The 57,671-nt window shown below is 37.8% G+C and carries 45 protein-coding genes (2 of these 45 cut by a window edge); 33 read left to right on the top strand and 12 right to left on the bottom strand.

Features of this window, described 5'->3' with window-relative positions; genetic code table 11:
- Window positions 1–140, bottom strand: the 5' portion of a protein-coding gene (locus LB467_RS06750; protein ID WP_224473271.1) for an arylesterase. 553 nt of this gene lie to the left of the window's left edge; only the first 140 of its 693 coding nucleotides appear in the window; it begins with the start codon at window positions 138–140; its stop codon lies beyond the left edge, outside the window.
- Window positions 141–244: 104 nt separating this feature from the next.
- On the opposite strand from LB467_RS06750, the gene LB467_RS06745 reads away from it, so the two are divergent.
- From LB467_RS06745 to LB467_RS06735, 3 genes are all read left to right on the top strand, one after another.
- A complete protein-coding gene (locus LB467_RS06745) occupies window positions 245–931 on the top strand; it encodes an ABC transporter ATP-binding protein (protein WP_224473270.1) in 687 nt (228 codons plus the stop codon).
- On the top strand, window positions 931–3,480 hold the full coding sequence (locus tag LB467_RS06740; RefSeq protein WP_224473269.1) for an ABC transporter permease: 2,550 nt from the start codon (window positions 931–933) through the stop codon (window positions 3,478–3,480). The genes LB467_RS06745 and LB467_RS06740 overlap by 1 nt, the downstream gene beginning before the upstream one ends.
- 237 nt (window positions 3,481–3,717) lie before the next feature.
- Window positions 3,718–4,311, top strand: coding sequence for a hypothetical protein (locus LB467_RS06735; protein WP_224473268.1), 594 nt, complete (start codon window positions 3,718–3,720; stop codon window positions 4,309–4,311).
- A gap of 36 nt (window positions 4,312–4,347) precedes the next feature.
- Here the strand turns inward: LB467_RS06735 and LB467_RS06730 are convergent, their stop codons facing one another.
- A complete protein-coding gene (locus LB467_RS06730; protein WP_224473267.1) occupies window positions 4,348–5,496 on the bottom strand; it encodes an MFS transporter in 1,149 nt (382 codons plus the stop codon).
- A gap of 199 nt (window positions 5,497–5,695) precedes the next feature.
- Entirely contained in the window at window positions 5,696–7,078 is a 1,383-nt protein-coding gene (locus tag LB467_RS06725; RefSeq protein ID WP_224473266.1) for an MATE family efflux transporter, read from the bottom strand.
- Window positions 7,079–7,282: 204 nt separating this feature from the next.
- Between LB467_RS06725 and LB467_RS06720 the strand changes: the two genes are divergently transcribed.
- The 5 genes from LB467_RS06720 to LB467_RS06700 all read left to right on the top strand — a co-directional run bounded on the left by LB467_RS06720 (window position 7,283) and on the right by LB467_RS06700 (window position 10,307).
- Window positions 7,283–7,516 carry a heavy-metal-associated domain-containing protein gene (locus tag LB467_RS06720; protein WP_224473265.1) on the top strand — a complete coding sequence of 78 codons (234 nt, stop codon included), beginning with the start codon at window positions 7,283–7,285 and terminating at the stop codon, window positions 7,514–7,516.
- Between the two features lie 21 nt (window positions 7,517–7,537).
- Complete coding sequence (locus LB467_RS06715) at window positions 7,538–8,224, top strand: aspartate/glutamate racemase family protein (protein ID WP_224473264.1); 687 nt, start codon at window positions 7,538–7,540, stop codon at window positions 8,222–8,224.
- Window positions 8,225–8,375: 151 nt separating this feature from the next.
- Complete coding sequence (locus LB467_RS06710) at window positions 8,376–8,771, top strand: hypothetical protein (RefSeq protein ID WP_224473263.1); 396 nt, start codon at window positions 8,376–8,378, stop codon at window positions 8,769–8,771.
- A gap of 151 nt (window positions 8,772–8,922) precedes the next feature.
- Complete coding sequence (locus tag LB467_RS06705) at window positions 8,923–9,594, top strand: response regulator transcription factor (RefSeq protein WP_224473262.1); 672 nt, start codon at window positions 8,923–8,925, stop codon at window positions 9,592–9,594.
- Window positions 9,595–9,785: 191 nt separating this feature from the next.
- The gene (locus LB467_RS06700; protein ID WP_224473261.1) at window positions 9,786–10,307 is read left to right on the top strand and encodes a 5' nucleotidase, NT5C type; all 522 of its coding nucleotides are present in this window, start codon (window positions 9,786–9,788) and stop codon (window positions 10,305–10,307) included.
- Between the two features lie 76 nt (window positions 10,308–10,383).
- Here LB467_RS06700 and serA read toward each other — a convergent pair whose 3' ends face one another.
- Window positions 10,384–12,276, bottom strand: coding sequence for a phosphoglycerate dehydrogenase (gene serA, locus LB467_RS06695; protein WP_224473260.1), 1,893 nt, complete (start codon window positions 12,274–12,276; stop codon window positions 10,384–10,386).
- Window positions 12,277–12,904: 628 nt separating this feature from the next.
- On the opposite strand from serA, the gene LB467_RS06690 reads away from it, so the two are divergent.
- The 3 genes from LB467_RS06690 to LB467_RS06680 are packed head-to-tail and all read left to right on the top strand — an operon-like array spanning window position 12,905 to window position 14,456.
- Window positions 12,905–13,450 (top strand): RNA polymerase sigma factor, encoded by a 546-nt coding sequence (locus tag LB467_RS06690; RefSeq protein ID WP_224473259.1) that lies wholly within the window; start codon window positions 12,905–12,907, stop codon window positions 13,448–13,450.
- Between the two features lie 32 nt (window positions 13,451–13,482).
- Window positions 13,483–14,004 carry a hypothetical protein gene (locus LB467_RS06685; RefSeq protein ID WP_224473258.1) on the top strand — a complete coding sequence of 174 codons (522 nt, stop codon included), beginning with the start codon at window positions 13,483–13,485 and terminating at the stop codon, window positions 14,002–14,004.
- Between the two features lie 2 nt (window positions 14,005–14,006).
- Window positions 14,007–14,456 (top strand): hypothetical protein, encoded by a 450-nt coding sequence (locus tag LB467_RS06680; RefSeq protein ID WP_224473257.1) that lies wholly within the window; start codon window positions 14,007–14,009, stop codon window positions 14,454–14,456.
- Window positions 14,457–14,602: 146 nt separating this feature from the next.
- Here the strand turns inward: LB467_RS06680 and LB467_RS06675 are convergent, their stop codons facing one another.
- On the bottom strand, window positions 14,603–15,682 hold the full coding sequence (locus tag LB467_RS06675; protein WP_224473256.1) for a WD40/YVTN/BNR-like repeat-containing protein: 1,080 nt from the start codon (window positions 15,680–15,682) through the stop codon (window positions 14,603–14,605).
- 198 nt (window positions 15,683–15,880) lie between these two features.
- Between LB467_RS06675 and LB467_RS06670 the strand changes: the two genes are divergently transcribed.
- From LB467_RS06670 to LB467_RS06615, 12 genes are all read left to right on the top strand, one after another.
- Window positions 15,881–17,098, top strand: coding sequence for an RsmB/NOP family class I SAM-dependent RNA methyltransferase (locus LB467_RS06670; RefSeq protein ID WP_224473255.1), 1,218 nt, complete (start codon window positions 15,881–15,883; stop codon window positions 17,096–17,098).
- Window positions 17,099–17,172: 74 nt separating this feature from the next.
- Complete coding sequence (locus LB467_RS06665) at window positions 17,173–17,742, top strand: hypothetical protein (RefSeq protein ID WP_224473254.1); 570 nt, start codon at window positions 17,173–17,175, stop codon at window positions 17,740–17,742.
- A 322-nt stretch (window positions 17,743–18,064) separates the two neighbouring features.
- Window positions 18,065–21,742, top strand: coding sequence for a phosphoribosylformylglycinamidine synthase (gene purL / locus LB467_RS06660; RefSeq protein ID WP_224473253.1), 3,678 nt, complete (start codon window positions 18,065–18,067; stop codon window positions 21,740–21,742).
- A 251-nt stretch (window positions 21,743–21,993) separates the two neighbouring features.
- Window positions 21,994–23,775, top strand: coding sequence for an AMP-dependent synthetase/ligase (locus LB467_RS06655; protein ID WP_224473252.1), 1,782 nt, complete (start codon window positions 21,994–21,996; stop codon window positions 23,773–23,775).
- 162 nt (window positions 23,776–23,937) lie between these two features.
- The gene (locus LB467_RS06650; RefSeq protein ID WP_224473251.1) at window positions 23,938–24,390 is read left to right on the top strand and encodes a MarR family winged helix-turn-helix transcriptional regulator; all 453 of its coding nucleotides are present in this window, start codon (window positions 23,938–23,940) and stop codon (window positions 24,388–24,390) included.
- Between the two features lie 175 nt (window positions 24,391–24,565).
- On the top strand, window positions 24,566–26,971 hold the full coding sequence (locus LB467_RS06645) for a 3-hydroxyacyl-CoA dehydrogenase/enoyl-CoA hydratase family protein (protein WP_224473250.1): 2,406 nt from the start codon (window positions 24,566–24,568) through the stop codon (window positions 26,969–26,971).
- Between the two features lie 47 nt (window positions 26,972–27,018).
- On the top strand, window positions 27,019–27,372 hold the full coding sequence (locus LB467_RS06640; protein ID WP_224473249.1) for a four helix bundle protein: 354 nt from the start codon (window positions 27,019–27,021) through the stop codon (window positions 27,370–27,372).
- A gap of 40 nt (window positions 27,373–27,412) precedes the next feature.
- Window positions 27,413–28,606, top strand: coding sequence for an acetyl-CoA C-acyltransferase (locus tag LB467_RS06635; protein ID WP_224473248.1), 1,194 nt, complete (start codon window positions 27,413–27,415; stop codon window positions 28,604–28,606).
- Between the two features lie 49 nt (window positions 28,607–28,655).
- Entirely contained in the window at window positions 28,656–29,018 is a 363-nt protein-coding gene (locus LB467_RS06630; RefSeq protein WP_224473247.1) for a four helix bundle protein, read from the top strand.
- A gap of 58 nt (window positions 29,019–29,076) precedes the next feature.
- Entirely contained in the window at window positions 29,077–30,891 is a 1,815-nt protein-coding gene (locus LB467_RS06625) for an acyl-CoA dehydrogenase family protein (protein WP_224473246.1), read from the top strand.
- A gap of 113 nt (window positions 30,892–31,004) precedes the next feature.
- Window positions 31,005–32,777, top strand: coding sequence for a mechanosensitive ion channel family protein (locus LB467_RS06620; RefSeq protein WP_224473245.1), 1,773 nt, complete (start codon window positions 31,005–31,007; stop codon window positions 32,775–32,777).
- A gap of 8 nt (window positions 32,778–32,785) precedes the next feature.
- Window positions 32,786–33,841, top strand: coding sequence for a mechanosensitive ion channel family protein (locus LB467_RS06615; protein ID WP_224473244.1), 1,056 nt, complete (start codon window positions 32,786–32,788; stop codon window positions 33,839–33,841).
- Here LB467_RS06615 and LB467_RS06610 read toward each other — a convergent pair.
- Window positions 33,838–35,637 (bottom strand): glycoside hydrolase family 15 protein, encoded by a 1,800-nt coding sequence (locus LB467_RS06610; RefSeq protein ID WP_224473243.1) that lies wholly within the window; start codon window positions 35,635–35,637, stop codon window positions 33,838–33,840. The genes LB467_RS06615 and LB467_RS06610 overlap by 4 nt on opposite strands.
- 96 nt (window positions 35,638–35,733) lie before the next feature.
- Between LB467_RS06610 and LB467_RS06605 the strand changes: the two genes are divergently transcribed.
- The 9 genes from LB467_RS06605 (at window position 35,734) to LB467_RS06565 (ending at window position 45,903) form a co-directional block, all read left to right on the top strand.
- Window positions 35,734–37,947: a bifunctional alpha,alpha-trehalose-phosphate synthase (UDP-forming)/trehalose-phosphatase gene (locus LB467_RS06605; RefSeq protein WP_224473242.1), complete on the top strand. Its 2,214-nt coding sequence runs from the start codon at window positions 35,734–35,736 to the stop codon at window positions 37,945–37,947.
- A gap of 138 nt (window positions 37,948–38,085) precedes the next feature.
- Window positions 38,086–38,367 (top strand): YtxH domain-containing protein, encoded by a 282-nt coding sequence (locus LB467_RS06600; RefSeq protein ID WP_224473241.1) that lies wholly within the window; start codon window positions 38,086–38,088, stop codon window positions 38,365–38,367.
- Between the two features lie 141 nt (window positions 38,368–38,508).
- Complete coding sequence (locus LB467_RS06595) at window positions 38,509–39,858, top strand: M28 family metallopeptidase (RefSeq protein WP_224473240.1); 1,350 nt, start codon at window positions 38,509–38,511, stop codon at window positions 39,856–39,858.
- Window positions 39,859–39,894: 36 nt separating this feature from the next.
- Window positions 39,895–40,752 carry a dienelactone hydrolase family protein gene (locus LB467_RS06590; RefSeq protein WP_224473239.1) on the top strand — a complete coding sequence of 286 codons (858 nt, stop codon included), beginning with the start codon at window positions 39,895–39,897 and terminating at the stop codon, window positions 40,750–40,752.
- Between the two features lie 30 nt (window positions 40,753–40,782).
- On the top strand, window positions 40,783–42,798 hold the full coding sequence (locus LB467_RS06585) for a S9 family peptidase (RefSeq protein ID WP_224473238.1): 2,016 nt from the start codon (window positions 40,783–40,785) through the stop codon (window positions 42,796–42,798).
- A gap of 363 nt (window positions 42,799–43,161) precedes the next feature.
- Complete coding sequence (locus LB467_RS06580) at window positions 43,162–43,800, top strand: hypothetical protein (protein WP_224473237.1); 639 nt, start codon at window positions 43,162–43,164, stop codon at window positions 43,798–43,800.
- An 18-nt stretch (window positions 43,801–43,818) separates the two neighbouring features.
- On the top strand, window positions 43,819–44,802 hold the full coding sequence (locus LB467_RS06575) for a PRC-barrel domain-containing protein (protein WP_224473236.1): 984 nt from the start codon (window positions 43,819–43,821) through the stop codon (window positions 44,800–44,802).
- A gap of 190 nt (window positions 44,803–44,992) precedes the next feature.
- Window positions 44,993–45,232, top strand: coding sequence for a hypothetical protein (locus tag LB467_RS06570; protein ID WP_224473235.1), 240 nt, complete (start codon window positions 44,993–44,995; stop codon window positions 45,230–45,232).
- 17 nt (window positions 45,233–45,249) lie between these two features.
- Complete coding sequence (locus LB467_RS06565) at window positions 45,250–45,903, top strand: YlmC/YmxH family sporulation protein (RefSeq protein WP_224473234.1); 654 nt, start codon at window positions 45,250–45,252, stop codon at window positions 45,901–45,903.
- 479 nt (window positions 45,904–46,382) lie between these two features.
- Here the strand turns inward: LB467_RS06565 and LB467_RS06560 are convergent, their stop codons facing one another.
- Complete coding sequence (locus tag LB467_RS06560; RefSeq protein WP_224473233.1) at window positions 46,383–48,509, bottom strand: Tex family protein; 2,127 nt, start codon at window positions 48,507–48,509, stop codon at window positions 46,383–46,385.
- 98 nt (window positions 48,510–48,607) lie between these two features.
- Entirely contained in the window at window positions 48,608–49,573 is a 966-nt protein-coding gene (locus tag LB467_RS06555; RefSeq protein WP_224473232.1) for an App1 family protein, read from the bottom strand.
- A 68-nt stretch (window positions 49,574–49,641) separates the two neighbouring features.
- Between LB467_RS06555 and LB467_RS06550 the strand changes: the two genes are divergently transcribed.
- Window positions 49,642–50,532: a diacylglycerol/lipid kinase family protein gene (locus tag LB467_RS06550; protein ID WP_224473231.1), complete on the top strand. Its 891-nt coding sequence runs from the start codon at window positions 49,642–49,644 to the stop codon at window positions 50,530–50,532.
- A gap of 9 nt (window positions 50,533–50,541) precedes the next feature.
- Here LB467_RS06550 and LB467_RS06545 read toward each other — a convergent pair whose 3' ends face one another.
- The 4 genes in view from LB467_RS06545 to LB467_RS06530 are tightly spaced (at most 3 nt apart) and all read right to left on the bottom strand, a layout consistent with a single transcriptional unit that may run on beyond the window.
- Window positions 50,542–51,465: a GyrI-like domain-containing protein gene (locus LB467_RS06545; RefSeq protein WP_224473230.1), complete on the bottom strand. Its 924-nt coding sequence runs from the start codon at window positions 51,463–51,465 to the stop codon at window positions 50,542–50,544.
- 3 nt (window positions 51,466–51,468) lie between these two features.
- Window positions 51,469–52,815, bottom strand: a complete 1,347-nt coding sequence (locus LB467_RS06540) for a vanadium-dependent haloperoxidase (protein ID WP_224473229.1) — start codon at window positions 52,813–52,815, stop codon at window positions 51,469–51,471.
- A 1-nt stretch (window position 52,816) separates the two neighbouring features.
- The gene (locus LB467_RS06535) at window positions 52,817–56,095 is read right to left on the bottom strand and encodes a VCBS repeat-containing protein (RefSeq protein WP_224473228.1); all 3,279 of its coding nucleotides are present in this window, start codon (window positions 56,093–56,095) and stop codon (window positions 52,817–52,819) included.
- Window positions 56,076–57,671, bottom strand: partial view of a VCBS repeat-containing protein gene (locus LB467_RS06530; RefSeq protein WP_224473227.1) — the end only. It continues 1,761 nt past the right edge of the window; the window shows 1,596 of its 3,357 coding nt (coding positions 1,762–3,357); its start codon lies off the right edge, out of view — the gene reads right to left on this strand; it ends in the stop codon at window positions 56,076–56,078. The genes LB467_RS06535 and LB467_RS06530 overlap by 20 nt, the downstream gene beginning before the upstream one ends.

Genomic DNA, 57,671 nt, shown 5'->3' with positions numbered 1-57,671 from the left:
TCCTTTTCAGCAACCTCAGCTTCAGTTTTAGTTTCGGCTTCTTCAGCGGGAGCTTCCTCCGATTTTTTTCCGGCATTTTCTCCGCAGGAAAACATCAAAAATATTGAAAGAATCGCGCAATAACGCATCAAGTTTCTCATAGCAACGGGGTTTATAATCAAATCATTTCCTTATTTTGCCTTTAATCAACTACCTCAGGGCAAACCCATGAGGGATTCAAAAAAGAAAATAATCAAGTTCCAAGATGACAAAGATATTAAACGTTACCAACCTGGAGAAAAGCTATTCCAGCGGATCCAAAAAACTTAAAGTATTACAGGATATTAATTTTGATGTTGAAGAAGGAAAAACCTTTGCCATCGTTGGGCCCTCAGGAAGTGGAAAAACAACCCTTTTGGGCCTTTGTGCCGGATTAGACAGCCCAGATTCGGGTTCTATTAATTTATGCGGAAGCGAACTAAACACCCTGGGGGAAGATGAAAGGGCACTTCTTAGAAATCAGCATATTGGTTTTGTTTTCCAGGATTTTCAACTACTGCCCACCCTTACGGCTTTAGAAAATGTGGCCGTTCCATTGGAACTGCAGGGAAATAAAGATGCTTCTAAAATAAGTAAAGAATTACTGGGAAAAGTAGGTTTGGGAGACCGTATAAATCATTATCCTTCCCAACTTTCCGGTGGGGAACAGCAAAGGGTAGCTTTGGCCCGTGCTTTTTCTACCCGCCCGTCCATCTTATTTGCAGATGAACCCACAGGAAACCTGGATGCCGAAACCGGGGAAAAAGTAGAAGCCTTGCTTTTCGATCTTAATAAAGAGGCCGGGACAACGCTAATTATCGTGACCCACGATATTGAATTAGCCGAAAAAACCCAGCACATTCTTAGGTTAAAAGGTGGACGAATTGTTGAAAACCAGGAAAAGCACGTATAATGAGCAACAATAAAACCTCGAAACCGGGCTTTAACTGGCTTTTTAAAATGGCGTGGCGTGACGGGAAAGCCAGCGGTAAAAAGTTAACGCTTTTTATGGCTTCTATCGTGCTGGGAATTGCCGCAGTGGTTTCCATACAATCTTTTGGGGAAAACCTAAAAGACAATATTTCCTTACAATCAAAAGCGCTAATGGGCGCCGATTTTAAAATAGACAGCGACGATCCCCCCAATGAGCGTGTAATGCAAATTATGGATTCGCTGGGCGGCGCAGAGGCCCGGGAGATCAAGTTTGCTTCTATGGCTGCTTTTCCGCAAAACGAAGCCACCAAGTTAATGCAAGTTAGAGGAATTGAAGGCGGATTCCCGTTTTATGGTGAATTGGAGACTCAACCGGTAGCTGCCGCAAATACTTACCAGGAAGATGGCGCGGCATTGGTTGATGCCACCGTGATGCTTCAATTGGGAATAAAACCTGGAGACAGCATAAAAATCGGAAAAGTTACTTTACCTATTGCCGGTGCACTTAACAGCGTTCCCGGTAGTACGGCTATTTTTAGTTCCGTAGCGCCACCGGTACTTATTCCATATAGATTTATTGAAGAATCCGGTCTTGTACAAACCGGGAGCCGGATAGATTATGAATTTTATTTCACGGCCGATCCTAAAACCGATATGGAAAAGCTGGACGAAGAGCTTGATCCCATTCTTGATGCTGAAGAAGCAGATATAGACACCCATACCTCTACCAGCGACCGACTCGGTAGGCGTTATGAAAATTTCGGGAAATTCCTTAACCTCGTTGCTTTTATAGCCCTGTTGCTGGGTTGTGTTGGTATTGCAAGTGCTATTCATATTTACATCAAAGAAAAATTACGTGCGGTAGCGGTTTTAAAATGCCTGGGGGCCAGCAAAAAACAAACGTTTTTAATTTATTTAATTCAGGTGGCTTTTATGGGCCTAATTGGCGGCATTATCGGCACCGCTCTTGGGTTGGTCCTACAGCAATTATTTCCATGGCTATTGGAAGGCCTGCTCCCGGTAGATGTGCAAATCACTTTCTCTTTACAGGTGATTGTAATGGGAATCTTATTAGGGATTTTAATGTCGGTATTATTCGCTTTATATCCTTTAATCGGTACACTTTATATTTCTCCCTTACAGGCATTAAGGGTTGTAAAAGAAGAATCCAAAAAATCCCGAAAGGCGATTATCCTGGTTTCTTTAGGTATCTTTTTATTCATCTTTTTGTTTTCGCTCTGGCTCCTGGAAGACTGGGAATATTCCCTCGCTTTTGTAGGTGGCATTTTAGTTACCTTTTCTATTCTCGCCGGAGTAGCTTACTTGTTTATGCAGGCTATTCGCAAATATTTCCCGCATAGCTGGGGATTTGCGGCCAGGCAAAGTCTTTTGAACCTTTTTAGGCCACAAAATCAAACTTTAACGCTCGTACTCGCAATTGGCATCGGAACTTTTTTGATAAGTACGCTTTATTTCAGTAAAGATCTGTTGCTGGCACAGGCTTCTATAGAATCGCAGGCCGATAGCCCGAATATGATTCTTTTGGATGTACAAAGTGAACAGCGAGAAGCCGTAGCTCAAACTATAAAAGCGAACAATTTACCGGTTTTAAGCGATATTCCTATTGTTACCATGAGGGTACAAAGCATAGCTGGAAAATCGGTTAACGAGATTAGAAATGATACAACTTCGCAAATTAATAGTTGGGTTTTAAATCATGAATTCCGGGTTACTTATCGCGACTCCCTTATTGCTTCGGAAAATATTGAAAGTGGATCGTGGACGGCTGAAGGAGCTGATATTAAACCAGTACCCGTTTCTATAAGTGATAATTTTGCTGAAGATGCTAAAGTTGATGTTGGGGATGAACTAACCTTCAACGTTCAGGGTGTTCTACTTGATGCCGTAGTAGGCAGTGTAAGAACTGTTGACTGGTCAAGGATGCAATTAAATTTTTCTCTTGTATTTCCTGAAGGTGTTCTGGAAGAAGCTCCACAATTTCACGTTTTAACCACCAAAGTTCCCGGGGAAGAAAAATCGGCTGCATTACAGCAGGAATTGGTTAAAAAGTTCCCCAATGTTTCCATTATAGATTTAAGGCAGGTTTTAAATGTTATAGAAATGCTTTTAGGAAGAATTTCCTGGATCATTAATTTTATGGCATTCTTTAGTATTCTCACAGGAATTATTGTGCTATTAGGTGCGATAAGAACCAGTAAATATCAACGAATTCGGGAAAGCGTACTGCTGCGAACCCTGGGGGCTAAAGGCAAACAGATACTGAATATCACTGCCCTGGAATATATTTATTTAGGGGTTCTTGGCGGATTATCGGGTGTTTTATTATCTTTAATCAGCAGTCAATTATTGGCCTGGTTGGTTTTTGAATCCCCGTTTACGCCATCTCTAATTCCATTTTTGGTAGTATTCCCGGGAATCGTATTGCTTGTTTTAATCATTGGATTGAGCAATAGTTTAAGTGTAATTAGAAAACCACCTTTAGAAGTTTTAAGGAAAGAAGTGACTTAAAATATGTAACTTTAGATGAATGGATAATGAAGGATGGAATTAAGAGTAGTTATTAGCTTTTACAATTTAGTTGAATCGTCACCCTGAACCGGTTTCAGAGCCTGCCCCGATTTTTATCGGGGGTCTAAGATAAGATTAATACTTTTCAAGTTAGATGCTGAAACATGTTCAGCATGACGTTCTCCAATATTATCACTAGATTATACTACAAGCATTATAAATTAAAATCAGTTTAAAATGAAAAATTTACTTTCCACCATTGTAATCCTGGCTTTCGGTTTTCACGGAATAGCCCAGGAAGAATATATTTCTGAAGAAATCCAGATAAAAATGGCCAGTATGGCCGCGCCTGAAGAAGACAGAAATGCCGTGAGCGTTTACGGCTATGACCGGGAAGGCAAAGTTGTTTTACTGAAAGAAGGCACTAACAACCTGGTTTGCATTGCGGACGATCCAAATATGAACGGTATTTCGGTGAGTTGTTACAATAAAAAACTGGACGACTTTATGTCCCGTGGAAGGGAATTAAAAGCTGAAGGCAAGGATATGATGCAAACCCGGGCGGTACGTCAGCAAGAAGTAGAAAGCGGAAAACTAAAAATGCCCGATGCACCAAGTATGACTTACATCCTTTCAGGTAAAGAAGCGAATTTAAACCGTGAAACCGGGGAATTGAAAGATGCAAAACTGCGCTACGTGATTTATATGCCTTATGCTACCACCGAGGAAACCGGACTTCCCGATAAGCCTCACGTTCCCGGAATGCCCTGGTTAATGGATCCCGGAACGCACCGCGCACATATTATGATCACACCGGCTGATAAAGATTAATAATTGAAAGCATTCATTCTTTAAAATATATCTCCCTTATTGCTGAGCATTTTCTTTCTGCTTTTTAAAGAAAAGCTGTGAAATAGGAATCAGCATTAATGCTGAAATAAAGAAAAGGATAAAGGATACTTTCAGATTAAATAAATGTGCTAAATACCCAACCAGCGGCGGGCCTAAAAGCATTCCTACGATAGCATAAGTTGTAATAATGGAAATCGCCATTCCCGGGGAATATTTTTCCGAAGAACCCGCAAGAAGAAATGTCATTGGAATGACTGCCGCTACTCCAATCCCTACCAAACAAAACCCGATTAATGCCGGCCAGAAATATGGGAATATAACCATAAGCAAAACACCAAAACATACCAGGGAAGCGCTTATAATATAATTCTTTTCCATCCCTATTCTTTCCACAATCCGATCTGAAAAGAAACGGGAAAGTGCCATAAAGACCATAAAAATCAAATATCCCAGGGTAAAAATATCTTCGTTCACCACTTCTTTAAAATACACTCCACTCCAATCGAACATTCCTCCTTCGGTAATTGCGGCAAGAAAAACTATAAAGCCAAGATACATCGTTGGTTTATCGGGTTTTCCGAAGCGCAGTTTATTTCCCTGGGTAGAACGATCTTTTTTCAGCAAAGATTTAAAAGCAATTAATGCTAAAATAAAAGTAAAGATGGCAACCGCCGGTAGATGCTGGTAAATAGGAACATCAAATTTGATTAGTAAAGTGGAAAACGCAACCCCTAAAAGTCCGCCTGTGCTCCACAGCCCGTGAAAAGAACCAATAATCTTTCTTTTAAAGTTTTTCTGTAGTGTTAAGGATTGCGTATTCATAGCGATATTAAAAATTCGCATAGAAAATGCAAAAGCAAAAATTCCCGTGATTAGCAAAAAGAGGCTATCGGCAATCCCGATTATACTAAGGGAGGCTGCTAATAAAACAAAAGATACAATTAATGGAAACCTGCTTTCAAAGCGAGAAACCAACCAGCCTGAAACCGGGAGGCCAATAAGTGAACTTATCGGCATAACCATAAGCAGGTTTCCCAGTTCTGCTTCATTTAAATCGAAAGCCATTTTAATGTTAGGAATTCGCGACGCCCAGGTAGAAAAACAAAAACCCGAGAGAAAGAAATAGGTGCTAAGTGCAATTCGTTGCTGGTTTTCAGTTTTCATTTTTAAAACTTATAAAAGGATAAAATTCGCATTTATTTCTTCAGAAAAATAATTTCGAGAATTAAAATTTTACTGAAAGAAATCAAGAACCTCAGGGCAAGCCCACGAGGTATGAATTGGAAAACTATTTTATAATTTCGAGGCAAGCCCGCCTGAATGATTCGGGCAGGCCTCGGGGAAATAAACCCTCAATGAGGGATTAAAGTTGGCGATGCCGGTAACGAATTGTCCTCAACTTCCAATATCCCATTTTATAATAGATAAAAGCTACAATAGCTGCGATAAGATTAGAAATTGGGAAAGCCCACCAAATTCCTTCAAAAGAAAGATCTGTATTATTAGATAACACAAAGGCAGTAGGAAATCTAACAATCCAAAGCGCAAATACCGAAATTAACAGCGACGCCTTTGTAAAACCTGCACCATTAAAAACCCCATTTAAAACCTGCTGCACCCCGAGTACGCCAAAACTGGGCGCCATAATCTTTATAAACAAAGAGCCGTCCCGAATCACCCCGGGATCGTTTGGCACAAAAAACGCCGTTATAGGTTCCGCCAAAAAGAAAAGGATCATGCCTACTCCGGTTAGACCAAAAAAGGCAATTTTAGTGCTTAAGTTTCCAATTCGTTCTGCCCGTTTTATTTTCCCGGCTCCAATATTCTGGCCAACCAAAGTAGTGGTAGCTATGGCAAAACCAAGTGCGGGCACTACAATAAGACTCAAAACCCTGCTGCCAATTCCATAAGCGGCTACAACTTCACTTCCAAAACTGGTTACCAGCATTACCATAACCGTCATCCCACCGGCACGGGTAGACATTTCTATACTGGAAGGAATCCCGATATTAAACATACTTCGCGTCCAGGAAAAATCGAATTTCATCCTGCTCAAATTAATTTTTATACCTTTATTTCCACGGAAAAGAATTATTAATCCGATTAAAGCCGACAAACCCTGAGTGATCACACTGGCTACAGCGGCTCCCGCTACTCCAAAACCTGGAATGGGCCCAAAACCGAAAATAAAAAGCGGGTCTAAGACTAAGTTTAGTAAAACTGTGGCCAGCACAATATACATAGGCAGCAGTACATTCCCTATCCCGCGCATAAGCGACTGGAAGACGTAGAACATAAACAGGAAAATAAAGCCCAGCGAAGAGACTTTAAAATAGCTTACGGAGTCACTCAGAATTTCGGGACCTGCCCCTATGAGCTTCATTAAGGGAGCTGCAGAAAAATATCCTACAACAGCCAGTAAAACCGATATAAAAAAGATCACAAAAACGGTTTGTGAAGAGCTGTAATTAACCTGATCCTGATTTTCAGCGCCTTTGTATTGCGAGACAATTACAGTTCCTGCCAGCGTTAATCCCGCTCCCAGCGAGAGAATAAGAAAAAGAATGGGGAAACTAATACTCACCGCAGCTACAGCATCAGCACCCAGTCTTCCCAGCCAGAACGTATCGATTAACTGATAGGCTGTTTGTAAAATATTGGCCAGGATTATAGGCCAGGCCAGGTTGGCCAGGGAACTAAAAATCCTGCCTTCAGTATATTTTATGGGCTGTCTTTTCTTTCGCAATTTCTTTGAAATTTTAACGCTGCAAGAAACAAAATTTTTATCCTAACTTAATCTGTCAGCTTTCCTTTAACCATTTCTTAAAAGTAATCTGCAAAAGTAAGAAACGAGTCCTGTTTTCCTTAAGTAAAATACCCTAAACTGATCTTCCTCATAGAATTTCTGAATCCCTGACTTTAATTTTGTATAAATTAAAAACTAGAAATTATGAAAGCTACTATTTTACTGGAAGAACTAAACTGCGGAAACTGCATTGAATACGTCACCAAAGAACTTTCTAAAATTGAGGATATTCACGATATTTTACCTGATACTAAATCCTCTAAAATCACCTTCACCTATGATTCTGAAGGTGCGGCATTGGAAGCTGTGGGAATTCTAAGCAGCTTTCGTAAACTGGAAAAAGAAGCAGAATTCAAACAGGAACTTAAAATTGCATAATTTAGGAAAAATCTAAAATTTATGAATTTACTGGGAATGATTGGGGGTACCTCCTGGCACTCTACCATAGAATATTACCGACTTTTAAATGAGCTTGTAGGTGAAGAAATTGGTTCGGAACAAAATCCGCCATTGCTTTTATACAGTCTAAACGTAAAGTTGATGCGTGAAAACGATCCTGAAAAAATTAAAAATTCATATTTAGAAATTGCTCAAAAACTTGAAAATTCCGGAGCAAAAGCAATAATAATTTGCGCCAATACGCCGCATCTGGTTTTCGATTTTGTGCAGGCAAAAATCAATATTCCTATACTTCATATCGCTGATGCAATCGCAAAGGAAGCCAAACAGAAAGGTTTTAAAAAGCTGGGACTTTTAGGCACCAAACCTACGATGACGAGAGAATTTCTTCAGGGAAGATTAGCAGAAGAACATCAAATTGAAACTTTAATTCCTGCTGAAGATTTTATCGAGGAAACCCACCGGTTTATTTCCAAAGAGCTCACGCAAGGCAAATTTACCGATACAGCAAAAAATTTCTATTTAGAGCAAATGCAATTGCTTAAAGAGCGCGGCGCCGAAGCCATAATTTTAGGCTGTACAGAACTTCCCATGTTAATCAAAGAAACGGATACAGAAATTCCACTCTTAGATACCACAAAACTGCATGCGCAAATGGCAACTGAATTTATTTTGAAGGATTATTAAACTAACTCGGGGCAAGCCAGCCTGAATGATTCGGACAGGTCTTGGAGCTCCCGATATTTATCGGGATAAATCTCGATTATCGAGTAAATTCTTTTAATATTTAGCGCAAGCATTCGATATTTTCCGCATCTTACAGGAAAACGATTTAGTCATGCTACCCAGATTTATTTTATTTATTGGAATTATTTCTCTCAGTTTTTCCTGCGGAAAAGAGAAAAGCAGGGAATGCAGCGGAATTTGCACCGAAGAATTTAGGAGTATTACGGTTGAGATAACTGATACACAAAGAAATCCCGTGGTATTAGACAGCACTAGCATCACCGATATTACCAACGATCGCCAACTTAATCTAATTAGTGATTTTGAGAATGGTTTCTACACAATCTTTAATGACAATTTTGTTTCCCAATATAAAAATGAAGAAATCAGTCTTCTTTTTCAGGGATTTCAAGATGAAGATCTTTTGGTGGAACAAGAATACGAAGTCGGTGTCGATTGCTGCCATGTGTATTATATTTCAGGCGCTTTGGAAATTATTCTAGATTAAAATCCTCTCCTCCGTTTACTTTAAATTAAGACAGGCTTAGCAGAATTCTACTAAGTATCCCTCAAAAACAAGAACATAATCAATTAAAACCAATCTAATTGCACGTAGAAATTTTTATCTTAGGTAGCAACTAACCAATACGATAAAAAAGATGGAAACTGATTCTGCAATTCTGGAGGAAAAAATGGAATTATTGAAAGAAACGGCAGATTTTATGCCCTGTGTGGTGGTAGTGCATCAATTAGAACCTTTTACACCAATTTATATGAGCGAAAAAGGTTTGTCGAAATTGGGAATTAAACAAAAGGAACTTCAGGAAATTGGAGCCGATTATCATAAGCGTTTCTTTAATAATGAAGATATGACCAATTTCTTAAAAAAAATGGAAGCACTCCTTGCCAATCAGGATCCGGAAGAAACTTTCAGCTTTTTTCAGCAGGTTAAATTCAAAAAACGTAAAGAATGGGTTTGGCACCTTAGTTCCGTTCGTATATTTCACCAGTCTAAAGACGGTATACCCACACACACATGTACTACCGCTATTCCCATAGACCAAATGAAACATATTCCAAATAAAGCCGAACGTTTACTGGCAGAAAATATGTTTTTCAATCAAAATCTGGAGCATTTTTTAAATTTAGGAGATAGAGAAAAAGAAGTCTTAAAACTGGTTGCGATGGGGGAAAGTTCAGTAAAAATTGCTGAAAAACTTTTTATCTCGGTAGAAACAGTTTCTACTCATAGAAAAAATATTAAGCAAAAACTAGGTATAAAAAGCTCTTATGAATTCACAAAATATGCTTACGCTTTTGATTTAATATAAAATAAAAAGGGAAAACTACCTGGTTTAACCCCTACCTTAAACCAAGCCGCATCCCTTTTAGTCTAAACGAAATAATACTAAGTAAAAATACCTGATAACTACAAAGGTCGCAATACCCAAAAGTGGGTATATTAACGCCTTTGGTTATAAAACTGCTTATTTTAGCTACTTCACATCAAAAACACTATGCTATGAAAAAATCGATCGCAATAGATATGGACGGCGTTTTAGCCGATGTTGAAGCACATTTTATAAGCTGGTATGAACGCGATTATGGCGAAAAATTCAGCAAACAAGATTTAAAAGGAAAAAGTGAAGAAAATGCATTTCCTAAAAAAGGAATGGTTAAGAAATTCGCTTCTACCGAAATTTTTTTTAGAACCGTTCCCGTTATGGATGGGGCTGTAGAAGCGGTAAAAAAGCTTCAGGAAAATTATGAGATTTATATTGTTTCAGCTGCAATGGAGTTTCCGCAGAGTTTGGTTGAGAAAAGAGCCTGGCTGGAGGAGCATTTTCCTTTTATTCATTGGAAAAACATCGTTTTTTGCGGAGATAAAAGTATCATAGACACAGATATTATGTTAGACGACCATCTCAAAAACCTCGACTATTTTAAAGGGGAAACCATTATGTTTAGCGCTTTTCATAACGTAAATTTCAATAATCACAAACGTGCCGAAAACTGGCAGAAAGTTTTAGAAATCTTGAAATAAGAAATAAAAAAATCCCGGGACGTTTTTCCTTTTTTAAAGAAATAACTCCCGGGATATATTTTCAGAAAAAATTATTCTAGTATAAAACTCTGAAACGTATCGTTCCTTTTAGGCCTTTAAGGTCTTTTATCACCTTTTTATCGTATTTCTTATCAATATCGGTAATTACATAACCAATGGTCTCATTGGTCTTTAAATACTGGCCTTCAATATTAATATCATGCCCGGCGAGGATCCTGTTGATCTCTGCTAAAATTCCCGGCCTGTTTTCGTGAATATGAATAAGCCTGTGCGCATTAAGCAGCACCGGCAGTTGTAGATTAGGGAAATTAACCGAGTTGGTCGTACTTCCGGTATTAATATACTCTATGATTTTTCCCGGAACGAAATTCCCTATATTTTCCTGGGCTTCCAGGGTGCTGCCGCCAATATGTGGTGTTAAGATCACATTTGGCAAATTTCTTAATTCAGAGATGAATTCCTCATTATTGGTCTTAGGTTCCTGCGGATAAACATCTATCCCCGCCCCCATTATTTTTCCGGATTCTATATTCTTTTTAAGTGCTTTTATATCTACTACGTGACCCCTGCTTAAATTAAGGAAGATCACGTTTTCCTTCATATAACCAAATTCCTTCTCGCCGATAATATTCTTGTTCTCTATTCTTCCGTCTACATGAAGAGTAACAATGTCTACAGTTTCTAAAAGCTCTTTTAGGGAATGGCACTTGGTAACATTTCCCATTGGCAGTTTTTCCTGAACATCATAATAATAAACATCAAACCCAACCGATTCTGCCATTACCGAAAGTTGTGCACCAATATTTCCGTAGCCAATAATCCCAAGTTTTTTACCCCTGGTTTCAAAGCTGTTTGTGGCAGATTTCTCCCATTTCCCTTCGTGCATTAAGCGCATTTTGTCGGGTAGGTTACGCATAAGTAAGATTATCTCCCCTATAGCCAATTCAACTACAGATCTCGTATTGCTGTAAGGCGCGTTAAAAACCGCAACTCCTTTCTTTAGACAGGCCTGCAGATCTATCTGATTGGTTCCTATACAAAAAGCTCCCACCGCAATTAGTCGGTTGGCATTTTCCAAAACTTTTTCAGTTAGATGGGTTTTAGACCGAATCCCAATTACCGAAACATCTTTTATACGCTCACAAAGTTCATCTTCATCCATTGCGCCGGGATGTACAGTAACATTATAACCTTCTTTCTTCATAATGTCTACCGCGTCCTGGTGTACATTTTCAAGAAGAAGCACGTTAATTCGGTTTTTAGGATAAGAGATCGCTTTGTTCATATTGTGTACAAATAAAAATTCGTCTAAACTTGGTGTTATATGGTCTGCCTTTTCAAGAATATTTGCCCTTTCCACATTTTCGGTAAAGGCATAAAACTTATTGGCAAGTCCCGCGGCTTTTATTTCATAATCGTTGTAACCATCGCCAATTACATAAACATCACCTTTTAATTTTAGTTTTTTAAGTTGTTCTACTTTCCCGTTACTGGAAGAAAGCACATTGTCTTTATCAAAACCAACAATTCCGCCACTTTCATCGAACTCAAATGTATTGGCGAAAACATTCTCGGCTTTAATGCCGTAAGGTTCTACTATTGGAACTATAAATTCCTTAAAACCGTTGGATACGATATAGATATTTTCGTGATGATCATTAAAAAATTCCCGGTTTCTAACAAATGAAGAGGAAACCCTTTCACTTAAATTTTCTACTAATTTTGGTAAATCACTTTTATTCGCTTTTAAAAGCCTTATCCGCTCTACCAACGATTCTCTAAAAGAGATTTCTCCGTTCATTCCCCTATCGGTTAGGGCTTCTACCTCATCGAGGTTCTTTTTTCTGTCGGGATCGTTGGCCAGGGATATTTCTCCCAAAACATCCAGGGCTTCTACCTGGGTAAATGTGCTGTCGAAATCAATTACAAAGTGCTTGTTTTCACTCATAGTTAAGGTACTCTAAAATGAGCCCTAAAACTACTATTTTTAGGAATCTTAATTAACTTATTTCAGTAAAATAAAGCGTCGAAAATCTTATTAACCGAAGATTTTCAATATTTCATAAAATGAAGCGCTATAAAATGTGGAGCTGATAAAATCAAGTGAAAATTAAGTCTTAAAAATGAAACTTTCTTGGTTTTAAAAATAAAAAAGTCTTTTCAATAAAAATTAGGTTCTTTATTTAATTGTCCGTTTTTGTTTTCAACCGTCTCCCGGCTTATATTAGGATAGGAATTAAACACAAAAAAAGGATGAAGTAAAAAACTCCATCCTTTTCTTAGAATTACTCTCATTTTGGGGCAAATAAGAATAAAAGACTTAATTCATTTTCATTTGGGGCAAAAAAGATTAAATCATTTTGATAATGTAAAAGTATATTAAAAAAACCTATTTATCAAACAAAAAGTGCTTTTTATCCGTTTTTTATGCATTTAATCGATGAAATGCACTTTAAGGTGAAAAGGATTTCTTCCTTAAATTCTTTTATGCACTGACTTTAAGAAGAATAAAGTTTTAATTACCTTTGACTTCCGTTACACGGGATTCACCAAAAAGTATTAAGACTAGCATCCCTTTGAAAACGTCCGAAAATCTCCTTATTAAACGCTTACAGGATAAAAAGACTTCTTCAGAAGCTTTTAAAGAACTGGTATCTTTATATAAAGAGCGCTTATACTGGCACATACGTAACATGGTCAAGGACCATGAAGATGCGCATGATGTGCTTCAAAATACTTTTATAAAAGTATTTAGAAATATTCATAATTTTAAAGGAGAAAGTAAATTGTTTTCCTGGATGTATCGTATAGCTACTAACGAATCGATTAGCTTTCTAAATAAAAGGGCTAAACGAAATCATATTACTTCAGAGGATTTACAACAGCAGCTTATTTCAAATTTGGAAAGCGACGTTTATTTTGAAGGAGATGAAATTCAACTAAAATTGCAACAGGCTATTGCCAGTCTTCCGGCTAAACAGCAACAGGTTTTTAATATGAAATATTTCCAGGAATTAAAATACCGGGAGATCTCAGAAATTCTGGAAACCAGTGAAGGAGCGTTAAAAGCCTCCTACCATCACGCGGTCAAAAAAATAGAGGAATACTTAAAAACCAATTAAACCTTTTGTACTTTTCATAGTCAAATAAACAAATGAAGAAGAATAGTTTATCATATAATCCCAAGTCAGGTTTTAAAGCCCCATCAAAATATTTTGAGGGTTTGGAGGACGAACTATTGGATATGGTGAAACTTTCAGAAAATCTGGGAGAAAAGAAATCAACCGGTTTTACCACGCCTAAAGGATATTTTGACGGGCTGGAAGATGAGTTGCTTGAAAAAGTATCTAAAAAGGAACCAAAAGTAAGAACCTTATTTACGAAAGAAGTTTTCCTTTATGCAGCGAGCATCGCGGCTATGGTTATAGCTTTTGCCAGTACTTTCTATATAAACCCCGAAACACAAACCAGTTGGGAAAATCTCGAACTTTCAGTAATGGAAAACTATATAGATGATAATAATATAGATTTCTCTACCGGGGAAATGTCAAATTATATTTTTCAACAAGGCTATATTATTGACGATGCCGATTTAAATACAATAAATTCTGAAGCGATGATGAATTATCTTGATGAAAATATAGAAGATCCCCTTTATATATTAGATGAAAATTAAATATGAAAAAACTTATACTTATAATATTTATGTTTTCTGGATTGTGGCAAATGCAATCACAGGAACGTGACGATTCTCATCGTGAAAAAATTAAGGAGCTAAAAACTGCGTTTTTCACTCAGGAATTAAATCTCGATAAGAAAAAAGCGCAGCAATTCTGGCCGATTTATAATGAATATGAATCAAAAATGCACGAGCTAAGAAAACGTGAGCATAGAGACCTTCCTAATCTGGAATGCATAACAGAAGATGATGCCGAAGAAATGTTAGCCGAATATGTGACGATAGAAAAACAGGATTATATTTTAAAACAGAAGCTTTTTAAGGACTTGAAAGAAATAATGACCGCACAGGAAATTATTAAACTTCATAAACTTGAAGGCGAATTTCATAAAAAATTGATTAAAGAATACCGTGCACGAAAAGAACGTGAAAAGCGGGAAGAAGAGTAAGTTAACTTCTTGCGAGTCCACAGAAAAAAATAAATACTTCGGTGTAAAATCGAGGTATTAAAAATCTCACTAAGTGAGTTTCAGATTTAGTTTTTTGGTTAGTTAGTAGTTAGTATCCCGGTTGGCTTAGGCTTTCCGGGATTCTTTTATCTAAAAGTTAGTTTTGAAATTCGGCCTTTTCCGGCAGCAAATGCTACCGAATCGTTTTTAAACTTTAAAGTATAAAAACCTTCTTTAGAAAGCTCTTCCCAGGTTTTACCTGAATCTTTAGTGTATGAAATCCCACTAAATCCGGTTGCAATTATCTTTTCTCCTCCACTATTGGGTACAAACTTTACACTACTCTTATAACCGGGATCCTCCCCTTCTGCAACTAATACCCAGGTTTTGCCACCATCTTTAGTAATGGCCTTGTTACCCATATTTCCATCTGGATTAGTATAATCTCCACCCATGATAATCCCAAAATTCTCATCATAAAAATCCACACTATAGCCGCCGGTTGTCGCTTCCCCGTCTATTAAGGGAGTATCAAAAACCTCCCAGGTTTCACCTTTATCTGGTGAGAAATAAATTCGGGATTTTATTCCGCCGGTTAAGATCCAGGTTTTATCTCCTTGAATAGCGATATTAGAATTACTGGCCGCAAAAGCCGCTTCACCTTCTATAACTTCAGGCAATACTTCGCAGTCTAATTTTTCCCAGGATTTTCCGCCGTCACGTGTAATAATTATAGAAATACAATTTATAGAAATACAATTATTGGTTGGGTCGCCCATCGCGATTCCTTCCTGGTTGTTCCAAAAAGCCATGGCATCGTAAAAAGCTTTTTCGTTCTCCTCTTTATAGACCAGTTCCATCGCCCCGGAATCTCCGGTTTTATAAAGTAAAGCAGGACTACCTACGCTCAGCATAAAGAAATCTGTATCGGTAGAAGCTACTGCTCTAAACTCTGGAACCAGCGTATCGTATTTTTGGGTATTGGTCCGCCAGGTTTTGTTTTCAAAATTATACATTCCAAAGGTGGCATTATTAGACGCAAAAGCGAGGTTATTCCCAATAATTTCAATTGCGCGAATACTTAAGGAATCATCTTCCAGAATGGGTTCTATTGCTACTGAAGCAAAATCTATTTCAGCTTTAGCCTGTTCTTCATTTTCAGCTTCTTTTTCATTTTTGCAGGCGCTAAATATTAAAAGCAGGAAAAAAACTATAAATCTGTTCATAGGTTGGGTTTTATCGTTTTATAAATCCAGTAAACTACCTCGATTATCGAGTCAAAGGTAAATTTTTACGAAGTAAAATACTCAGAAAGCTTAGAAAGCATTGAAAGAAAATACTATTTTAATTTCGAAGAAAGCCCCCGAGCATTAAATCTCGATTATCGAGTAAAAAACTTACCTTTGCAAATTCAAAATTTAGTTATGCGGTTACACAGGAATTTGGTTTTTGCAACCATGGATGCCTTAAATGAAATTTTTAATAATGGTAAATATGCCGATAAGGTTATTGAGCAAACCTTAAAACGCGACAAACGTTGGGGCTCAAGAGACCGTAGTTTTATTGCCGAAACCGTTTACGATATTGTTCGCTGGAAAAGACTTTATGCCGAAATTGCTGAAGTAAAAGAGCCGTTCGATCGCGAAAATCTATTTAGATTATTCACCGTCTGGGCTACTTTACGTGGAATTGCCCTACCAGACTGGCCACAATTTGAAAACACTCCAACCCGAAGAATAAAAGGGAAATTTGACAGTTTAAGCAAGATTAGAAAATACCGTGAATCTATCCCAGATTGGATGGATGAACTGGGAGTTAAAGAATTGGGCGAAAAAGTCTGGGAAAAAGAAATCGCTGCCCTCAATATGCAGGCACCTGTTATACTTAGGGCCAACACGCTTAAAACAACTAAAGATAATTTACGCAGTGTTCTTAAGGACGAAGAAATAATTTCTGAACCTATAAAAGGTTATAAAGACGCTTTAAAACTGGCAGAACGTGGCAACGTTTTTAGAACCCAGGCTTTTAAAGATGGTTTCTTTGAAGTTCAGGATGCGTCTTCCCAGTTAGTAGCGGAATTTCTTGAGGTAGAGCCGGGAATGCGCGTGGTAGATACCTGCGCCGGTGCCGGAGGAAAAACGCTTCACCTTGCCGCGCTTATGGAAAATAAAGGCCAGATTATCGCTACCGATATCTACGGAAATAAGCTCAAAGAATTAAAGCGCCGCGCCAAAAGAGCCGGTGCACACAATATTGATCCACGTGCAATTGACACCACGAAAGTAATCAAGAAACTTTATGGCACTGCAGATCGCGTGCTTATAGATTCACCCTGTAGCGGACTCGGAGTTTTAAGTCGAAACCCTGATGCTAAATGGAAACTGCAGCCGGAATTTATAGACAACCTTATTAAAACCCAGGCTGAAATTATCGAAACCTATTCCCGTATCGTTAAACCCGGCGGAAAAATGGTTTACGCGACCTGTTCGGTTTTACCTTCTGAAAATAAAAAGCAAGTAGAAAACTTCCTGAAGAATACTGAAGAAGGAAAACAATTCAGATTGCTTAGAGATAAGAAAATACTTTCTTCTGAAACCGGCTATGACGGTTTTTATATGGCGCTTTTAGAGAAAAAACCTTAAGGGTTTCTCCCCAAATTTTTTGATTGAATCAATTTCAGGTAAAATCCTGTTATTTTCCCTGAAATTGACTCTCTATGAAAAATTACTACTTTTTATTCCTTTTAATACTTCTTTATTCCTGTTCAGAAGACGACACCTCGTATCCTGAAGATCTTCCGCTGGAAAATAATTTTTCAAGTGAAATTTTCTTTTCAGAATATGTAGAAGGGACTTCTTTTAACAAAGCGCTTGAAATCGTAAATCTTACCGGAGAAAATTTAGACCTCGAAGCTGAAGCTTATTCCATAAGAAAACAATCTAATGGCGCCGGCGATTGGATGGCAGAAGTTTTACTGGAAGGCGATCTGGCACACAATGAAACTTTTGTGATTGGAAATGAATCTGCCGATATTTCTGAAATAATTTCGAAATCAAATCAATTAAAAACGGGAGCACCGCTGGATTTTAACGGCAACGACCCTATCGGACTTTTTAAAAACGGGGAGTTGATAGACATCATTGGCCACTTTGATGATCCCGAAGATTTTGCCAAAGACCAAACACTAAGAAGAAAGAAAACAATAACAGAACCTTCTCTTGAATACAATCCTGATGACTGGGATGTTTTTGAAATGAATACCGTAGATGGGTTGGGTGAATATTAAATTCAAGCTACCGTATTTTATAGAGATTTATCGCACCCACCTCCTGCGAGGTTTTTTTATACCTCTTAGGTTTGAAAACTACTCAGACCTACAAGGTTTTGTAAACCTTGCAGGAAGTTAGTCAAGAATTCTCTTTCTATCTAAAAAGCAATGATAATTTAATTAAAAAACTTAAGCTTTCAACGAGAATTTTTTCATCAGCATAAATTATTCGTCAATTCGTGGTATTTTTTTTTCAATTTATTTCTTCATTCACATCATAAAATATTCCCTTTAAAAAACCTAAATTTGTGCTTTCTCGAACAACACAAAATAACATAGAATGATCCTTTTCTTTGGAGACCAAACCACTAAGGTTTTTGCGGTAGAAACGCATACCAACCTTACGGCACATGACATCACAAAATTAAACTGGCTTTTTGGGAATACACAACAAATCGATAAATCTGCTCTGGCAGATTTTTTTGTTGGTCCCCGTGCCGCAATGATTACCCCCTGGAGTACCAACGCGGTAGAAATTACCGAAAATATGGGTGTTAAGGGAATAATCAGAATTGAGGAATTCTTGCGAATAGACAAGAATTACCACGATTTTGACCCGATGCTTTCCCAGAAATATGAAGGTCTGGATCAGGATATTTTTGATATTCATGTCAATCCCGAGCCTATCATTGAAATTGATGATATTGATGCCTATAACCAACAGGAAGGATTAGCGCTTAACGTTGAAGAGGTCGCTTATTTGCAAGGCTTAGCCAATAAATTAGGTCGAAAACTAACCGATTCTGAAGTTTTTGGATTCTCGCAGGTGAATTCTGAACATTGCCGTCATAAGATTTTCAACGGTACTTTTGTGATTGATGGAGAAGAAAAACCGAGTTCATTATTTAAATTAATCAGGAAAACTTCCGAAGAAAACCCAAACGAGATTGTTTCGGCATATAAGGATAACGTGGCCTTTATTAATGGCCCGCGAGTGCAGCAATTTGCACCGAAACTTCCCGATGTTCCTGAATTTTACGAAAACAAAGATTTTGATTCGGTTATTTCCATAAAAGCCGAAACCCATAATTTCCCAACCACGGTGGAGCCTTTTAATGGCGCAGCTACCGGAAGCGGTGGGGAAATTCGCGACAGGCTTGCCGGCGGAAAAGGTTCTTTGCCTTTGGCCGGAACCGCAGTTTATATGACTTCCTATTCCAGACTCGATAAAGATCGGAAATGGGAAAATGGGATGAAAGAACGTGATTGGTTATACCAAACCCCGATGGATATTTTGATAAAGGCTTCCAACGGGGCTTCAGATTTTGGAAATAAATTCGGGCAACCTTTAATTTCGGGCTCGGTGCTTACTTTTGAGCATTCTGAGCATCAAAGAAGTTTAGGCTACGATAAAGTAATTATGCTTGCCGGTGGAATTGGTTACGGAAAAGCAAGCCAGGCGCAAAAAGATATCCCAAAAAAGGGCGATAAAATTGTAATCCTAGGTGGTGAAAATTACCGGATAGGAATGGGCGGTGCCGCGGTTTCTTCAGCAGATACCGGTGAATTAGGAAGTGGTATAGAATTAAACGCCATCCAAAGGGCCAACCCTGAAATGCAAAAACGTGCCTCCAACGCGGTACGCGGAATGGTAGAAAGTGAAGAAAATCCAATTGTTTCCATTCACGATCACGGTGCCGGCGGACATTTAAACTGCCTTAGTGAACTGGTTGAAGAAACCGGCGGGAAAATTGATTTAGATAAACTTCCGGTAGGCGATCCTACCCTTTCGGCTAAGGAGATTATCGGTAACGAATCTCAGGAACGAATGGGGCTTGTTATTGGCGGTAAAAATTATGAAATCTTAAAAAGAGTTTCAGAACGTGAACGCTCGCCAATTTACCAGGTTGGTGATGTTACCGGCGATCACAGGTTTACTTTTGAAGGTTCAAAATCCGGTCAAAAACCAATGGATCTGGAGCTTTCAGATATGTTTGGCAGCTCGCCAAAAACCATAATGAAAGATAAATCGGTAAACCGAACTTATGACGATGTAGTTTATTCTTCAGAAAATATAAAAGATTATCTAACGCAGTTGCTTCAATTGGAAGCCGTGGCCTGTAAAGACTGGTTAACCAACAAAGTAGACCGTTGTGTAACCGGACGCGTTGCAAAACAACAGACAGCCGGGCCATTGCAGCTTCCGCTAAATAATTGCGGCGTAATGTCGCTGGATTATAACGGGAAAGAAGGGGTGGCGACTTCTATTGGCCACTCTCCGGTTTCGGCTTTGGTAGATCCGGTTGCTGGTTCTAAAAATTCAATTGGTGAAGCGCTTTCAAATATCGTATGGGCACCGCTGGAAAAAGGTTTAAAATCTATTTCGCTTTCAGCAAACTGGATGTGGCCTTGTAATAATGAGGGCGAAGATGCCAGGCTTTATGAAGCTGTGCAGGCCGTTTCAGATTTCGCCATTTCCCTGGGAATAAATGTTCCTACCGGAAAAGATTCACTTTCCATGAAACAGCGTTATAAAGACGGCGAGGTACTTTCTCCCGGAACGGTTATAATTTCGGCTGCAGGACATTGCGACGATATAACGAAAGTTGTAGAACCTGTTTTTCAGAAAAATGGCGGCGATATTTATTACATCAATTTATCTCAGGACAAGTTTAAACTTGGCGGATCTTCTTTTGCACAAATCCTGAATAAAGTGGGGAAAGAAGTCCCTACAATAAAAGACGATAAGAAATTCGCTAATGCTTTTTATAACATTCAGGGCCTAATTAAGCAGGATTTAATCCAGGCCGGTCACGATGTGGCTTCAGGTGGATTAATTACTACGCTTCTGGAAATGTGTTTTGCAGATACCAATCTCGGTGCAGAACTAGATCTTTCAGCCTTAAATGAGAAAGACAGCGTAAAATTGCTGTTTAACGAAAACTGCGGAATTGTTTTCCAGGCGAAAGACGAAACAGCCGAAAAAGTACTTACCGATAATAAAGTTGAATTCTTTAAAATTGGAAAAGTAACCGAAGGAAATGAACTAAAAATCAAGAACGGTTCAGAAAACCTCAGTTTGAATATTCCTGATTTGCGGGATGTTTGGTACAAAACTTCATTCCTTTTAGACCAAAAGCAAAGTGGGATAGACAAAGCTACGGAGCGATTCAACAATTATAAGAATCAGCCGCTGGAATTTAAATTTCCTTATGGATTTACCGGTCAACTTCCTGCTCAATCCAGCTTAATGGAGAAGCCCGGCGAACCTATTAAAGCTGCGATTATTCGTGAAAAAGGTTCCAATTCTGAACGTGAAATGGCTCGTGCAATGCACTTAGCCGGTTTTGACGTAAAAGATGTACATATGACCGATTTGATATCGGGTAGGGAAACGCTGGAAGACATTAAGTTTATCGCTGCGGTTGGTGGGTTCTCAAATTCAGATGTTTTGGGAAGTGCCAAAGGTTGGGCAGGAGCTTTCTTGTATAACGAAAAAGCCAAAACCGCGCTGGATAATTTCTTTAAAAGAGAGGATACTTTGTCACTTGGCGTATGTAATGGTTGCCAGCTTTTTGTGGAGTTAGGGTTAATAAATCCTCATCACGAAAAGAAACCTAAAATGCTTCATAATGCCTCGCATAAGTTTGAGTGTAATTTTACTTCCGTAGAAATTATGGAAAATAACTCGGTGATGCTTTCTACTCTTTCTGGAAGTAAACTTGGTATTTGGGCTGCACACGGGGAAGGGAAATTCAGTTTTCCATATAAAAAAGAACATTATAACATCGTTGGAGAATATGGCTATGATAAATACCCCGCCAATCCCAACGGATCTAATCACAACACCGCGATGCTAACCGATGATACCGGAAGGCATTTGGTGATGATGCCGCATTTAGAGCGTTCTACATTCCCCTGGAACTGGGCATATTACCCAAAAGATAGGAAAGACGATAAAGTAAGTCCCTGGCTGGAAGCTTTTATAAATGCCAGAAAATGGCTGGAGGAAAAATAATTTTTCACTAAAATTTCTTTAAAACGCCCGATGATATTTTTTTATTGTCGGGCGTTTTCATTTTTCAATTAATCCAATGATTATCAATTCAGTAAAATACTATTCAATTCACTTTCCTTATAATCTAAATAGCTGATTTTAATTAAAGATTTTATATTCTTATTAATATATCTGTGTATATTTTAATATTTCAATTTGAAATAGTCTATAAATTTGTTATTTTGCAAAGTATATAATAATGCTACACCCTAATGGATAAACCAACAAGACTATTTGACTTTCCTTATTTTCAACTGGAAAAACACGCTTTAGATAAGGCCCTGGTCACTAAATATAACGGGACCTGGAAAGCTACTTCTACCCAGGAATATATAGATAAAGCAAATGCGATAAGCCGCGGATTATTGCGCCTGGGCATAAAACCAAACGATAAAATAGCCATAATTTCTACCAGTAACCGAACTGAATGGAATATTATGGATATTGGTGTTTTACAAACCGGTGCCCAAACTGTCCCAATTTATCCTACGATTTCGGAAGAGGATTATCAATATGTGCTGGATCATAGTGAATCTGTATTTTGCTTTGTTTCTGATAAAGAAGTGCTGGATAAGCTAAATTCCATTAAGCATGATACCAAACTAAAAGAGGTCTATACTTTTGATGAAATAGAAGGTGCGAAAAACTGGACCGAAGTTCTTGAGCTGGGAGATGATAAAGGAAATCAGGATGAAGTTGAACAATTAAAGAAAGCCGTTAAACCGGACGATCTTGCTACTTTAATCTATACCTCGGGAACCACAGGCAGACCAAAAGGCGTTATGCTCTCTCATAATAATATAGTAAGTAATGTTTTAGACAGCGCTCCTCGCGTTCCTTTTGAAAGGGGAACTTATGTAGCGCTCAGTTTTTTACCGGTTTGCCACGTTTTTGAGCGAATGATTCTTTATCTATATCAGTACTATTCGGTTTCTATTCATTTTGCGGAATCAATAGAAAAAATAAGCGATAACCTTAAAGAGGTAAAACCACACGTAATTACCGCCGTTCCAAGACTTTTAGAGAAGGTTTACGATAAAATTATCGCTAAAGGTTCTACCGTTGGTGGGGTTAAGCAAAAGTTATTTTTCTGGGCTGTGGAACTTGGATTAGAATACGAACCATACGGCGCAAATGGTTGGTGGTATGAAACCAGACTTAAACTCGCCAGAAAACTTATTTTCTCTAAATGGAAAGAAGGTTTGGGCGGAAATATTGAATTGATCGTTTCCGGATCTGCCGCACTCCAACCACGTTTGGCACGTGTTTTTGCCGCAGCTGATATTCCGGTAATGGAAGGTTATGGATTAACTGAAACTTCACCCGTAATCGCGGTAAACGATCAAAGAAATGAAGGTTTTAGAATTGGGACGGTAGGTAGGCCGATAGATAATGTAACGGTAAAAATTGCCGAAGACGGTGAAATTCTTGCCAAAGGACCAAACGTAATGCTTGGTTATTATAAGGAACCGCAAAAAACCGAAGAGGTTTTAAACGGAGATCATTTTTTCCATACCGGCGACATTGGGGAACTGGACAAAGACGGTTTCCTTAAAATCACCGACCGTAAGAAGGAAATGTTTAAAACTTCGGGAGGAAAATATGTAGCCCCACAAATCCTCGAAAATACGATGAAACAATCCCGTTTTATCGAGCAAATAATGGTAATTGGTGATGGCGAAAAAATGCCGGCAGCACTTATTCAACCAAATTTTGAATTTGTTCAGGAATGGGCCAAACGCAAAAATATTGATATTCAAGATGGTTCTGAAAAGGCTATCGCTGAAAATACCCAGGTTAAAGAACGTATTCAGGAGGAAGTAGATTTTTATAACGAGAAGTTCGGAAAATGGGAACGTATAAAAGTTGTTGAACTAACACCTGAAGTTTGGGGGATTGAAGAAGGACACCTCACCCCTACGATGAAATTGAAGCGTAGAAATATAAAAGAACGGTATATGAAACTGTATGAGAAGATTTACAGACCTTCCTAATTACTAATTATTTAAAATTAAAGTTAAAACCCTTCCCTGAGAAGGGTTTTTTTATGCATTTCGCATAAATTTAAGTAATAAATACTAAGACCTGATTATTTATTCGATTTTATTATGCGTGCATAATATATTTTTCTTAACTTTGAGAATCAACATTCGAAAATGAAGGAAAAGACAATAGATTATGTATTAAGGGCCACATGGATGGCGGTTTCTAAAATGTATAATGAAGAGGCCGGAAAGGCCGGAAGTACAATGTCTACCGGTTTTGCCCTTTTAAGTATCGACCCCGAAAGTGGTACCCCTTCTACCTCACTGGGCCCCAAGATGGGAATGGAAGCCACAAGCTTATCCAGAATCCTAAAGACTATGGAAGATAAGGGACTAATAGTTAGAAAAAAGAATCCAAAAGATGGGCGCAGCGTCCTTATCTATTTAACCGATTTTGGACAGGAAATGCGGGAATATTCTAAAAAAGTGGTATTGCGCTTTGATGAAGCGGTAAAAGAAAACGTTTCAGAAGAAGATCTAAAAACCTTCACAGAAGTTGCAAACACGATTTTGAATCTTATTTCTGAAAAGAAAATTTATAAAGAAGAAATTAAAATAAAATAGAGTAAAATAATATTATCTCAAAATCGAAACGTCATTACGAACGAAGTAAAGTAATCTCATAGTCGTTTATCAACAATTTGCAGATTGCTTCGTCCCTCGCAATGACGAATTTAGCAATTTGTGAAATAAAGTTCATGAATAATCGAAAACCTTATAGTAAAAACCAGAAAAAATTATGAAGAGAAGAATTAATAAAGTAGCGGTAATCGGCTCCGGAATTATGGGAAGCGGTATTGCCTGCCACTTCGCCAACATTGGCGTAGAAGTTCTTTTGCTGGATATTGTCCCGCGGGAACTCAACGAGAAAGAAAAGAAAAAAGGTCTTACTTTAGAAGATAAAGAGGTAAGAGACCGCCTGGTAAACGAATCTTTACAGTCGGCTTTAAAGTCTAAGCCCTCTCCTATTTATCATAAAGATTTTGCCAATCGCATAGAAACCGGAAATATGGAAGACGATATTTCTAAAGTTTCTGAAGCCGATTGGATTATCGAGGTAGTGGTAGAACGCCTGGATATTAAAAAACAGGTGTTTGATAATTTAGAAAAACACCGTAAAAAAGGAACGCTTATTTCTTCCAACACATCGGGAATTCCTATTCAGCAAATGAACGAAGGAAGAAGCGAGGATTTTCAGCAGCATTTCTGTGGAACCCACTTTTTTAACCCACCGCGCTACCTGAAATTATTCGAAATTATCCCAGGACCCGATACCAAACCGGAAGTGTTGGAGTTCCTGAATGAATATGGCGAAAAATTCCTCGGAAAGAAATCGGTAGTAGCAAAAGATACTCCCGCATTTATCGGAAACCGAATTGGTATTTTCAGCATTATGAGCCTTTTCCATATGATAAAAGATATGGATATGACCATTGAGGAAGTCGATAAACTTACCGGTCCCGTAATTGGCCGACAAAAATCGGCGACTTTCCGTACGGTAGATGTTGTTGGTTTAGATACTTTGGTACACGTGGCCAACGGCCTTCACAAAGGCGTACCAAACGATGAAGCCCACGACCTTTTTGCCCTGCCCGATTTTATCCAAACAATGATGGATAACGAATGGTACGGGAGCAAAAGCGGACAAGGTTTTTACAAGAAAATTAAGAATGAAGATGGTTCCAGCACGATTAAATCACTGGATCTGGAAACGATGGAATATCGTGACCAGAAAAAAGCTTCTTTCGCGACTTTAGAGGAAACTAAAAGTATAGATAATGTAGCCGATCGTTTTGAAGTTTTAATAAACGGAAAAGACAAAGCGGGTGAATTTTACCGCAAGAATTTTTCTGCACTTTTCGCTTATGTTTCTAATAGGATCCCTGAAATCTCCGATGAACTTTACAAAATTGATGACGGAGTAAAAGCCGGATTTGGTTGGGAGCACGGTCCGTTTCAAATTTGGGATGCCATTGGCGTGAAGAAAGGTATTGAAATGATGAAAGCCGAAGGTACAGAACCTGCGGCCTGGGTAAATGAAATGCTGGAAAACGGAAAAGAATCTTTCTATACAGTAAAAGAAGGCAATACCTATTTTTACGATATTCAGAAAAAAGATTACACAAAAATTCCAGGTCAGGATGCGTTTATCATTTTAGATAATATTCGTGAGTCAAAAGAGGTTTTCAGTAACAGCGGAGTTGTGGTTGAAGATCTTGGTGATGGAATCCTTAATGTTGAATTCCGAAGTAAAATGAACGCGATCGGCGGCGATGTACTGGATGGAATTAACAAAGCCATAGATATGGCCGAAAAAGATTACCAGGGATTAGTTGTTGCCAACAATGGGAAAAATTTCTCTGTGGGCGCCAATATCGGGATGATCTTTATGATGGCCGTAGAGCAGGAATACGAAGAGTTGAATATGGCGATTAAATATTTCCAGGATACGATGATGCGTATGCGTTACTCCTCCATTCCAACCGTAGCCGCACCACACTCTATGACGCTTGGTGGCGGGTGTGAACTTTCACTTCACGCCGATAAAGTTGTGGCAGCAGCCGAAACTTATATTGGTTTAGTTGAATTTGGTGTTGGGGTAATTCCCGGCGGTGGGGGTTCTAAAGAAATGACCGTTCGCGCAGCTGACACTTTTGAAAAAGATGATGTAGAACTGAACCGTTTAAGGGAACATTTCCTAACCATTGGGATGGCAAAAGTTTCTACCTCGGCCCACGAAGCTTTCGATTTGAATATTCTTCAGAAAGGAAAAGATATCGTAGTGATAAATCAGGAACGGCAACTCACCATCGCTAAGAAACACGCGTTGTTAATGGCCGAAAATGGTTATACAAAGCCAATTCACCGTACCGATATCAAAGTCCTCGGAAAACAGGCCTTAGGCGCATTCTTAGTAGGAACCGACCAGATGAATGCCGGAAAATACATTAGCGACCACGATAAGAAAATTGCCAACAAACTGGCTTATGTAATGGCCGGTGGTGATCTTTCAGAACCACAAATGGTAAGCGAACAATACCTTTTAGATCTGGAAAGAGAAGCATTTCTTTCCCTAACCGGAGAACGCAAAACCTTAGAACGCCTTCAGCATATGTTGAAGAAAGGGAAACCGCTAAGAAATTAGTAGTGAGTATTTAGTATAGAGTAGTGAGTAATCTAAAAATCAGAAATATGCACAAATTAAATGATTTAAAAATTTGGAATAAAGCAATGGATATTGCTGAAAAAACTTACCTACTCTCTGCTAATTTTCCAGCTGAAGAAAAGTTTGGTTTAACGAGTCAAATAAGAAGAAGTGCTGTTTCAGTTCCTTCTAATATTGCCGAAAGAGCCGGTAGAAATACCAAAGGAGAATTTAAAAATTTCTTAGGCATAGCAAGCGGATCTTCTTATGAACTTTATACTCAATTATTACTTTCTCATAGATTGAATTTGGTGGATCAAGAAAAAGTTGCACCAATTTTATCTGAAGTGATTGAGGTTCAAAAAATGAATTATGCATTAATGAAATCGTTAGCTGTTTGAGTTTTCTCAATACTCAATACTAACATCTAAATACTAAAAAATGAACAAAACAGCATACATAGTAAAAGCATACAGAACAGCCGTGGGGAAAGCTCCCCGGGGTGTGTTCAGGTTTAAGCGGCCCGATGATCTGGCGGCAGAAACCATAGAATATATGATGAAGCAATTACCCGATTTTGATAAAACAAGGATCGATGATGTAATTGTAGGAAACGCAATGCCCGAAGCCGAACAAGGTTTAAACGTTGGGCGTTTGATCTCATTAATGAGTTTGGATACCGATAAGGTTCCGGGGATGACGGTTAACCGTTATTGTGCCTCAGGATTGGAAACCATTGCGATTGCTTCGGCTAAGATCCAAAGCGGAATGGCCGATTGTATTATCGCCGGTGGGGCCGAAAGTATGAGTTACATCCCGATGGGCGGTTATAAACCGGTTCCCAATTATAAAACTGCCAAAGAAGGCAACGAAGATTATTACTGGGGCATGGGACTTACCGCGGAAGCCGTAGCCGAGAAATACAAAGTTTCAAGGGAAGACCAGGATGAATTTGCTTTTAATTCCCATCAAAAAGCATTGAAAGCACAAGAAGAAGATCGTTTTCAGGGTCAGATTGTACCGATAGATGTGGAAGAAACTTTTGTGGGAAAAGACGGAAAAAAACAAACCAAAACATATACGGTAAACAAAGATGAAGGTCCGCGTGCCGATACTTCTAAAGAAGCTTTAGGCAAACTAAGACCGGTTTTTGCTGAAGGTGGAAGTGTGACAGCTGGTAATTCCTCACAAATGAGTGATGGTGCTGCCTTTGTAATGGTAATGAGCGAAGAAATGGTCAAAGAATTAAACCTGGAACCTATCGCGAGAATGGTGAGTTATGCACCGGTTGGTGTAGATCCAAGAATTATGGGGATTGGTCCGGTTCACGCTATTCCAAAGGCTTTAAAACAAGCCGGATTGAAACAGGACGATATGCAACTTATTGAATTGAATGAAGCTTTTGCTTCACAATCACTGGCAGTAATAAGAGAACTCGGTTTAAATCCGGAGACCTTGAATCCTAATGGAGGCGCTATTTCTATGGGCCATCCGCTGGGCTGTACAGGAGCAAAACTTTCGGTGCAGATCTTTGATGAAATGCGCAAACGCAACCTTAAAGACAAATACGCAATGGTAACCATGTGCGTAGGAACCGGACAGGGAGCTGCTGGGGTTTACGAGTTTCTTAGTTAGATCCAAGAATTAAGAGTCAAGATACAAGACTATAACGAGAACTCCAGAGATGCAAAGGCACAATTTTAAAAAATTAAAAATTTGGAAAGAAGGAATGTTTCTTACTAGAGAAACTTATAAAATGGTTAGAAATTTTCCTGATTTTGAAAAATTTAATCTTGTGTCCCAATTAATAAGATGTGCGGTTTCTATTCCTTCAAATATTGCTGAGGGGACGAGCAAAAGAACCGATAAGCATTTTACCCAATATCTTGAAAATAGTCTCGGTTCGGCTTTTGAATGGGAAACACAATTAATAATTGCCTATTCAGAAGAACATATTTCAGAAGAAAAATTTAAAGCATTTGAATTAAAAATTCAGGAAATACAGAAAATGATATCAGGATTTATAGACGGATTAGAAAAGTCTTGAATCTTGAATCTTGTTTCCTGATTCTTATTTCAAAAAAAATAAAACAACAATATAAATAATGGAAAAATCAATTAAAGAAGATAAACTCCTCCGCGGTGGGCAATTCCTGGTAAAGGAAACCAAGGCGGAAGATATATTTACTCCGGAAGATTTTACGGAGGAGCAAAAAATGATGCGTGATTCGGTTAAGGAATTTGTTGATCGCGAGATCTGGCCGAAAAAGGAAGAATTCGAAAAGAAAAATTACGCACTTACTGAAGAAGTAATGGGCAAAGCCGGGGAACTTGGATTTCTTGGGGTAGCTGTGCCGGAAGAATACGACGGCCTTGGAATGGGCTTCGTTTCCACAATGCTGGTTTGCGATTATATTTCAGGAGCAACCGGTTCTATCGCTACCGCTTTTGGAGCACATACTGGAATTGGGACTTTGCCAATCCTGCTTTATGGAAATGAAGAACAACGCAAAAAGTATATTCCGAAGTTAGCTACCGGAGAGTGGTTTGGCGCTTACTGTCTTACCGAACCGGGAGCCGGAAGTGATGCCAATTCGGGTAAAACCAAAGCTGAGCTTACCGACGACAGAAAAAATTACAAGATAAACGGACAAAAAATGTGGATCTCCAATGCGGGGTTTGCAACTGTTTTTATTGTTTTTGCCCGAATTCAAGACGATAAAAATATTACCGGATTTATTGTAGAATACGATAAGGAAAATCCTAACGGAATTACTTTTGGCGAAGAAGAGAAGAAACTGGGAATCCACGCTTCCTCTACCCGTCAGGTATTTTTTAACGACACCGTGATACCTGCTGAAAATATGCTTTCAGAAAGAGGAAACGGATTTAAAATCGCCATGAATGCCCTAAACGTTGGACGAATTAAACTTGCCGCAGCTTCTCTTGAAGCTCAGCGAAGAGTAACCGATGTTGCTGTAAAATATGCGAATGACAGGGTTCAGTTTAAAACACCAATTGCAAAGTTTGGTGCCATAAAATTGAAACTTGCTGAAATGGCTACTTCAGCCTGGGTTGGTGAAGCAGCAAGTTACCGTGTAGCAAAGAATATTGAAGATCGAATCAATCTTCGTATGGAAGCCGGAGAATCGCATGCTGATGCTGAGTTAAAGACTTTTGAGGAATACGCAATAGAATGCTCAATTCTTAAAGTGGCTTGCTCTGAAGATGTTCAAAACTGTAGTGATGAAGGTATACAAGTTTTAGGTGGAATGGGCTTTTCAGCAGACACCCCTATGGAATCTGCCTGGAGAGATGCAAGAATTGCCAGGATTTATGAAGGTACTAACGAGATAAACCGAATGTTAGCCGTTGGAATGCTGATTAAAAAGGCGATGAAAGGTCACGTAGATCTTTTGGGCCCGGCACAGGCTGTTGGAGAAGAACTTACCGGAATCCCTTCTATGGATAAACCAGATTTTAATGAGTTATTCGCTGAAGAAAAGGATATGATCAAGAAACTGAAAAAAGTTTTTTTGATGGTAGCGGGAAGCGCAGTTCAGAAATTTGGTCAGGATCTGGAAGAACACCAGCAATTGCTTTTGGCTGCTTCAGATATTCTTATAGAAGCTTATATGGCTGAATCTGCTATTCTAAGAGCCGAAAAAAATGTAAAACGTTTTGGTGAAGATGCTCAAAAAGAGCAAATCGCAATGGCAAAATTATATTTATATCACGCTGTAGATACCGTAAACCAGAAAGCGAAAGAGGGAATTGCTTCTTTTGCCGAAGGTGATGAACAACGTATGATGCTAATGGGTCTAAAGCGTTTCACTAAATATGATAGAATGCCAAACGTAGTAGAATTAAGAAACACTATTGCTGAAAAACTGACTTCAGAAAATAAGTATTGTTTCTAAAATTTCTGATAAATCTGTTTTAAAAAGGCCGTCAAATTTAGACGGTCTTTTTTTATTCCCTATTTTTAGAATTATTCCACTCGTCAATTTCGAATTGATTTCAAATATAAAGTATGGAAAACCGTGTAAGATTGCTCTTTTTAGGTTTCAGTATATTCTTACTGCAAATTTCAGCTTTTGCTTTCCAACAGGATTCCACAAGCACTGAAGATGAACTTCCATCCACAGAAAAAATAGGTGATACTACTCAATCTGATTATCTACCCAATAGTTTAAAAGATTATAATGAAGCTTATTACCTCATAACCAGATTGAATAATCCTTTGGGTTTTCCGCCAAATAAATTCAATCTACAAACTCCGCAAGCTACGCTGGAACATTTTGTAATAAGTTGTAGAAATAAAAATTTCAAAGATGCTGCCTATGCCCTAAACCTTAATTTAATGCCTAACACTATAACCGAGAAAGAGGCAATTGATATGGCCAAGAAACTCTATTTTGTGATGGACCAACGGATAGCCATTAGCTGGGATGCCTTATCAGACCGTCCTGACGGACAAATAGATATTATGACCACAACTAATCAAGCGGTAGCGGGACAGCCTAGAAGAAGTGTTGTTTTTGGAGAAACACAGATAGAAAACCGGGATATAATTTTTAGAGTGCAAAGAGTGAAATATAGAGATTATGGAGCTTTTTGGTTAATTTCTGCAAATACCGTTGAAAATACCGAAGAACTTTACCAGATTTACGGCCCAACATTTCTAGACCGATATATGCCAACCTGGTCACAAGTGCAAATTGGCTCCGTCCCTTTATGGAAGCCCGTTCTTACTTTTTTGCTGATGATAGTTTCCTATATTTTGGGAAGAGTTGTAATAATTTTAATAAGAAGAATTGCTAAAGCTTTTGATAAGCCCTTAATCCTGGATTTGTCTAAACGACTGGGTGTTCCCGCGGCTTTGGCTACCGGGGTTTTGTTTTTTTATATTAGTCTTAATAACCTTATTTCTTATTCCGGCGCTTTTTCCAGTACTGTTTACGCCATTCTACTAGCCATTGTTATTGCTTCAGGCACCTGGTTTTTTATGCGGATTTTAGATTTCTTTATGCGCTATGTTGCTGAAAATAAGATTGGCGATGTGACTTCAGAAGACAGTCACGAATCCCGCCAACTCTTAACATATTTATCCGTGGCCAGAAGAATTCTAACCTTTACTGTAGTGATTGTTGGTACAGCAGTTATTCTTTCACAATTCCGCTCTTTGGAAAAACTGGGTGTTTCTATGCTGGCTTCCGCGGGATTGGCCACCATAATTTTAGGTATTGCTGCCCAAAGCACTTTGGGAAATATTATTGCAGGAGTCCAAATTGCAATTACCAAACCTGCAAGAATTGGAGATACTGTTATAATTGATGATCGCTGGGGTTATGTAGAAGACATTAGGTTCACCTATATGATAGTGAGAACCTGGGACCTTAGAAGGTTGATTGTTCCTCTAAAAACAGTAATCTCAGATACTTTTGAAAATCTTTCAATAACGAGTCCGAATACTATTAATGAAATTGAACTCTATGTAGATTACCGTGTTGATGTAGAAAAACTTAGACTGAAATTTAAAGAATTACTTGAAAATTCTGAAGAATGGGACGAAGAACATCCTCCAATGCTACATGTTACCGACATGACCGAAAAATCCTTGAAACTAAGGGCAATTTGTAGTGCAAGGACGGGTGTTATCGCCTGGGAACTTCATTGCAAATTAAGGGAACAGATGGTTGCTTATATTAAGGAACTGGAAGAAGGTATATACTTTACACGCTCGCGAGTAGAATTAAAAGAGCCCCATTTTAAGGCAGAAAATCCTCAAAAGTCAAATAAATAAAATTGTTTATGACCTCAGACCCTTTAATGCTCAGATACATTCTCATTGGTGTAATTATCCTTCTAGTATGTTTTTTTATCGCCTTTTATATACTGAAGAAAATAGGAAAAGATCCAAAAAATATCCTACCAGGAAATTTCGCGCATAGGGTTTGGGTGCCATTATTAATATTCCTGGCTGCTTTAATTTTGAAAGTTGCATTATTAAGCAAGATTTTTAGATATGAATACACCTATGATCTTCTTCAACCATTAAGTACCCTGGCAATAATTCTAAGCGCTACGTGGTTAATTATTCTCACTCTTAAAATTCTCAAGACCCATGTGCTGAAGCGTTATGATGTAAATACTTCGGATAACTTAAAGGCCAGAAAAATTTATACACAGTTTAATATCCTGGAGAATACTATCATTTTCATTATTGTGATTTTGGCTATTGGAATTGCATTAATGAGCTTTGATAGTATACGTTCTGTTGGGGTAAGCGTTTTAACTTCAGCAGGGATTGCAGGAATTATTATAGGTTTTTCTGCGCAAAAAGCTATTGGAACTTTACTTGCGGGAATACAAATTGCATTTACACAACCTATAAGATTACAGGATGCAGTAATTGTGGAAAACGAATGGGGTTGGATTGAAGAGATCACCCTTACTTACGTTGTGATAAAAATATGGGATAAAAGAAGATTGGTAGTTCCCTCTACTTATTTTATAGAAACCCCTTTTCAAAACTGGACTAAAAATTCTGCTGATCTTTTAGGAACTGTATTCATTTACACCGATTATACCGTTCCGGTAGATAAAATTAGGGAAGAACTGGACAGATTACTTGAAATCACTCCACTTTGGGATAAACAAGCCAAAGTAGTTCAGGTGACCGATGCAACCGACAGGTCTATGGAAATAAGGGTTTTGGTAAGTGCGAAAGATTCCCCCACAGCTTTTGATTTACGCGTATTTATTAGGGAGAAACTCATAGATTTCCTCAAAGAGAATTATCCGGAGAGTCTCCCTAAAAGCCGCGTACAAATCAATAAAGATGATGATAAGCAGTCGAATTTTTAAAACTCGCTAAGCCAGGTTTCTTCAGAGCTAGTTCCCATACTAAAATTAGCGGCGGTTTCTATTAACGCCAAATGAGAATAAGCCTGCGGAAAATTACCCAGTAACCTTTTGGTTTCAAAATCTATATCCTCACTAAACAAGCCTAAATGATTACTATACGAAAGCAACTGATCGAACATCTGTTTTGCTTTCTTCTTCTCACCTATTTTGAACAAGCTGTCTATAAGCCAAAACGTACAAATAGTAAAAGAAGAACTTGGTTCTCCAAAGTCGTCTTTATTTTTATAGCGATACATCAGTCCGTCTTTGCATAATTCCCTTTCAGTGGCTTGAACCGTACTTACAAAACGTGGATCTTTAGCCTCAATAAACCCATATTGCTCCATCAATAAAGTTGAAGCATCCAGGTCTTTAGATCCGTAATATTGGGTATAAGCCTGAACTTCCTCATTCCAGCCATTATTATAAATATCGTTGTAAATTTCGGCGCGTAAAGATTTCCAATGAGTATCGTTTATTCCCATTCTTAATACTTCCCCGATCTTTATCGCACGATCTATTGCTACCCAACACAGGAGTTTTGAAAATACAAAATGCCGGTCTTCGGTACGTAATTCCCATATTCCTTTATCTGGTTTTTGCCAGTTTTCTTCTACAATTTTGACAATTCCTCGCACTACGGTCCAGAGTTCTTCAGAATTTTCCAAAGAAGTTTCAAATTGGTTGAATTGCTGATAGATCACCTCCATCAAAATTCCGTAGATATCGTTTTGCTTTTGGATATAAGCAGCATTTCCAGTCCTTACAGGATGGGAATCTTTATAACCAGATAAGTGATCCAGGATATGTTCGGTAAGCTCCTTCTCCCCGTCAATTCCGTACATAATCTGGATTTTCTCATCTTTATCAGGAATAATATCAATGATAAATTGAAGAAAATCTTTAGCCGATTTTATATGACCAAGACCCGCCATCACCTTAATTACCATTGAAGCATCGCGAATCCAGCAAAAACGATAATCCCAGTTGCGTTCTTCCCCAATAGTTTCAGGCAAAGAAGTTGTTGCCGCTGCTAAAACTGCACCCGATTTCTTGTAACTAAGACATTTTAAAACCAAAGCGCTACGCATTATTTCGTTTTCATAATGGGTGTAACGAGTAGTCTTCGCGCTCCAATTCATCCAATAGGTCTTAGTACGCTGAAATTTTAAATAAGAGCGATCTAAAGATTGAGTGATGAGCTTTTCGTGATAACCAAGCAGAAAATAAGCGTTTCCGGTTAATTCAATTTCATTTTGCTCTAAAACGTCATTTAGGTCTAAATTAGAGTAAAGAAAAAGTGAATCGTATTTACCTTCTTTGGTATAACTTTTTATATAATTTCCTTTATGGTCATTATATGTTTTTTCCCTTGCAAAATCTAAACGGGGATCATACTTCACCTTAAACTTAGGTTTTCCGCTAATTAAACGTATAAATCTAATCACATCTGGCGGAGCGTAGTAAGTACCATCTTCCCGCTGGTAACGTGGCATAAAGTCTATGACCTGAAAGGAATTTTCACCGTCGGTAAATTCAGTATTTAAAATGTTGGTTTCCCAAAGATATTCCTGGGTGATTTTATAGGAATCATCTAAAATAAATTCAAAACTTCCACCGCGTTTTTCATCCAGGAGTTTTGCAAAAACAGCCGCCGAAGCAAAATTTGGTAAACAACACCATTCAAGTGAACCTGTTTTTGAAATTAACGCAGCACTTTTGCAATTCCCTATAATTCCGTAATCTAAATTATCCATATACTCTAAAAATTCTTTAAAAAAACTTGTCGTGTTAAATGATTTTCGGAAATTTAATAAAAATCAATATCGAAACAACAGCATTCACATATAATTATGAGTAAGACAATAATAATTTCCAACCGATTACCATTACAAATTAGCTTAGAAGATAACAACCTGGAAGTCACGCCAAGCGTAGGCGGACTCGCAACTGGCTTAAAATCATTCCATAAGGATGGTGATAGTATCTGGATTGGTTGGAGCGGTCTTACCGAAGAGGAGATCCCTGAAAATCTTTTAGAAGATGTTAAAGAAAAAGCCCGCAAAGAAGCTTGTGTTGCTGTAAATCTTAGCGAAGATGAAATTGAAGGATTTTATTACGGGTTTAGTAACCGTACCATCTGGCCGCTTTTCCATTATTTTATGGAATATACCGAAGCCGATAAAAACCACTGGGAAACCTATAAAAGCGTAAATAAAAAATATGCCGAGGAAGTCCTGAAACATTATAAAGATGGAGATCATATTTGGGTGCACGATTATCAATTGCTGTTAGTACCCAATATGATTAGGGAACAACAACCTGATGCAATTATCGGTTTCTTTAATCATATTCCGTTTCCTTCTTACGAAGTTTTTAGAACCTTACCCTGGCGTGATGAAGTTTTAAAAGGAGTGCTTGGTGCCGATTTGATTGGTTTTCACACCTACGATTATGAAAGGCATTTTTTAAGTTCAGTAAGCCGTATTTTACGCCATCAGGTAAATTTCAACGAAATCACACTTCCGGAGAGAATCGTAAAAGTAGATTCTTTTCCAATGGGAATAGATTATAATAAATTTGAAAATGCTGCACTGAACCATCATAAAAACACCGAAGAACAGCGTACCGAATTACAACGAAGATTAGACCATCATTCTAATGAAACACCTGAAGCTAAACTTATATTAAGTATAGACCGTTTAGATTACACCAAAGGTATCGCAAACAGGATTCGTGCTTTTGAATATTTCCTTGACAAACATCCGGAGTTTATTGAAAAAGTAAGATTAGTGATGCTTGCCGTTCCATCAAGGTCTAATGTTCCCCAGTACAAACGTCTAAAGCGGGAAATAGATGAACTGGTAGGTAGAATTAACGGAAAATTCTCTACCGTGAGCTGGACGCCTATCTGGTATTTTTACCGTTCCATGCCTTTTGAAAACTTAATTGATCTGTATACAAGCTGTGATATTGCCTTATTAACTCCAATTAGGGACGGAATGAACCTCGTTGCCAAAGAATTTGTGGCCACCCGAGTAAACCAAACCGGGGTACTTATTTTAAGCGAAATGGCCGGTGCAGCACACGAAATGAATGAGGCGCTAATTATTAATCCTAATAATTTTGAACAAATTTCAGAAGCTTTAATTCAGGCTATAGAAATGCCGGAAGAAGAGCAACAACAACGCAATAAAACGCTTCAAAAGCGATTGAAACGCTATAGTGTTGAAAAATGGGCGAGCGATTTTATGCAAGCACTAAAAGATACCAGCCAGGGTCGTGATGCTTTTAAAGCGACACGGGTTTCTTCTAAAGTTTCAGATGATATTCTGGAGAAATTTAAAAACGCAAAGAACAGGATTCTATTCCTTGATTACGACGGTACGCTTGTAAACTTTACCGATAAACCTGAAAAAGCAAAACCGGACCAGGAATTAATAGATCTGGTCCATAAATTAAACCAGTCTGAAAACACCAATGTGATATTGATTAGCGGGAGAGATAAAGACACGCTTGGTACCTGGTGGAAAGAAATTCCCGTTGAACTTATTTCTGAACACGGAGTTTGGATGCGCCAGAAAAACAGCGAATGGGAACTTTCAGAAAATGTGAATAACGACTGGATGAGTGCAGTGCGTCCTGTAATTGAAACTTTTGTAGACAGAACCCCCGGTACTTTTATTGAAGATAAAAACTATTCCCTGGCCTGGCATTATAGAAAAGCCGATCCAGAACTTGGTGAAATTAGAGCTAACGAGCTTTCTAATGTTTTAAAAGAATTAATTTCCAATCGCGGCCTTAGTGTTTTAGAAGGAAATAAAGTATTGGAAATAAAAAGTAGCGGGGTGAATAAGGGAAAAGCTTCTAATAAAAAATTAGTAGGCAAAGATTACGATTTCATTTTTGCAATTGGAGACGATTGGACAGATGAATACATGTTTGAAGAACTCCCCGAAGAATCTTATACTGTTAAAGTTGGAATGAAAAAAACCAGTGCACGTTACTACGTAGAAGACACTTCTAAAGTAAGGGATATTCTTAATAAATTCGCTAACAATTCTTAAGGCTTAAAACTGTTAAAATCCTTTACATTTTTTTTAAAAGTTTATGCTTAACTTAACTACAAAAATATTGCAAACGTTCGATTATACTTTAATTTTACACTGAATTAAAATACGAACCAAAACTTAAAACTTAGATCGATGAAATCAGGAAAAATGTTATTAGGATTAATATCAGGAGCAGCTGCAGGAGCAGCATTAGGATTATTATTTGCTCCTAAAAAAGGTGCAGATACAAGAAAGGCGATTTCAGATTCAAGCAATGAAGCTATACAAGGAACAAAAGGGAAATTTAACGAATTCTCTGACTCTTTAAGCCACAAAGTTGATACTTTAAAAAATAAGACGAAAGCCAGTCTTACAAACGCTGAGAAAAAAGTAAACGAAGCAAAAGCTGAAATTCATGATATGAAAAAAAGCTAGATTGTAGTTAATTAGAATACAATACAGAATCCCGGCAACTTTGTCGGGATTTTTTTGTTTTATAATCCTGCAAAAAAAAATATTTAATTGTGATATCACGTAAACTTTGGGTATTTTAGAAGCCTAAAATAATATTATTATATGATTAAAAATTTACCAACTCTTGCCTTGCTCCTTTTTACAGGATTAGTTTTTCAACAAACAAATGCCCAAACAGACCAGCGTATTTATGAAATAATAGATAAGGTTTCAGCTGATAGAATTGAGGCCGATATTAGAAAACTTGCCGGTTTTGGCACCAGGAACACTTTTAGCGACACCGTTTCTGATACCCGCGGAATTGGCGCAGCTCGAAGATGGATAAAATCTGAATTCGATGATATTTCCAGCAATTGTGATAATTGTCTGGATGTTTTTTATCAAAAAGACTTTGTAACTACCGAAGACGGAGAACGAATCCCCCACGATGCCTGGGTGGTGAACGTTGTAGCAGTTCAAAAAGGAACAAAATACCCAAACCGCTACATAATAATGAGCGGCGATATAGATTCCCGCGCAAGTAATACTATGGATTTTGAAACCGATGCTCCCGGAGCAAACGATAATGCCAGTGGAATGGCCGGCGCTATAGAAGCTGCCAGGGTTTTGTCTCAGTATGAATTTGAAAGCAGTGTTGTGTACGTTGGACTTTCCGGTGAGGAACAGGGTCTCTTCGGCGGTAAAGGACTTGCCGAGTATGCCAAAGAAAACAATTGGGAGATCATTGGAATTTTAAATAACGATATGATAGGGAATATTGAAGGTGTAGATGGTGTGATTGATAATCGCACATTCAGAATATTTTCTGAACCCGTTCCTCCAAATGAAACCGAAAGGGAACGAAACATGCGTAGGTTTTACGGGGGTGAAGTAGACGGAATTTCCCGTCAGTTAGCCCGATATGTTAATAAAACTACAGAAACCTATATGCCTGAAATGAACCCAATGATGATCTACCGTTTAGACAGGTTTGGTCGTGGTGGCCACCACCGCCCATTTAATGACCTGGGCTTTGCTGGAATAAGGATTATGGAAGCACACGAAAATTATAATCGCCAACATCAGGATATAAGAACCGAAGACGGTATTGAATATGGCGATGTTGTAGAAGGCGTAAATTTCGATTATGCCAAAAAACTTACTGCTGTAAACGCAATCAATATGGCCAGTCTGGCCTGGGCGCCCCCAGCACCTAAAAATGTTGCCATAGGTGGGATTGTGGAACCTTCAGCAAAATTAAGATGGGAAAAAGTTGAAGGCGATATTGCCGGTTATAAAATTTACTGGAGAGAAACTACTGAAGCGCAATGGCAATATTCCCGCTTTGTAGGTGATGTAAATGAATTTACTCTGGACGGAATTGTCATAGACAACTTCTTTTTCGGTGTTGCAGCCGTTGGAAAAGATGGCCACGAAAGTGTAGTGGTTTTTCCTTCAGGAGTTTTCAGATAGGTTATTGAAAGAATCTTCAATTGAAATTTCATAAATATGAAAAATTTAAACCACCTACCGATACTGTTTTTATTTGCTTTCTGTCTTTTTTCCTGCGGAAATAAAAAGAATAAAAAAGAAGAAACCAGCGAGCAGTCCCAGGTAGCAACAGATACCACAGTAACTCAAAAAACTGAAGCCGAGGAACTTTCAGATTCACCACGACATCACGAATGGGTTACTTTATCCCACGGGGAAAGGGAATTTCAGGCATTTGTTGCTTATCCCGAAACTGATGAGGCCACAAAATCTGTGATCGTAATTCACGAAAATCGTGGTTTAAACGATTGGGCAAGATTATTTACCGATAAACTGGCAGAAGCCGGTTATTTAGTAATTGCCCCAGATTTGATCTCAAATACACAGGGAAAACGCCGCACCACCGATTTTGACAATCCGGATTCTGCCAGGGACGCCATTTATGCTTTAGATCCCGAACAGGTTACCGCCGATCTTGATGCTGCTTTTAATTATATTAAAAACGATTCAGCTTCTACTGGAGAAGTTGCAGTCGTTGGCTTTTGCTGGGGTGGTTCGCAAACTTTTAGGTATGCTACCAATAATGAGGGAATCTCTTCTGCGCACGTATTCTACGGGACCGGCCCTGGGGACCCTGAAGCTATCTCAAATATTTCGGCTCCTGTTTATGGCTATTACGGAGGCGATGACAATAGAGTAAATTCTACGATTGAAGCGAGTGAAAAAATGATGGAGGAAGCGGGGAAAATTTACGAACATGAAATATACGACGGAGCCGGCCACGCTTTTATGCGTAGCGGTCACCAACCCGATGCTGAAAAAGCAAATAAAGAGGCTCACGATAAAGCCTGGAATCGATTACTGGAACTTCTATAAAATTTTTGTTTCATTCAAAACAAACCCTATATGAAAAGAATATTACTTCTGCTTTTACTTACAAGCCAAAGTTTTGTGGCCCAAGACAAGACAAATCTCGAATTGATAGATATCTATGACCTGGAATATGTTTCTGATCCTCAAATTTCACCTGATGGAAAACAGGTAATCTATGTTAGAAACTTTAAAGATATTATGACAGATAAAAATTTGTCTAATCTTTGGATTGCCGATTTTGATGGATCGAAAAACAGGCCGCTGACAACAGGAAAAAACAGGGATTTTAATCCTATTTGGTCTCCCGATGGCAGCAAGGTCCTTTTTAAATCTAATATGGATGGAGAAATGAAGCTTTATTTGATGTGGATGGATACAAAGCAGAAGATGATACTTAGTGATGCCAAAGAGTCTCCCGGGGATATCTCCTGGAGTCCCGACGGAGAACAAATCGTATTCACCAAATTTGTTCCCTCAGAAAAAGCATCTATAATTAAACTTCCAGAAAAACCTGAAGGAGCAGAATGGAACGATGGTCCAAAATACATTTCAGAAATGAATTATCGTGGTGATGGCTCAGGTTATTTGAAAAGCGGCAGTTCGCAGATTTTTGTAATCTCCACCAACGGAGGAACTCCCAGACAAATTACCAGTTCTGAATTTGATTATGAAAAACCGGTTTGGGGAAAAGATGGTAAGACGATATATTTTTCATCAAACATGCACGACGACCGTGAACTTGATCCCTTGAATTCTGAAATATATAAAATGGATATTTCAACGGGAAAACTTACAGCTCTTACAGATAGACAGGGTCCAGATTCTAAGCCTATTGTTTCCCCCAATGGAGATAAATTAGCTTACTTAGGATTTGATGATAAATTACAGGGTTATCAGCTAAATAACCTTTATATAATGAATACAGATGGCACCGATAAAACCTTGATTTCTTCAGGGTTTGACAGGGATATCAATGGCATCCAATGGGGAAAGAATTCTAAAGAGATCTATTTTTTTTATGATGATCAGGGAAGTACTAAACTTGCAAAAATTGATCTTTCAGGTAAAGTTTCTGATCTAACTGCAGATTTAGGTGGGCTTTCTCAAGGAAGACCTTATAATGCAGCATCTTTCAGCCTTGCCTCAAATGGAAATTACGCTTTCACATCAGGCAAAGAGGCAATGCCTGCAGAACTGGCCGTGGGAAGTAAAGGAAATACAAGGGTAATTACCAACGTTAATGAAGATCTATTTTCATTTAAAAATTTAGGAAATGTAGAAGAGATAAGATGGGAGTCATCTTTTGACCAAAGAGAAATGCAGGGGTGGATAGTTACCCCTCCCAATTTTGACCCTTCCAAAAAATATCCCATGATTCTTGAGATTCATGGAGGCCCTTTTGCCAGTTATGGTAATGTTTTTGCTGCAGAAATACAGTTGATGGCAGCTGCAGGATATGTTGTGTTATATACTAATCCCAGAGGAAGTTCAGGTTATGGAGAGGAATTTGGTAACTTGATTCATCATGATTATCCAAATAATGACTACGATGATTTAATGTCTGGAGTAGATGCACTAATTAAAAAGGGGTACATAGATGAAGAAAAACTTTTTGTTACCGGCGGTAGCGGAGGCGGAGTTTTAACAGCCTGGATAGTTGGAAAAACAGACCGTTTTAAAGCAGCCGTTGTAGCAAAACCGGTTATAAACTGGTACAGTTTTGTCCTGTATGCAGATAATCCCGGATATTTTTATAAGTATTGGTTCGGCAAAAAGCCATGGGAAGATCCGGAAAATTATTTAAAAAGATCTCCTTTAACCTATGTTGCCAATGTAAAAACCCCAACTATGTTATTAACGGGAGAAGAGGATTACCGTACACCAATTGCTGAATCTGAGCAGTTTTATGCGGCACTAAAAATTGAAGGTGTAGAGACCGCAATGGTTAGAATTCCGGGAGCATCGCATGGGATAGCAAGTACCCCCAGCAATTTAATGGCTAAAATTGCTTCCATTCTGGCCTGGTTTGAAAAATATAAAGAAAAATAAATTTTTAAGTAGTCAATATTGAAATCCGGAAACCTCTTCGTTTCCGGATTTCGTTTTTTATATAAACAAATATCATCTTCCCATTTCCCTGGACATCTCATTAATATTTTCAGCAGATAGTACAACCTTTTTATAAGTCACCCACCGTTAACAAGGCTTTATAAAAGGCAAAAAAATAGCGACAACATACACCAATTTCTTTCTTTTTTTTATAAATTCACTATATAAATAATAATTTTTTATAATAAATATTTATTTTTTAATTGTTATTTAACTTTTATTTAGCCAATTATTAATAGTGATAGGTGAGCACAAAGTGTAATTTCAACTAGTTAAACTATACTAATTAAAAACCAAAAAATTATGGCAGAAATAAAGATTGAAAAGAAAAAACCCATTTGGCCCTGGGTTCTCGTTGGATTAATAATCCTCGCGGTTATATTATACTTTGTAATCGCCGATAACGAGGATGATGATGATTTTAGTGAAGAGGAAAATACCGAACAGGTTGCTACACCTATGGAAACTGACGATGAGGATGATTTTGAAACTGCAACCTGGGAAGAGGATAACCTTTCTGGAGATGAAAGCGTTTCAAAATATCTGACACATATTGGTGACCAGGAGAAAATGGGAATAGACCACGAATATAGTAGCGAAGCGCTAATATATCTTATCAATGCTCTCGAAAACAGAGCAGAAGAGGCTAACATAAATACTCAGGTCGAAATTCAGGAATTAAAAAATAATGTAAGAGACATTAAAGAGAATCCAGATTCTCTTACCCATGCGAATACGATTAACGATGTGGGAACAAAAATAGTTGACTTGATGGAAAAAATGCAGAATGAAAAATTTCCAGATATCTCACAAGATGTTCAGGAAGTAAGAATGGCATTACAAAATATAGAGCCATCAACCCCCACGCTTGATCAAAAGGATGCAGTGAATTCTTTTTATAAAGAAGCAGGTGATGTATTGGAGAAAATGAAAATGAGCTAATAAAAAAATAAAAAGATCATGGCAAATAATGATGATAACAATAAAAGGAATACGGATAAAAATTTGTTCTATTTAAATGAACTTTCAGATTATAAAGTTTCAAGTGATGATCCAGATGTTCGAGGCTGGGAAGTAAAAGATGCTGACGACCGTGTGATAGGAAAAGTAGAAAATCTTCTCGTAAATAAAAATACAGAACGCGTTGTTTACCTGGATGTAGAAGTTGACAAAAGTATAATTGAAGCAAAACACGATCCCTACAGGTCTGGTTCAAGCGAAGGGGTTCATGAATTTATGAATAAAGATGGTGAAGACCATATCATAATCCCTATTGGTCTGGTAAAATTAAACGATGACAACAAGTTTGTTTATACAGACAAAGTCAACCACAAAACTTTTGCCCAGACTAAAAGAATGAAGAAAGGCTCTAATGTAAACAGGGAATATGAAAAAGTTGTCTTGGAATCTTATAATCGGGATACTAATTCCTCCAGTGATCGTAACAAAACCTCCAAAGACAAGAACGCAGTTACGAGTGAACGCTACAAAACCTCAACAGAGACAAAGGCAGATCCAGGTGATCGCAATAAAGCCTCAAAAGACAAGAAGGCAGATACAGGTGAACACAACAAAACTCCAAAAGACAAAAACGCTGTTACAGGTGATCGCAACAAAGGCGAAGACAGGCAAAAAAAATTGGCTGAAGATACCGCACCTGAAAAACGTAACCAACGGGATAAAGATATCGGAGACTCAGATGTTTCACATACCGGCGCTACAAGTCATAATAAAGATAGTGAAAGAGGTCAAATCAAAGATGATTTTAATCCTAAAAATACTGAAAAAACAAGTTTCTCGAGCGACAGCGATAGAGATTCCAATCCTAAGAATTCAGGATCAGAAAAAAGCGGTACCTCAAAAAGAGACAGAGAAAATAATAATGAAGAAGACTTCTATAACAAAAAGGAATTCGATGATAAAAATTTTCGAAAAAAGAAGTAATTATCAAAGAGGCAGTCAAAAAGTGTTGTGGTTTATCCAACAAATTACTTTTAAAATATCTTTTTAAAAAAGGGCATTCTAAGTGGATGTCCTTTTGCTTATGACCTATTAACAATTGTTTGTGGTAACCTTAGCAATATTAAAAAACATTATTGATTATTTTTAATACACTAACCAATCAAACAATATTATGGCAGAGATTAAAGTTGAAAAGAAAAAACCAATTTGGCCGTGGATTCTTTTAATAGCAATCATCATTCTTGGAATATTATTTTACGTATTCGCTTATGATGACAACAATGACGATGTGGATGACATTGATGATACCGATGATACCGATGATATTGAGGAGCTAAATGATACTTCAGCCATCAATTTTATGGGAAAAGATAAAATAAGCTTTTTTACCAACAAAGAATTGATTTCATAACAAAAAAACTAAGCATTATGAGTAAACCAGATATCAAGAATAAAAATTTAATTTATTTAAGTGAATTGAAAGACTATAAAATTGCAGGAGGTTATCCCGATATTCGGGGTTGGGTAGTAAGAGATGCCGATAAACGTGTAGTAGGAAAAGTTGATAATTTATTAATCAATAAAAATCTTGACCGCGTAGTTTATGTGGATGTGGAAGTAGATCAAACAATTATAGATTCACGTCATGACCCTTACGGAAAACCTGCAGATCCTGAAATAAAAGAATTTGTAAACAAGGATGGGCAAAATCACGTGATTGTTCCTATAGGGCTGGTAGAGCTGGAAGAGGATGAAAAATATATCTATACTTCCAGAATAACCCACCAAACCTTTGCTGAAACAAAACGAATCGAAAGAGGTGCTGATCTGGACAGGCAATATGAAGAAACAGTATTAAGCTCTTATAATCGCCCGTCCCCTGCCGAAAGAGAAGATGAACATATTAAACGCCGTAAGGAAGAAGAATATGCCGATAAATCTATTTCCAGACGAAATGATGAGACAAATATTATAGACGATGAGAATTATGATACGGAACGTCGTAATAAAGAGCACTATTCTGATGACGAGTTTTATGACCGGGAAGAGTTTGACGGAGCAAATTTTAGGAAAAGGGATTAGAAGTCTTAAGCTAAAAGAGGCGTCTGAAAAGTTTTTTAAATCGTCATTCTGAGACCCGTGATAAAAAAATTACCTAGCGGAGGAAAATGACGTTTTCGAGCAAAGCGAGTTTTAAACTCCGTGTGTGAGTGTAGAAAATCAGCAGCGTTAATAATTTTTGAAGCCCTGGAAAAAATTTAGCTGCTGATTTGCGATTTTTTGGCCCTGTTGCCAAAAAAACACCTCCACATAGGACGCCCTTTTTTGTTTCGTTTTAATTGTATCCGACGAACGGAGTGAGAGGAATACACACAAAAAATGAAACTTCCATACCAGTTAAGTTTCATTTTGAATTATAAAAACAAGCCTGAATAACAGGATTTTAAAAATACGTCAATGGTAATTTATTTCAGAATCTAAAATTCTGATAATTAAACATATTAGAGGCTGAAACAAGTTCAGCTTGACGAAACCAGATTTTTTTAGACGGCCTCTTTTAGTTAGTCAACTAAAGAAAGTTGAACCCGCTTTTTTTCTTCATCAACTGAAAGAACGGTAACCTCCAGTTCCTGATTTAGCTTTACAACAGAGTTTACATCACTAATAAATTCATTGGCGAGTTTAGAGATATGGATGAGACCGCTTTCTTTGATTCCTATATCAACAAAACAGCCAAAATTGGTGATATTGTTTACTATTCCGGGGAGTTTCATACCCGGCTTTAGATCACCGATGGTTTTTACAAAAGGATCAAAACTAAATGGTTTTTTCTTTGCCCTGGGATCGGCGCCCGGTTTTTTTAATTCCTCTAAAATATCTTTTAAACTCGGCAAACCAAGACTTCCGGAAATATATTCTTCCGGTTTTATTTTTTTGAGAACTTCTGTATTTCCAATAAGTTCTTCCGGTTTTAAAGCATTATTTTTAGCCATTTTTTCTACTACAAAATAACTTTCAGGATGCACTGCAGAATTATCTAATGGGTTTTTGGCATTTCTAATTCGTAAGAATCCGGCAGATTGCTCAAAGGCTTTTTCTCCCAGACGTGTTACTTTCAGTAATTCTTTTCGGCTTGCAAAACGTTTATTTTCCTTTCTATAGTCCAGGATATTTTGTGCCAATCCCGGACCTATTCCGGAGACATAAGCCAGTAATTCCTTACTTGCGGTATTTAAGTTTACGCCTATTTTATTCACACAACGCATTACTACCACATCCAGTTTTTCCTTTAATTTGGTTTGATCTACCTCGTGCTGGTACTGCCCTACTCCTATTGATTTTGGATCTATTTTTACCAGTTCTGCCAGCGGGTCACTCAATCTTCTGCCAATAGAAACCGCACCACGCACAGTTACATCATAATTAGGAAATTCATCCCTGGCAATTTTAGAGGCGGAATACACCGAAGCACCTGCTTCATTTACCGTAAAAACCGATACTTCTTTCGGCAAATAAACATTTTTAATAAACTGCTCAGTTTCCCTCGCAGCGGTTCCATTTCCTATTGCAATGGCTTCAATTTTATAAGCATTTACCAGGCTTTTAATTTTTGCGGAAGCCGCATCTGTTTTCTTCTGCGGCGGGTGAGGAAATATCGCCTCGTTATGCAACAAATTTCCCTGCTCATCTAAACAAACCAATTTACAACCCGATTTAAAGCCCGGATCTAGTGAGAGAATACGTTTGCTGCCTAAAGGAGCTTCCATCAGTAACTGTTCAAGGTTTGAGGCGAATACGGCTATGGCATCTTCATCGGCTTTATCTTTGGCTTCATTTAGAAATTCTGTTGCGAAAGATTTTTTTAGCAATCGGGTAAAAGCATCCTCAATGGCTTCTTTTACATATTTTATTCCGGAAAAACCAGGGTTTTTAATTACCGCTTTCTCTATAAGGTTTAGTGCCTCAGATTTTTCAACTTCAATTTTCAGCTTAATTATTCCTAATTTTTCGGCACGGTGAATGGCTAAAAACCTGTGTGAAGGAATTCTTTTAAGCGGTTCTTCCCATTTTTCAAACTGTGTGAATTTTGAAGCTTCCGGATGCTCTTCTTCTGTTTTTATCCATTTTGTGATTAGCTGCGCTTTTCTCGCATATAATTTCCTAAGGGAATTTCTAACATAAGTATTTTCATTGATCCATTCAGCAATAATATGGCCTGCACCGGTAAATGCTTCTTCTTTGGTTTTTACCTTATCCGAAAGAAATTGTTTTGCTGACTGCTCAATATTTGGCGTATTCTGTGCCATTAAAATTTTAGCAAGGGGTTCTAAACCGGCTTCCCGGGCAGAATCAGCTTTTGTCTTTCTTTTCTTTTTATAGGGTAGATAAAGATCTTCAACTTCAGTTAAAGTTGTTGCTTTTTCAATTTTTTCAGCTAAAGTTTCCGTTAGCTCATTTTGCGCTTTTATGGCTTTAATAATTGCCGTTTTTCGCTTTTCCAGCTCATTAAAAGAATTAAGCAGCAGCGCGATCTTTTCGACTGCGACTTCATCTAAATTCCCGGTGGCTTCCTTACGGTAGCGGGAAATAAAGGGTATCGTAGCATCGGCTTCTAATAGCGTGATGGTATTATGTATGCTTTTGGCGGGCAATTGCGCCCTGGATTGTATATAGTTCTGTACGTTCAATTATTGGAATTTCAGATTAATTTAATTTCACTTTAGCTTCAGCTTAATAAAAAGCTCGCCTGTTAGGTAGATTTCAGCAAATATAAGGTTCAAAAACCTCAAATAATCCCTTCATCCCGGGAATGTTTTATAGCCTTGTTGCTATGTTTAAAGTAACAAACACTTACGCCCAGGCTTTCTATGTTTCTGAGGATTTTAGTGATTTCAGGTTTTTGTCTATTTCCTGTCTGCCTAATATAAACGGCTTTTAAGCTCTTCGGGAAAATCTTGCAAATTCGCTCGTAAATATGTGCATCTTTTTGCGAATCGTCCCCTAGTAGTACATATGGAATATTGGGATAGAAAGAGATAATGTCCTTTATCTTTTCAAATTTATGATCGTGGCTCCCGCGACCGGTAAAGAGAAAATCTGAAATCCCGGTTTTGATCTTCTTAAGTTTAATTACTGCTTTCGGTAATTCGTGAATTTTAGCGAATTCATTAATGAATTCATATAAATTCCACTCGCTGCTGGAAACATAGAAAAAGGAATTTGAGGCTTGTTGAGAATCCTGTCCGGCACTGCTCAATTCTTTGTAATGCTCTACCACATCATCAAAAATCTTGCGTCTGTGGATGTTTCTTGAAAGCATTACATAAAGCTTTCTAAATACACTATTGCTGTGGGAAATAAGAAAAGTATCGTCAATATCTGAAATTATTCCGTATTTGGAAGGGTGCGGTTTTAATAACTCCCCCTTTTCTATCATCCCGAAATTCTTAATATTGCAACTTACTTCATATTCGTGCCAGCCACTTTCTAATTTTTCCGAAAACGGGATTGTAAACCTAAAATAACCATCGTCTAAAGTTTTAGTAGTAACCTCTGTATTTTGAAATTTCAGGGTGATCTCCCTGTTTTTTAAAGGACTAATTCGAAACATGTGAATAATTGCCACCGCATGCTTCAGCCCTTTTCTATCTAATCTATATTTATCTGGTGCCCAGGATTTAAATAAATGGCCGTATACATTAAGTTCCTGGTTATTTACATAACCACGATAGAGTTTTAGGTCTAATTTCAAAATTTTAGATTTTTATTGAATTTTTCTTATTCCAAAATAATTAAATTTAAGCATATTATAGAAGCTATATGAAAGAAATACAGAAGGTATTACTTGTTGTAAATCCTATTTCGGGAGATCTAAATAAAGAAAATATTATTCAAAGGGTTGAAATTGAGGTTAAAAAAATTGATGCCCAGTTAAAAACCTATAGAACAAGCGGCGAGAACGATCGGGAAAAAATTCAGAAATTGATTTCTGAAAGTGATTTTGACCGGGTTTTAATCGCTGGCGGGGATGGAACAAATAAAGTTGTAGCTGAAGCTTTAAAGGATTTTGATATTCCAATTGCTATAATCCCGGCCGGTTCTGCCAATGGTCTTGCAATGAATTTAGGAATTTCAAAGAATCTTGATGAACAAATAAAAATCGCATTGGGAAATTGTGTAACTCAGATGAATATGCTTGAGATTAACGGAGAGCTCTGTTTGCACATCAGCGATCTTGGCCTGAATGCCGAATTAATTAAAAACTACCACAATTCCAGGATAAGGGGAAAAATGGGCTACCTCCTTCAGTCAATTCCAACGTTATGGGAAAGTAAGTATCCATTTAAATTTGAAATTCAAATAGACGATAAAAAACTATCAAGAAAAGGAATTCTGCTGGCCTTTGCCAACGCTAAAAAATATGGTACCGGGGCTAATGTAAATCCGAAAGGAAAAATGGATGACGGAGTTTTTGAAATTCTAATATTTAAAGATTTCGATATCCTTGAGATACTAAAAACATTACGAAATGAAACCGATGTGAATTCTGAATTTGTAGAGATAATCCCGGTTAAAAAAGCTCGCGTTTTTTGTAAAAAACCGATCGCGTTTCAAGTTGATGGAGAATATATTGGTAAAGTAACCAGTATTGAAATAAGGTTGTTAAAGGAAAAATTAAAAATTGCCGTTCCTACTAAAAATAATATCTAACAAACACATTTATTCTACTACCGGCATATAGATTTCTGCTTTCCAGGTAGGTGATGGATTACTTTCTATATTGGGATTATTAAAAAAAATCTCCAAGGGTAATTGATTGGTTTTCAAACCTTTTTCTTCAGCTTCATAAAGAAGATCGTACCAGGCCTTATGAGATAACCTATAGTTACCATTAAATACCGCTTTCAAGGAGGTTGAGGATCTGACTTGCCTGAACTCAACTTTACCATAGGGCCTTATATCCTGGGCAAGATTTACCGGAAAACAAAATTCAAAATCTATCATATTCTCCTCCCTATTCCATTTAATGATCTTCACAAATGGATTCCCCGTTAATTTGAGATCACGACTCAAAATGTAATCTTCCAGAATATCAATAGTTTGGACCATTTCTATTGCTTTGCCTTTGACCGGAATATTTTCAGAAGTATGACAAATACAATCCATGGCAGGTGAAATAACAATGCTATCCGGAATTTGAATACGATAGGCCTTTTGTTCACTTTTTAATTTATGTCTAAAAGCTAATAGATGTTGCTTTAGACTGTCTAAATAAATACTTTTCACAAATGGATTAATAATATCCAGACGATTTGCAAGTGAATTTTCTTCAGATCTTAAATTTAGAATAACTTCTGTAATGCTATCATTTCTTTTTTCAAATTCCCAATAAAATTCTATTGGGGAATCACTATAAGAATATACTTTTTGTGTCAGATTTTTGAAAGGCTCACTTTGTGTGACCACAATGTTATCTTCGGAAATTCCTGAGTTCAATCTTTTCCATTCTGATATTTCATGATATACAGTACCAGGACCATATTTGGCTTCCATCCTAAACTGGTAATCATATTTCTTTATAAATAGAAACCAGATCAATCCCAAGAGCACCAGCGTCAGGAATAACAAAAAAATTTTTTTCATAGACTACTGGGCTGCGAGCTTACCCTGGGAATTAGTCATTTCCAGCTTATTAATTATAAAGTGTCCAAGTGCCTCACCCTGGTCAAGTCCTACTTCAATAGCTGCCCTGTAATGAATTCCTCCATATAACCTACTCTCGGCAGCTTCAGTAGAGGCTTCTTTAAACGAATTAAAACTTCGAACTGGTAGACCATATTCCACTTCAGTATCATCATCGAAACTAAAATCGTTTCCAAAAACATCAGTAAGTGCAATAGCCGCAGCGCCTGAAACTACCGAATGGCCGCTGGTATATTCAGGAAATGGCGGGGTTTGCAACACTGAAGTCCAACTCTCATCAATATACTTATTGATTAAAGTCTCAGGACGTACCAGTGTACTGCGATATTTTTCATCCCAACAGCTAATAAAACCATCGGAAAGTACTATGGCTACTTTAGTGTAAGCATATATAGATTTACTGAAATCGGCTTCTGATTTCTGACAGGCTATTTTTGTAATCCCCATCCAATGACCCCCTGGAGTTATTTTTTTTGTTGCGAACATTAAATGTCCCCTTGTAATGGAAACATAAGGATTACAGTCCCAAAATTTAGCAATAGCCATCTTTTCACTATTCTCTTCATCTTTAGCAATCTCTTCCCGAACATTATAGACTTCCATCAATTCAGTATGAAAACGGCTTCCGGGCTCCATGGAAAACTCCGGCGGTGGCACCGGCTTAAATTGATTGGCAGTATTAATAGCAAATGGTCGTATTTTGCTCCAATGTGGCTCTATCCCATCCATATAAGATGGTGGGGTGGGTTGCCATCGGCTTTCATCTTCTGTATGCACAGAAAATTTGGGCATAGTACGTGTTTCGGAATAATTATCCCTGGACATCCAATCTTTAATATGGCTTGCTATTTGCAAACCATAAGCTTCAGAAGCTTTAAAGGTTTGTTCATCCCTGGCTTCCCAGCTTTCAAAAATACTATCGCTTTTAACTGTAAGCCTTTCTTCTGAAAAAACAAGGTTCTTACCAATTTCGTAAAATGCAACCAGTGCAGCTATTTCAGGATTTGTTAGTTCTGAAGTAGACTCGGGAACAGGATCAAGCCCTGTTAATTGCCCGGCAAGACTTTTATATTCAGAGTCAAACTGCGCCATAACCTCGTAGGCAGCTATATTTGAATACGAATAGACACGACTTGCAACGGGTGGAGAAAATATATCATGCACCATTACCTTTGTAAGATGATCATTCGCCGCATGAAAATCTTCTGAAGTGATTTCTATTTTTTCAGCCTTCTTTTCACATGAAATGATAAGAATGGAGGAGAAAATAAGTAATATAAATTTCTTCATATTAATAATTCAATTTATACAGTTCAGTTTTCCCATCATTTATTGTTATTAATAAATAAGATTGCTGCTGTATTTCGATTATAGAAAAATCTTTGACAGATTTTTGTGACAAATTTAAACCAATTTCATTGGAATTCAGAATTTTATCTGAATTAATTAGAAGGGCTCCGCCAAAAGCATCAAACCTGCCGTGATAAGGGGTAACCCCAAAATAATTGCCCCCTATCAATACTTCTTCGGTACCATCTTTATTAAAATCATATTTTAACATTGCTCTTATAGGCGCTACTTGCAGCTGCAAATCAAATTCTCTAAAAGTAAATTTTCCGTTATTATTTTCCAGGTATCCGGAAGCCAGGGAATGCACTTCCCTCTTAGAAGCCGTTTCGAGTTCTTTACTAGTAAAAATTTCTTGGACAGTTTTACCTGCAAAATCCTTGTAGGTGGCAAACCTTTTTCTTATAAGTTCACTTAACTGGGAAGCAAGATCATCCAAACCGTGGATAAAATAATATTCTCCATTTTTTTCGGTTGCCAACAATGTTTCAGGCAAACCATTCTTATCAAAATCCTTGTAATACATTAAGAGGGGGTATTTTTTGGACGCTTTTAATTTTGTATTCAAGCCCCAATTACCAAGAAGATAATCGGTATCCCCATCTTTATCTATATCAAATGGCAAAATTCGCTGCCATAAGCCATTTATTTTTTCAGAAATAAGGCTATCCGTCACGTCTACAAAAACTCCATTCCTGTTCTCCAGGAACCTGGGAGACATCCATTCTCCCACAACAATAAGATCCAAATCACCATCATTATCGAAATCTTCCCAAACCGCATCGTTTATCATTCCCAATTCCTGAAAAACCGCGGACTGGTCGTCAATTACAAAATTTCCATTCTCATTCCTAAGCAGGTAGGCCTTGGGAATTTCTCCGTACTTATAGTTAACCGCATTAGAACCTATAAAAATATCAAGATCGCCATCTCCATCAAAATCTGCCGATTTTATTACCGAAGAGTTAGCGTATATTTCTGGAAAAAGGCTGTCTTTCTTAAAATTTCCAGCCTTATTAATATAAAGTCGGTCCAGTAACCATTCACTATTTCCTACAGATTCTCCTCCTCCAGAAATCATTAAAATATCTTGTGTCCCATCATTATTAAAATCGGCTATTTCAACATCAGTGTCCTCATAAAGGGAATCATTTTGAATTTCTTTTTGTTTTTCCCTGGTAAAACCTTCTTCATCCTGAAAAAACACAACTGATGGTTTATACCTGGATGCACCGAAAAGGACATCATCCAAACCATCATTGTTGAGATCGGCCACTTCAACAGCAGGACCAAAATCGGAGATCTTGTGTGGGATTAACTTTTGAAGATTAAAATCTATATAAGGATTTTCCTCGTGGTTGTAATTAAGTCCAAAGTCGGTTTCAGCTACAGAAAACCATAATTTATTTTTTTTATTAAATAACTTCCCAAGATCGGCTTTTTCATCATCAGGTTCCCATCTTACTTCCAAAACACTGTTTGCCCTCACTGTATTCAGTGTTTTCATAGTCTGGTCTGGCCAGACAATACTAAGTGAATCTATTTGGGCATTTTTAGGAATTCCAAAATGAATAATTGGTTCCGAGGAAGACTGATAAGCCTTTGTAGTGTATAACTGGCGGTATTGCTTTCCCTTATTAGTATAAAGAATGGCTTTACTACCAATACCAGACGTATTGCCCTCACCAGCCCATAATTTAACTTTCAGATAATTGCCGGTAGCTTCATTATTGATATACAGGCTGGGAGGTTTATTTATATTATTAGTAACTATATCTATATCCCCGTCGTTATCCAGATCGGCGTAGGCAACACCGGTAGAGATTACTGAATCATTCGCAATCCATATATCAGTCATATTCTCAAAAGTTCCGTTTGAATTGCCTTTAAAAACGTAATTGGTAACTGCACCGGAAGGCATTTTATCCAAGGCTTCGTTATCTATTAACGTGGTTTGATCTAATTTTTTCTTAATTTGTTCATTAGAAGTGTATTTAATATAATCAAGATCATTTGGGCGTTTAGGAATCCCATTAGTGATAAAAAGATCCTGTTGTCCGTCCTGGTCAAAGTCTGCAAAAAGAGCACCCCAGCTCCAGTCTGTAGCAGCAACACCACTCATAAGTGCAACTTCAGCAAAATAATCGCCGCCCATATTTAAATGTAGCATATTCCGGCTGTACTGAGGATGGTACCCCAGGCGTTCTATTTTCAAATTATGAAGATTAACGTCATCTTCACCTGCTGAAGATTTGAGGATTTTTTCATCCTCCGGCAACATATCCAGCGTAATAAGATCAATAAATCCATCATTATTAATATCGGCCGCATCATTACCCATTGAAAACCTTGACACGTGGCCAAAATTGGATTTAAGGCTTTCAGTAAAAGTACCATCGCCATTATTCAGATAATAGTAATCATCTTCATGAAAATCATTTCCAATGTAAATATCCGTAAAACCATCGTTATTAAAATCGGCTGTGCTAATACCAAGCCCATAACTATTTGGCCCACCATAGATCCCCGCTTCTTCACTTACATCAATAAATTTCCCATTTTCATTGAGAAATAATTTATCACCACTTTCGTAAACCCTGTTATTCCTAATTTCAGCGGGACCAAAAGATTCATTTGTATGAATGGCATGATTAAGAAGGTACATATCCAGATCACCATCATTATCGGCATCAAAGAAAGCTGCCTGAGAAGAGTAATTTTCAAGATCCAGCCCGAATTCTTTAGCTTTTTCCGAGAATGTTAGATCTCCATTATTAATAAAAAGTTCGTTGTAGCCGGTAAAACCGTTTACTCCTACCACGGCACAAACATAAATATCCAGAAGACCATCCCCGTTAACATCGGCCATAGTAGAACCTGTATTCCAGGTACTATTGCCCTGTACTCCGGCTTTTTCAGTAATATCTTCAAATTGTAAATTCCCTTTATTAAGATATAAACGATTTCCCACCTGGTTTCCGGTAAAGTAGATATCCGGCAAGCCATCATTATTAATATCACCTATACTTACCCCCCCACCGTTGTAGAAATACAGGTAATCGAGAATATTCTGATCCCGGGTTTCGATAAGTTTATTGATAAAATCTATCCCGGAAGTTTCTGCCCCGGGGTTTGAAAAAAACTTTTCTTCATTTTCTGAGCATCCCTGAAAAAAACCGATAAGGACCAGAAAAATTAATGCTTTATTTATTACTAATTTCAAAAATTTTGGGTTTTTCATCGTTTATAGCCACTATTATAAAGTGTCTTCCATTCTTATCTTTAAATCGGCGTAAGTATTTAACCTCCCCTTCAACATAAAATCCGCTTTTGGTATACTCCTGCCATTCAAAATTCATTTCACCATCACCAAGCAGGACATTTCCATAGCTGGCATCCTGTCTTGAAAACTGGGGTTTAAATTCGTAATTATTCCCCCCCATCACGAGATCTAAATTACCATCGTTATTCACATCTATAGAGGAAATACCATTTACGCTGGAAAACTGAATACGGGCGGGAAGTTCTTTAATTTTGAAATTTCCTTTGCCATCATTAATAGCAATAACTGTTTCCGAAATTGCTACATCCTTCACAATTGCATTGTTAAGCTTGTCTTTTGGCATTAGTTCATTGATCGACTTTTTGGCGTAGTCAGATGCTTTTAAATTCTCTTTTTTTAGAAAAACCAGCTGGGCGATCATCTCCCTCTTCATGTGCAGTGGATAATCTTTTCCATTTTCATGCTGGGTAACAATCTGTTCAATAGTACCATTGTTATCAAAATCGTTTACCCACATTTTCATAGGTTTTTCCATAGAAGGTTTATAAGGGATATTAGAGCCTTTGTTACCAATTATAAAATCCTGATGGCCATCATTGTTTAAATCGGCAGCTTCTATAGTGTTCCACCATCCAGTATATTTAGATAAATTGCTTTTAAAAAATGAAAGCCTCCTTCCTGAATTTTTAAAAATCTTTGGTGCTCCCCAATCTGAAACCGTTATAAGATCCTTTTTACCATCTCCATCTACATCCTCCCAGATCGCATCGGTGACCATACCGGCATATTTAACATCAAAAGCCATCCTTTCTGTAGCATTTAAAAAATTACCATCCCCTGTATTTTCCAAAAATAAATGTTGTGGATCTATTCCATAATTAGCAACTACACTTCGGGAACCGATAAATACATCTATATCCCCATCACCATCAAAATCATGGGGTGCAATAACCGCGACATTCTGGTTTACCGATGGAAGTACCCCTTCATAGGGCGAAAATTTTCCCTGCCCATCATTAATATATAACCTGGGCCTGTAATTCTGCTCTTCTCCCACTTCATTACCTCCCGAACCAACCATTAGATCCTGATCCCCATCACCATCAAAATCAAAAAAAGCAGCGGCAGTATCTTCAAAAAGAAAGTCAGTATCCAGGGCAGGCTGTTTAGACTTCTTCAAGTTTCCGTTCCCTTGATTCATATATATAATTCCCGGCTGTCCCTTCGCTCCTCCAATAAATACATCTTCATTACCATCTCCGTTAATATCTCCGACAGCAAGCGAAGGCCCTTCTTGAGATAATTTTTTATATATCAATCCTTCATAATCAAAATCTGTATAAGAATTCTCGCTATGAGCCTCTAAATTTTTATTAGATAATTCGGCAAACAATTGCTTACGTTTTTTTTCAGGTTTGATATTGTATTTTTCCAGCGCTTCACTTTGTTTCAAAATAAGGGTAGAATTCGCTTCAATATTTTCAAGCAATTGGGAAGAATCATTGGGCCAAATAAT

The organism is Salegentibacter tibetensis, assembly GCF_020164485.1.
GTDB classification, from domain to species: Bacteria; Bacteroidota; Bacteroidia; order Flavobacteriales; family Flavobacteriaceae; genus Salegentibacter; species Salegentibacter tibetensis.
The sequence above is the reverse complement of the archived record's forward strand: the minus strand, read 5'-3'. Positions and strand labels throughout refer to the sequence as shown.

Excerpts from the sequence above, each read along its gene's own strand:
- LB467_RS06745 (WP_224473270.1), top strand. The coding sequence starts at position 245 with ATGACAAAGATATTAAACGTTACCAACCTGGAGAAAAGCTATTCCAGC.
- LB467_RS06565 (WP_224473234.1), top strand. The coding sequence starts at position 45,250 with ATGAGTAAACCAGATATCAAGAATAAAAATTTAATTTATTTAAGTGAA.
- LB467_RS06645 (WP_224473250.1), top strand. The coding sequence starts at position 24,566 with ATGAAGAGAAGAATTAATAAAGTAGCGGTAATCGGCTCCGGAATTATG.
- LB467_RS06715 (WP_224473264.1), top strand. The coding sequence starts at position 7,538 with ATGAATTTACTGGGAATGATTGGGGGTACCTCCTGGCACTCTACCATA.
- LB467_RS06575 (WP_224473236.1), top strand. The coding sequence starts at position 43,819 with ATGGCAAATAATGATGATAACAATAAAAGGAATACGGATAAAAATTTG.
- LB467_RS06640 (WP_224473249.1), top strand. The coding sequence starts at position 27,019 with ATGCACAAATTAAATGATTTAAAAATTTGGAATAAAGCAATGGATATT.
- LB467_RS06635 (WP_224473248.1), top strand. The coding sequence starts at position 27,413 with ATGAACAAAACAGCATACATAGTAAAAGCATACAGAACAGCCGTGGGG.
- LB467_RS06665 (WP_224473254.1), top strand. The coding sequence starts at position 17,173 with ATGAAAAATTACTACTTTTTATTCCTTTTAATACTTCTTTATTCCTGT.
- LB467_RS06540 (WP_224473229.1), bottom strand. The coding sequence starts at position 52,815 with ATGAAGAAATTTATATTACTTATTTTCTCCTCCATTCTTATCATTTCA.
- LB467_RS06655 (WP_224473252.1), top strand. The coding sequence starts at position 21,994 with ATGGATAAACCAACAAGACTATTTGACTTTCCTTATTTTCAACTGGAA.
- LB467_RS06585 (WP_224473238.1), top strand. The coding sequence starts at position 40,783 with ATGAAAAGAATATTACTTCTGCTTTTACTTACAAGCCAAAGTTTTGTG.
- LB467_RS06545 (WP_224473230.1), bottom strand. The coding sequence starts at position 51,465 with ATGAAAAAAATTTTTTTGTTATTCCTGACGCTGGTGCTCTTGGGATTG.
- serA (WP_224473260.1), bottom strand. The coding sequence starts at position 12,276 with ATGAGTGAAAACAAGCACTTTGTAATTGATTTCGACAGCACATTTACC.
- LB467_RS06620 (WP_224473245.1), top strand. The coding sequence starts at position 31,005 with ATGGAAAACCGTGTAAGATTGCTCTTTTTAGGTTTCAGTATATTCTTA.
- LB467_RS06595 (WP_224473240.1), top strand. The coding sequence starts at position 38,509 with ATGATTAAAAATTTACCAACTCTTGCCTTGCTCCTTTTTACAGGATTA.
- LB467_RS06670 (WP_224473255.1), top strand. The coding sequence starts at position 15,881 with ATGCGGTTACACAGGAATTTGGTTTTTGCAACCATGGATGCCTTAAAT.
- LB467_RS06735 (WP_224473268.1), top strand. The coding sequence starts at position 3,718 with ATGAAAAATTTACTTTCCACCATTGTAATCCTGGCTTTCGGTTTTCAC.
- LB467_RS06685 (WP_224473258.1), top strand. The coding sequence starts at position 13,483 with ATGAAGAAGAATAGTTTATCATATAATCCCAAGTCAGGTTTTAAAGCC.
- LB467_RS06710 (WP_224473263.1), top strand. The coding sequence starts at position 8,376 with ATGCTACCCAGATTTATTTTATTTATTGGAATTATTTCTCTCAGTTTT.
- LB467_RS06550 (WP_224473231.1), top strand. The coding sequence starts at position 49,642 with ATGAAAGAAATACAGAAGGTATTACTTGTTGTAAATCCTATTTCGGGA.
- LB467_RS06650 (WP_224473251.1), top strand. The coding sequence starts at position 23,938 with ATGAAGGAAAAGACAATAGATTATGTATTAAGGGCCACATGGATGGCG.
- LB467_RS06705 (WP_224473262.1), top strand. The coding sequence starts at position 8,923 with ATGGAAACTGATTCTGCAATTCTGGAGGAAAAAATGGAATTATTGAAA.
- purL (WP_224473253.1), top strand. The coding sequence starts at position 18,065 with ATGATCCTTTTCTTTGGAGACCAAACCACTAAGGTTTTTGCGGTAGAA.
- LB467_RS06605 (WP_224473242.1), top strand. The coding sequence starts at position 35,734 with ATGAGTAAGACAATAATAATTTCCAACCGATTACCATTACAAATTAGC.
- LB467_RS06580 (WP_224473237.1), top strand. The coding sequence starts at position 43,162 with ATGGCAGAAATAAAGATTGAAAAGAAAAAACCCATTTGGCCCTGGGTT.
- LB467_RS06730 (WP_224473267.1), bottom strand. The coding sequence starts at position 5,496 with ATGAAAACTGAAAACCAGCAACGAATTGCACTTAGCACCTATTTCTTT.
- LB467_RS06720 (WP_224473265.1), top strand. The coding sequence starts at position 7,283 with ATGAAAGCTACTATTTTACTGGAAGAACTAAACTGCGGAAACTGCATT.
- LB467_RS06600 (WP_224473241.1), top strand. The coding sequence starts at position 38,086 with ATGAAATCAGGAAAAATGTTATTAGGATTAATATCAGGAGCAGCTGCA.
- LB467_RS06625 (WP_224473246.1), top strand. The coding sequence starts at position 29,077 with ATGGAAAAATCAATTAAAGAAGATAAACTCCTCCGCGGTGGGCAATTC.
- LB467_RS06675 (WP_224473256.1), bottom strand. The coding sequence starts at position 15,682 with ATGAACAGATTTATAGTTTTTTTCCTGCTTTTAATATTTAGCGCCTGC.
- LB467_RS06680 (WP_224473257.1), top strand. The coding sequence starts at position 14,007 with ATGAAAAAACTTATACTTATAATATTTATGTTTTCTGGATTGTGGCAA.
- LB467_RS06740 (WP_224473269.1), top strand. The coding sequence starts at position 931 with ATGAGCAACAATAAAACCTCGAAACCGGGCTTTAACTGGCTTTTTAAA.
- LB467_RS06630 (WP_224473247.1), top strand. The coding sequence starts at position 28,656 with ATGCAAAGGCACAATTTTAAAAAATTAAAAATTTGGAAAGAAGGAATG.
- LB467_RS06590 (WP_224473239.1), top strand. The coding sequence starts at position 39,895 with ATGAAAAATTTAAACCACCTACCGATACTGTTTTTATTTGCTTTCTGT.
- LB467_RS06610 (WP_224473243.1), bottom strand. The coding sequence starts at position 35,637 with ATGGATAATTTAGATTACGGAATTATAGGGAATTGCAAAAGTGCTGCG.
- LB467_RS06615 (WP_224473244.1), top strand. The coding sequence starts at position 32,786 with ATGACCTCAGACCCTTTAATGCTCAGATACATTCTCATTGGTGTAATT.
- LB467_RS06570 (WP_224473235.1), top strand. The coding sequence starts at position 44,993 with ATGGCAGAGATTAAAGTTGAAAAGAAAAAACCAATTTGGCCGTGGATT.
- LB467_RS06700 (WP_224473261.1), top strand. The coding sequence starts at position 9,786 with ATGAAAAAATCGATCGCAATAGATATGGACGGCGTTTTAGCCGATGTT.